Origin of the sequence: Candidatus Thiothrix sulfatifontis (assembly GCA_022828425.1) — a bacterium.
Classification (GTDB): domain Bacteria; phylum Pseudomonadota; class Gammaproteobacteria; order Thiotrichales; family Thiotrichaceae; genus Thiothrix; species Thiothrix sulfatifontis.
This window is the reverse complement of record CP094685.1, coordinates 1,891,569-1,949,239: the sequence shown is the minus strand read 5'-3', so window position 1 is coordinate 1,949,239 and position 57,671 is coordinate 1,891,569. Positions and strand designations below refer to the sequence as shown.

General features: G+C 51.3%; 58 protein-coding genes and 1 tRNA gene (2 of these 59 cut by a window edge). 24 read left to right on the top strand and 35 right to left on the bottom strand.

Features of this window, described 5'->3' with window-relative positions:
• From L3K52_10015 to L3K52_10000, 4 genes are all read left to right on the top strand, one after another.
• Positions 1-700 carry the end of a DEAD/DEAH box helicase family protein gene (locus L3K52_10015; protein UOG90543.1) on the top strand. The gene continues 1,910 nt to the left of window position 1, outside the view, so the window shows 700 of its 2,610 coding nt (coding positions 1,911-2,610); its start codon lies beyond the left edge, outside the window; its stop codon occupies positions 698-700.
• A 327-nt stretch (positions 701-1,027) separates the two neighbouring features.
• Entirely contained in the window at positions 1,028-2,941 is a 1,914-nt protein-coding gene (parE, locus tag L3K52_10010; protein ID UOG90542.1) for a DNA topoisomerase IV subunit B, read from the top strand.
• The gene (locus tag L3K52_10005; GenBank protein ID UOG90541.1) at positions 2,938-3,396 is read left to right on the top strand and encodes an MEKHLA domain-containing protein; all 459 of its coding nucleotides are present in this window, start codon (positions 2,938-2,940) and stop codon (positions 3,394-3,396) included. The genes parE and L3K52_10005 overlap by 4 nt, the downstream gene beginning before the upstream one ends.
• A gap of 72 nt (positions 3,397-3,468) precedes the next feature.
• Complete coding sequence (locus L3K52_10000) at positions 3,469-5,151, top strand: hypothetical protein (protein ID UOG90540.1); 1,683 nt, start codon at positions 3,469-3,471, stop codon at positions 5,149-5,151.
• Here the strand turns inward: L3K52_10000 and tadA are convergent.
• The 11 genes from tadA to recA all read right to left on the bottom strand — a co-directional run bounded on the left by tadA (position 5,128) and on the right by recA (position 16,324).
• Positions 5,128-5,616, bottom strand: coding sequence for a tRNA adenosine(34) deaminase TadA (gene tadA, locus L3K52_09995; GenBank protein ID UOG90539.1), 489 nt, complete (start codon positions 5,614-5,616; stop codon positions 5,128-5,130). The genes L3K52_10000 and tadA overlap by 24 nt on opposite strands.
• The gene (gene tilS, locus L3K52_09990; GenBank protein UOG90538.1) at positions 5,607-6,845 is read right to left on the bottom strand and encodes a tRNA lysidine(34) synthetase TilS; all 1,239 of its coding nucleotides are present in this window, start codon (positions 6,843-6,845) and stop codon (positions 5,607-5,609) included. Before tilS ends, tadA begins: the two co-directional genes overlap by 10 nt.
• Positions 6,835-7,788 (bottom strand): acetyl-CoA carboxylase carboxyltransferase subunit alpha, encoded by a 954-nt coding sequence (locus L3K52_09985; GenBank protein UOG90537.1) that lies wholly within the window; start codon positions 7,786-7,788, stop codon positions 6,835-6,837. The genes tilS and L3K52_09985 overlap by 11 nt, the downstream gene beginning before the upstream one ends.
• Positions 7,789-7,859: 71 nt before the next feature.
• Complete coding sequence (locus L3K52_09980) at positions 7,860-8,630, bottom strand: ferredoxin--NADP reductase (GenBank protein UOG90536.1); 771 nt, start codon at positions 8,628-8,630, stop codon at positions 7,860-7,862.
• Positions 8,593-10,233 carry an NAD(P)/FAD-dependent oxidoreductase gene (locus tag L3K52_09975; GenBank protein UOG90535.1) on the bottom strand — a complete coding sequence of 547 codons (1,641 nt, stop codon included), beginning with the start codon at positions 10,231-10,233 and terminating at the stop codon, positions 8,593-8,595. The genes L3K52_09980 and L3K52_09975 overlap by 38 nt, the downstream gene beginning before the upstream one ends.
• Positions 10,234-10,338: 105 nt before the next feature.
• Positions 10,339-10,429, bottom strand: a tRNA-Ser gene (locus L3K52_09970).
• Positions 10,430-10,481: 52 nt separating this feature from the next.
• Positions 10,482-10,682: a carbon storage regulator CsrA gene (csrA, locus tag L3K52_09965; protein UOG90534.1), complete on the bottom strand. Its 201-nt coding sequence runs from the start codon at positions 10,680-10,682 to the stop codon at positions 10,482-10,484.
• A gap of 265 nt (positions 10,683-10,947) precedes the next feature.
• Complete coding sequence (locus L3K52_09960; GenBank protein ID UOG90533.1) at positions 10,948-12,180, bottom strand: aspartate kinase; 1,233 nt, start codon at positions 12,178-12,180, stop codon at positions 10,948-10,950.
• Positions 12,181-12,222: 42 nt separating this feature from the next.
• On the bottom strand, positions 12,223-14,835 hold the full coding sequence (alaS, locus tag L3K52_09955; protein UOG90532.1) for an alanine--tRNA ligase: 2,613 nt from the start codon (positions 14,833-14,835) through the stop codon (positions 12,223-12,225).
• Complete coding sequence (locus L3K52_09950) at positions 14,832-15,272, bottom strand: recombination regulator RecX (protein UOG90531.1); 441 nt, start codon at positions 15,270-15,272, stop codon at positions 14,832-14,834. The genes alaS and L3K52_09950 overlap by 4 nt, the downstream gene beginning before the upstream one ends.
• Positions 15,272-16,324, bottom strand: coding sequence for a recombinase RecA (recA, locus tag L3K52_09945; protein ID UOG90530.1), 1,053 nt, complete (start codon positions 16,322-16,324; stop codon positions 15,272-15,274). The genes L3K52_09950 and recA overlap by 1 nt, the downstream gene beginning before the upstream one ends.
• Before the next feature lie 224 nt (positions 16,325-16,548).
• On the opposite strand from recA, the gene phaC reads away from it, so the two are divergent.
• Positions 16,549-18,345, top strand: a complete 1,797-nt coding sequence (phaC, locus tag L3K52_09940) for a class I poly(R)-hydroxyalkanoic acid synthase (protein ID UOG90529.1) — start codon at positions 16,549-16,551, stop codon at positions 18,343-18,345.
• Here the strand turns inward: phaC and pncC are convergent.
• From pncC to L3K52_09920, 4 genes are read right to left on the bottom strand one after another with little or no spacing between them, the layout of a single operon-like run.
• The gene (gene pncC / locus L3K52_09935) at positions 18,342-18,818 is read right to left on the bottom strand and encodes a nicotinamide-nucleotide amidase (GenBank protein ID UOG90528.1); all 477 of its coding nucleotides are present in this window, start codon (positions 18,816-18,818) and stop codon (positions 18,342-18,344) included. The genes phaC and pncC overlap by 4 nt on opposite strands.
• Entirely contained in the window at positions 18,818-19,762 is a 945-nt protein-coding gene (locus L3K52_09930; protein UOG90527.1) for a S49 family peptidase, read from the bottom strand. Before L3K52_09930 ends, pncC begins: the two co-directional genes overlap by 1 nt.
• Positions 19,759-20,424, bottom strand: a complete 666-nt coding sequence (locus tag L3K52_09925; GenBank protein UOG90526.1) for an HAD-IA family hydrolase — start codon at positions 20,422-20,424, stop codon at positions 19,759-19,761. The genes L3K52_09930 and L3K52_09925 overlap by 4 nt, the downstream gene beginning before the upstream one ends.
• The gene (locus tag L3K52_09920) at positions 20,421-21,383 is read right to left on the bottom strand and encodes an RluA family pseudouridine synthase (protein UOG90525.1); all 963 of its coding nucleotides are present in this window, start codon (positions 21,381-21,383) and stop codon (positions 20,421-20,423) included. The genes L3K52_09925 and L3K52_09920 overlap by 4 nt, the downstream gene beginning before the upstream one ends.
• A 535-nt stretch (positions 21,384-21,918) precedes the next feature.
• Here L3K52_09920 and L3K52_09915 point away from each other — a divergent pair.
• Positions 21,919-25,068, top strand: a complete 3,150-nt coding sequence (locus L3K52_09915; GenBank protein UOG90524.1) for an Rne/Rng family ribonuclease — start codon at positions 21,919-21,921, stop codon at positions 25,066-25,068.
• A 20-nt stretch (positions 25,069-25,088) separates the two neighbouring features.
• Here the strand turns inward: L3K52_09915 and L3K52_09910 are convergent, their stop codons facing one another.
• Positions 25,089-25,568, bottom strand: coding sequence for a low molecular weight phosphotyrosine protein phosphatase (locus L3K52_09910; protein ID UOG90523.1), 480 nt, complete (start codon positions 25,566-25,568; stop codon positions 25,089-25,091).
• 302 nt (positions 25,569-25,870) lie between these two features.
• Here L3K52_09910 and L3K52_09905 point away from each other — a divergent pair, with 302 nt between their 5' ends.
• The 4 genes from L3K52_09905 to L3K52_09890 all read left to right on the top strand — a co-directional run bounded on the left by L3K52_09905 (position 25,871) and on the right by L3K52_09890 (position 28,352).
• Positions 25,871-26,824 carry a tyrosine-type recombinase/integrase gene (locus L3K52_09905; GenBank protein ID UOG90522.1) on the top strand — a complete coding sequence of 318 codons (954 nt, stop codon included), beginning with the start codon at positions 25,871-25,873 and terminating at the stop codon, positions 26,822-26,824.
• A gap of 269 nt (positions 26,825-27,093) precedes the next feature.
• Positions 27,094-27,651 carry a hypothetical protein gene (locus L3K52_09900; GenBank protein UOG90521.1) on the top strand — a complete coding sequence of 186 codons (558 nt, stop codon included), beginning with the start codon at positions 27,094-27,096 and terminating at the stop codon, positions 27,649-27,651.
• A gap of 30 nt (positions 27,652-27,681) precedes the next feature.
• On the top strand, positions 27,682-28,188 hold the full coding sequence (locus tag L3K52_09895) for a hypothetical protein (GenBank protein UOG90520.1): 507 nt from the start codon (positions 27,682-27,684) through the stop codon (positions 28,186-28,188).
• Complete coding sequence (locus tag L3K52_09890) at positions 28,185-28,352, top strand: hypothetical protein (GenBank protein UOG90519.1); 168 nt, start codon at positions 28,185-28,187, stop codon at positions 28,350-28,352. Before L3K52_09895 ends, L3K52_09890 begins: the two co-directional genes overlap by 4 nt.
• A 249-nt stretch (positions 28,353-28,601) precedes the next feature.
• Here the strand turns inward: L3K52_09890 and L3K52_09885 are convergent, their stop codons facing one another.
• Complete coding sequence (locus tag L3K52_09885; protein ID UOG90518.1) at positions 28,602-28,832, bottom strand: Arc family DNA-binding protein; 231 nt, start codon at positions 28,830-28,832, stop codon at positions 28,602-28,604.
• Positions 28,833-28,959: 127 nt separating this feature from the next.
• Between L3K52_09885 and L3K52_09880 the strand changes: the two genes are divergently transcribed.
• The 9 genes from L3K52_09880 to L3K52_09840 all read left to right on the top strand — a co-directional run bounded on the left by L3K52_09880 (position 28,960) and on the right by L3K52_09840 (position 35,330).
• The gene (locus L3K52_09880) at positions 28,960-29,124 is read left to right on the top strand and encodes an Arc family DNA-binding protein (protein UOG90517.1); all 165 of its coding nucleotides are present in this window, start codon (positions 28,960-28,962) and stop codon (positions 29,122-29,124) included.
• Between the two features lie 106 nt (positions 29,125-29,230).
• The gene (locus L3K52_09875; GenBank protein ID UOG90516.1) at positions 29,231-29,584 is read left to right on the top strand and encodes a hypothetical protein; all 354 of its coding nucleotides are present in this window, start codon (positions 29,231-29,233) and stop codon (positions 29,582-29,584) included.
• The gene (locus L3K52_09870) at positions 29,581-29,976 is read left to right on the top strand and encodes a hypothetical protein (GenBank protein ID UOG90515.1); all 396 of its coding nucleotides are present in this window, start codon (positions 29,581-29,583) and stop codon (positions 29,974-29,976) included. The genes L3K52_09875 and L3K52_09870 overlap by 4 nt, the downstream gene beginning before the upstream one ends.
• Before the next feature lie 2 nt (positions 29,977-29,978).
• Entirely contained in the window at positions 29,979-31,574 is a 1,596-nt protein-coding gene (locus tag L3K52_09865) for a hypothetical protein (GenBank protein ID UOG90514.1), read from the top strand.
• 159 nt (positions 31,575-31,733) lie between these two features.
• Positions 31,734-31,922 (top strand): AlpA family transcriptional regulator, encoded by a 189-nt coding sequence (locus tag L3K52_09860; GenBank protein UOG90513.1) that lies wholly within the window; start codon positions 31,734-31,736, stop codon positions 31,920-31,922.
• Positions 31,919-32,632 carry a hypothetical protein gene (locus L3K52_09855; GenBank protein UOG90512.1) on the top strand — a complete coding sequence of 238 codons (714 nt, stop codon included), beginning with the start codon at positions 31,919-31,921 and terminating at the stop codon, positions 32,630-32,632. The genes L3K52_09860 and L3K52_09855 overlap by 4 nt, the downstream gene beginning before the upstream one ends.
• Positions 32,625-33,857, top strand: a complete 1,233-nt coding sequence (locus tag L3K52_09850) for a helicase RepA family protein (protein ID UOG90511.1) — start codon at positions 32,625-32,627, stop codon at positions 33,855-33,857. The genes L3K52_09855 and L3K52_09850 overlap by 8 nt, the downstream gene beginning before the upstream one ends.
• Positions 33,858-34,074: 217 nt before the next feature.
• The gene (locus tag L3K52_09845; protein UOG90510.1) at positions 34,075-34,263 is read left to right on the top strand and encodes a hypothetical protein; all 189 of its coding nucleotides are present in this window, start codon (positions 34,075-34,077) and stop codon (positions 34,261-34,263) included.
• Complete coding sequence (locus L3K52_09840; GenBank protein ID UOG90509.1) at positions 34,260-35,330, top strand: tyrosine-type recombinase/integrase; 1,071 nt, start codon at positions 34,260-34,262, stop codon at positions 35,328-35,330. Before L3K52_09845 ends, L3K52_09840 begins: the two co-directional genes overlap by 4 nt.
• Before the next feature lie 139 nt (positions 35,331-35,469).
• Here the strand turns inward: L3K52_09840 and L3K52_09835 are convergent, their stop codons facing one another.
• Both L3K52_09835 and L3K52_09830 read right to left on the bottom strand, forming a co-directional pair.
• The gene (locus L3K52_09835) at positions 35,470-36,468 is read right to left on the bottom strand and encodes an ion transporter (protein UOG93991.1); all 999 of its coding nucleotides are present in this window, start codon (positions 36,466-36,468) and stop codon (positions 35,470-35,472) included.
• A 5-nt stretch (positions 36,469-36,473) separates the two neighbouring features.
• A complete protein-coding gene (locus L3K52_09830; protein UOG90508.1) occupies positions 36,474-36,806 on the bottom strand; it encodes a hypothetical protein in 333 nt (110 codons plus the stop codon).
• 145 nt (positions 36,807-36,951) lie between these two features.
• Between L3K52_09830 and L3K52_09825 the strand changes: the two genes are divergently transcribed.
• The gene (locus tag L3K52_09825) at positions 36,952-37,788 is read left to right on the top strand and encodes a hypothetical protein (protein ID UOG90507.1); all 837 of its coding nucleotides are present in this window, start codon (positions 36,952-36,954) and stop codon (positions 37,786-37,788) included.
• Here the strand turns inward: L3K52_09825 and L3K52_09820 are convergent.
• The 7 genes from L3K52_09820 to L3K52_09790 all read right to left on the bottom strand — a co-directional run bounded on the left by L3K52_09820 (position 37,782) and on the right by L3K52_09790 (position 43,224).
• Positions 37,782-38,543 (bottom strand): HAD family hydrolase, encoded by a 762-nt coding sequence (locus L3K52_09820; protein ID UOG90506.1) that lies wholly within the window; start codon positions 38,541-38,543, stop codon positions 37,782-37,784. The genes L3K52_09825 and L3K52_09820 overlap by 7 nt on opposite strands.
• 46 nt (positions 38,544-38,589) lie before the next feature.
• A complete protein-coding gene (locus L3K52_09815) occupies positions 38,590-39,276 on the bottom strand; it encodes a hypothetical protein (protein UOG90505.1) in 687 nt (228 codons plus the stop codon).
• Positions 39,277-39,337: 61 nt separating this feature from the next.
• The gene (scpB, locus tag L3K52_09810; protein ID UOG90504.1) at positions 39,338-39,889 is read right to left on the bottom strand and encodes an SMC-Scp complex subunit ScpB; all 552 of its coding nucleotides are present in this window, start codon (positions 39,887-39,889) and stop codon (positions 39,338-39,340) included.
• Positions 39,889-40,686: a segregation/condensation protein A gene (locus L3K52_09805; protein UOG90503.1), complete on the bottom strand. Its 798-nt coding sequence runs from the start codon at positions 40,684-40,686 to the stop codon at positions 39,889-39,891. Before L3K52_09805 ends, scpB begins: the two co-directional genes overlap by 1 nt.
• Positions 40,686-41,864 (bottom strand): tryptophan--tRNA ligase, encoded by a 1,179-nt coding sequence (locus tag L3K52_09800; protein UOG93990.1) that lies wholly within the window; start codon positions 41,862-41,864, stop codon positions 40,686-40,688. Before L3K52_09800 ends, L3K52_09805 begins: the two co-directional genes overlap by 1 nt.
• 59 nt (positions 41,865-41,923) lie before the next feature.
• On the bottom strand, positions 41,924-42,595 hold the full coding sequence (locus tag L3K52_09795; protein UOG90502.1) for a site-2 protease family protein: 672 nt from the start codon (positions 42,593-42,595) through the stop codon (positions 41,924-41,926).
• Positions 42,596-42,597: 2 nt separating this feature from the next.
• Positions 42,598-43,224 carry a threonylcarbamoyl-AMP synthase gene (locus L3K52_09790; protein UOG90501.1) on the bottom strand — a complete coding sequence of 209 codons (627 nt, stop codon included), beginning with the start codon at positions 43,222-43,224 and terminating at the stop codon, positions 42,598-42,600.
• 51 nt (positions 43,225-43,275) lie between these two features.
• On the opposite strand from L3K52_09790, the gene L3K52_09785 reads away from it, so the two are divergent.
• The 4 genes from L3K52_09785 (at position 43,276) to L3K52_09770 (ending at position 46,245) form a co-directional block, all read left to right on the top strand.
• A complete protein-coding gene (locus L3K52_09785) occupies positions 43,276-43,905 on the top strand; it encodes a septation protein A (protein ID UOG90500.1) in 630 nt (209 codons plus the stop codon).
• A 27-nt stretch (positions 43,906-43,932) separates the two neighbouring features.
• Complete coding sequence (locus L3K52_09780) at positions 43,933-44,232, top strand: YciI family protein (protein UOG90499.1); 300 nt, start codon at positions 43,933-43,935, stop codon at positions 44,230-44,232.
• 29 nt (positions 44,233-44,261) lie between these two features.
• Positions 44,262-45,131: a peptidylprolyl isomerase gene (locus L3K52_09775; GenBank protein ID UOG90498.1), complete on the top strand. Its 870-nt coding sequence runs from the start codon at positions 44,262-44,264 to the stop codon at positions 45,129-45,131.
• Positions 45,132-45,216: 85 nt separating this feature from the next.
• On the top strand, positions 45,217-46,245 hold the full coding sequence (locus L3K52_09770; protein UOG90497.1) for a folate-binding protein: 1,029 nt from the start codon (positions 45,217-45,219) through the stop codon (positions 46,243-46,245).
• Here the strand turns inward: L3K52_09770 and L3K52_09765 are convergent.
• From L3K52_09765 to L3K52_09725, 9 genes are all read right to left on the bottom strand, one after another.
• The gene (locus L3K52_09765; protein UOG90496.1) at positions 46,224-47,378 is read right to left on the bottom strand and encodes a glycosyltransferase; all 1,155 of its coding nucleotides are present in this window, start codon (positions 47,376-47,378) and stop codon (positions 46,224-46,226) included. The genes L3K52_09770 and L3K52_09765 overlap by 22 nt on opposite strands.
• Entirely contained in the window at positions 47,342-48,790 is a 1,449-nt protein-coding gene (locus tag L3K52_09760) for an oligosaccharide flippase family protein (protein UOG90495.1), read from the bottom strand. Before L3K52_09760 ends, L3K52_09765 begins: the two co-directional genes overlap by 37 nt.
• Positions 48,791-48,802: 12 nt before the next feature.
• Complete coding sequence (locus L3K52_09755) at positions 48,803-49,870, bottom strand: glycosyltransferase (protein ID UOG90494.1); 1,068 nt, start codon at positions 49,868-49,870, stop codon at positions 48,803-48,805.
• The gene (locus L3K52_09750) at positions 49,867-51,069 is read right to left on the bottom strand and encodes an O-antigen ligase family protein (GenBank protein UOG90493.1); all 1,203 of its coding nucleotides are present in this window, start codon (positions 51,067-51,069) and stop codon (positions 49,867-49,869) included. The genes L3K52_09755 and L3K52_09750 overlap by 4 nt, the downstream gene beginning before the upstream one ends.
• Positions 51,066-52,850, bottom strand: a complete 1,785-nt coding sequence (locus L3K52_09745) for a DUF4091 domain-containing protein (protein UOG90492.1) — start codon at positions 52,848-52,850, stop codon at positions 51,066-51,068. The genes L3K52_09750 and L3K52_09745 overlap by 4 nt, the downstream gene beginning before the upstream one ends.
• On the bottom strand, positions 52,835-53,902 hold the full coding sequence (locus tag L3K52_09740) for a glycosyltransferase (GenBank protein UOG90491.1): 1,068 nt from the start codon (positions 53,900-53,902) through the stop codon (positions 52,835-52,837). The genes L3K52_09745 and L3K52_09740 overlap by 16 nt, the downstream gene beginning before the upstream one ends.
• On the bottom strand, positions 53,899-55,533 hold the full coding sequence (locus L3K52_09735; GenBank protein UOG90490.1) for a hypothetical protein: 1,635 nt from the start codon (positions 55,531-55,533) through the stop codon (positions 53,899-53,901). The genes L3K52_09740 and L3K52_09735 overlap by 4 nt, the downstream gene beginning before the upstream one ends.
• Positions 55,534-55,622: 89 nt before the next feature.
• On the bottom strand, positions 55,623-57,203 hold the full coding sequence (locus L3K52_09730; GenBank protein UOG90489.1) for an EAL domain-containing protein: 1,581 nt from the start codon (positions 57,201-57,203) through the stop codon (positions 55,623-55,625).
• A gap of 89 nt (positions 57,204-57,292) precedes the next feature.
• Positions 57,293-57,671, bottom strand: partial view of a hypothetical protein gene (locus L3K52_09725; GenBank protein UOG90488.1) — the final stretch only. 1,292 nt of this gene lie beyond the right edge of the window; the window shows 379 of its 1,671 coding nt (coding positions 1,293-1,671); its start codon lies beyond the right edge, outside the window; the stop codon is at positions 57,293-57,295.

The following is a 57,671-nucleotide window of genomic DNA, read 5'->3' as shown; positions in this document are numbered from 1 at the left end:
CACTATCGAACTGGGTTGGACAGATATTGAGTTGGTGACGTGGCTAGACAAGAATCTGCCCTTCGTTTACGCCGACCAGCCGCAAAAAGTGGCGTGGTTGAATCAAGCCATCCAATATTTGCTGCATGAACGCGGCTTCACCTTGGAAGAACTCGCTTACCGAAAATTCCGCCTGCGCGGAGCGTTAGAGCGCAAAATGGCAAGCGGTCTGGTCTTGGCCAAACAAACCGTGTTCACCGACCTGTTCAAGGATGAAACCCGCTTTGAAGTTCGTGACGAATACAGCATCACCCTCAAGCAAGGCAGCTATGCCTACAATACCCGCTACGACGGATTCATCCATTTCAAGCACCATTTTTTCACCCCCGTCGGAGATTTGCAGCCACACGGCGAAGAATTTGAATGCGCCCAACGCATTGACCAACTCGACAATATCGACTGGTGGGTGCGCAATGTACCCAAAAAACCCAACGCCTTTTGGCTACAAACTGCCAAAGACCGTTACTACCCCGACTTTCTGGTACGCCTGAAAAACGGTATAACACTAGCCGTTGAATACAAAGGCAAACACATAGCCGAACATGACAAGGAAAAACGCCAAATCGGTGAACTCTGGGCAAGGCGTAGCAACGGACGTTGCCGCTTCGTCTGGGTAGAAAACAAAAACTGGCAAGCTCTCAGCGCAGCGACTATTGGATAATAGCTATCATGGATAATAGCTATCAGTTGTACACTATATTATTAGGTAAAATCATGCAGATACCTCACTCACAACGCAGTACCAAACGCCAACCCTCAACACGTATTGCAGGAAAAGGGCAAATTGTCGGTAATCTTTTTGCTCCAACGACAGACATTGACGACTGGAACGCATTGTCTCTTGCTCCCTGCCCCCCTTGCGGGGGAAGGGCTGGGGATGGGGGGATAGTTCGGAGTGAGGCAGTCCAAACAAACCACACTTTCGCTGGTACTCTATAAACTCGGCGTTTAATTTCGCGTTAAACCTTAACAGAAACTAAGAAAACCAATGACCAACAACACCTACGACGCCTCTTCCATCGAAGTCCTCACCGGACTCGACCCCGTGCGTAAACGCCCCGGCATGTACACCGACACCACGCGCCCCAACCATCTGGCGCAAGAAGTCATCGACAATAGCGTAGACGAAGCCCTCGCCGGACACGCCAACCAAATCGACGTAACCCTGCACGCCGATGGCTCGGTTTCCGTCACCGACAACGGGCGCGGAATGCCGGTAGACATCCACCCCGAACAAGGCAAACCGGGGATCGAAGTCATCCTCTGCACCCTGCACGCGGGCGGCAAGTTTTCCGACCAAAACTACCAATTCTCCGGCGGCTTGCACGGCGTAGGCGTATCCGTGGTCAATGCCCTGTCGCGCAAACTCGAAGTCACCATCAAGCGCAACAGCCAGCTTTACCGCATGACGTTTGCTGACGGCAACAAAGCCAGCGAACTCGAAGTCATCGGCAAAGCAGGCAAACGCGAAACCGGCACGACCGTGCATTTCTGGCCAGATGGCAAATACTTCGACACCGTAAAATTCGGCGTTAAAGCCCTCAAGCACAATTTACGGGCAAAAGCGGTACTCTGCCCCGGCTTACGCATCCGTTTCACCGACGCTTCGGCTTCGCTCAGCGCAGGCGCACCCGAACCGGAAGTGACCGAATGGTATTACCAAAGCGGTTTGCGCGATTACCTCAACGAAGCCATCAGCGAATTCATCACCCTGCCCGAAGACCCGTTCACAGGCTCACTCACCGCGCCGCGTGAAACGCTCGACTGGGCATTGCTGTGGCTACCCGAAGGTGGCACTGCCATCCAAGAAAGCTACGTCAACCTGATTCCGACCGTGCAAGGCGGCACACACGTCAATGGCTTGCGCACGGGTGTCACCGACGCATTGCGCGAATACTGCGAATTCCGCAACCTATTGCCACGCGGCATGAAACTCACCCCCGATGACGTGTGGGAAAACATCGCCTTCGTGCTGTCGTTCAAGATGCAAGACCCGCAATTCGCCGGGCAAACCAAAGAACGCCTGTCCTCCCGCGAAGCCGCGAGTTTCATCAGCGGTGCAATCAAAGACGCTTTCAGCCTCTACCTCAACAACAACACCGTGATCGGCGAACAACTCGCGCAACTGGCGATCAATAACGCCACCAAACGCCAGAAAGCCAGCAAAAAAGTCATCCGCAAGCGCGTCACCGCAGGCCCCGCCCTCCCCGGCAAACTCGCGGACTGTTCCTCGCAAGACACCACCCGCACCGAGTTGTTTCTGGTGGAAGGGGATTCCGCAGGTGGTTCCGCCAAGCAAGCCCGTGACCGTGAATTCCAAGCCATCATGCCGTTGCGCGGTAAAATCCTGAATACGTGGGAAGTCGATTCCGAACAAGTGCTGGGTTCGCAAGAGGTACACGACATTTCCGTCGCCATCGGCGTTGAACCCGGCAATGTCGATTTGAGCCAATTGCGCTACGGTAAAGTGTGCATTCTCGCCGATGCAGATTCGGACGGGGCGCACATTGCCACGCTGCTTTGTGCCTTATTTGTCAAACACTTCCGCCCCTTAGTGCAAGCGGGTCATGTGTTTGTGGCGATGCCGCCGCTGTACCGCATCGACATTGGTAAGGAAGTTTATTACGCGCTGGATGAAGCCGAAAAACAGACACGTCTCGACATTATCGCTGCCGAGAAGAAACGCGGCACAGTCGCCGTCACCCGCTTCAAAGGTTTGGGTGAAATGAACCCACTGCAATTGCGCGAAACCACCATTGCCCCCGACACCCGCCGTTTGGTGAAACTCAGCCTCGACGACACCGACGCAGCCGATCTGATGATGGATATGTTGCTGGCAAAAAAACGCGCTGGCGATCGCAAGCAGTGGCTCGAAACCAAAGGCAATCTGGCAAGCGTATGATGGATACCGCCCAACTCACCGCGCATTTGCACCTGCTGCATTCCAGCTTCCGCCATTACGTTGGGCGTGACCTTGCCGATCTTAGTTGGCAAGGTGAAAGCACCGCGCACGCGCTCGACGCTGCACCGTTTGTATTGCTCTCGCACAATACCAATACTGACCCACTCTTCACTTACGGCAATCAGAAAGCACTGGAAGTATTTGAAATAGATTGGGAAACGCTCACCCAATTGCCCTCGCGCTACTCTGCTGAAGCGTTAGTACGCGAAGAGCGCGAACACTTGCTGCAAACGGTTGCCCGCCAAGGTTACATCGACAATTACGCGGGGGTACGTATTTCCAGCAGCGGACGGCGTTTTTTGATTCGCCAAGCCATTGTGTGGAACGTGCGGGATGCACAAGGCAATTACGCGGGGCAGGCTGCTTACTTCGACCAGTGGGAATTTCTGCCTTAAACCCGCGTTCAGGTCTATAATCAAAGCTCAATAACATCGGGCAACCCGCCAAGCGGACAAGGAGATATAAGTATGCCGACCACCATTGAACAGCAAATCAATGCTGACCTCGCGGCTTTTGCGCAAGATCCCAAAGCCTTTATGAACCGCCAACCGCCGAAAACCGATGCCGCAGGCAATCCCGTTACCGGCGCGACCCTGTTTTCGCGCACAGCTATTGAGAACCAAGACTACATTGCAGCGCGTGATGAGCAACGCATGGACATCCTGCAACCGTCTGCGGGCGAACCGGGCGGTGTTTCCACCCGTGCAGCGATTGCCTCCAACGACAAACCCGTCAACTTAGTCGATGCACTGACCTACAACAAACTCAGTGAGATGGAAACCGCTGGTCTGAAAAAAGCCACACTCGCCGAATCACCTTGGTCAGACGATTATTGGGGAATTTACAAAGGGATTCTCGGCGCCCGTTATGCTGACCCTAATTTCCCAGAAGATTCGGATTGGAAAAAGAATTACGATTACGTCCGTACTACCCCGGCGGCTACGATTCTTGCCAGCGGCAATGCCAGCAAAATCAATAACCTTTCCCCTGCTGAGAAATACGATGCTTTGGTTGGCGACGCCAACGAAACCCTCACCAAAAAAATGTGGGCAGACGGCAAATATTACTACGACAAAAACGGCTCCGTCGAAGGCTGGATGGGTATCTGTCACGGTTGGGCACCGGCTGCTTACATGTTGGCCCGCCCCACCAAAAGCGTGACGCTCAAAACCCCCAGCAATGTTGCGATCACATTTTACCCTTCTGATATTAAAGGCTTAGCCTCACTGTTGTGGGCAAACGCCGCCAGTGCTACCCGCTTTATCGGCGGGCGTTGTAACGATAAAGCGCCCGCAACCGACCCCGTAACCGGACGCGTGAAATCCGCAAACTGTTTTGACACCAACCCCGGTGCTTGGCATTTAGCCATCGTCAATCAGCTCGGCGCGGGTAAACGCAGCATGGTGCTGGATGTCACCTTCGACTACGAAGTGTGGAATCAACCGCTGTACGCTTATGAATACCGCTATTTCAACCCGCAAGTCATGCAATATACCGACGATTTAGCCACTGCCACCATCAGCAAAGCGGCTTTCACCGACGATAAATTCAAGACTTACCGCAGTGCTCAAAGCCAATCCATCGTCGGGGTGCGGATGGATGTGTCTTACGTGGTCGAAACCAGCCCGAACCACGAAACCACCGATAGCCCTGCCAAAGACTCCATTCAGAAAGTGACCTACTACTACGATCTGGAGCTGGATGCAGCAGGAAATATCATCGGCGGTGAATGGTATACCAACAAACACCCCGATTTCCTGTGGACACCGGGCAAGGGGCTGAAAGCCAAAACAGCTTATGAAGCGCAAGCCACGGGCGCGTGGACAGCGGGAACGCCTGTCCCCTCTACTTGGCGAGCAGCGGCGAAATCAGCCAGCGCCAAAGGCCAGCCACTGGCAGCACTCGTCGAACAAATCATCAAATTCGCCAATGGTGCGCAACTCGCACCGAATGAAGCGCCAACGCCACCGGCAATTCCGACACCAGTGCCACCCGTGACAACACCAGCACCTAGCGTTACCCCTCCACCAACACCTACGCCACCAGCGCCGCCCACTACACCCGTCACACCGCCAGCACCTGCTACCCCGACGCCAGCGCCAGCAGCCGAATCGTGGTTTAGTCGTCTATTCCGGCGCTGGTTTGGCTAAGGCTGCGGCTGCCCGCCGTTCGCGGAAGAATGCCTGCAACAATGCAGCGCATTCTTCCTGCAATACCCCGCCCTGCACTGCCGCGATCTTGTGGTAGTGGCGCGGGTGTTGCAGCAGGTCGAAAGCACTGCCTGCCGCGCCAGTTTTTGGGTCATACGCACCGAATACCACTCGCTCTACCCGTGCGTGTAGCATTGCGCCGACGCACATTAGGCAAGGTTCGAGCGTTACGTAGAGGGTGGTGTTGGGTAAGCGGTAGTTGCCCGCTAATTGACCGGCTAAGCGCAACGCCAGCATTTCGGCGTGAGCGGAAGGGTCGTGGAGCGTGATGGGCTGATTCCAGCCTTCGGCGAGGATTTTGTCATCACGCACAATGACAGCACCGACGGGGACTTCGCCTTGCTGCCATGCGTTGCGGGCGAGGGTCAGGGCGTGACGCATCCATTGTTCGTCATTCAGTGCCATAAACTCAATACTCCCGGAATACACACCAACCGCTCCCCCACATACACCAACGGCAAGCGCTCTCGCTCCCACGGCGGCACACCCCACTCTTGCAACAAATGCTTAAGGCTATGATGCCCACCGCGCTGCGGCAGATACACGCTTTCCCCACCCTGCCGAAACCGCACGATCACCGTTTCAGGATACCCCACCTCCGCCACCAAGGTGCGCCCCAACGATGCAATCACCAACGGCTCTCGCGTCTCCCACACCAACACTTGCTTAGGATCGTGCGCAGACAACGGCGGCATCGCATACACATCATCCCGATACCGGCGAATTTCGCAGCCATCCCAACGCACACATGGCGTAGCATCCGCCCGCGCCTGCAACACATCACACAACACTTGGCGCAGTTTTTTCTCTTCCGGCAAACGAAAACCACGCTGTATCAACCATTCGCGCAACACCGCTTTTTGCATCGCCCCATCCAGCGCCAATAATTGGCTAACGGATAATGTATTCGGCTTAGTACCTTGCAAACTCGGCAATTTCTCACGCAAAAAATCTGCCAACAACTGACGGCTTTCACCTTGTAAACGCGCTGCCCGCGCCAAGGTCTTACTCGCCGCAGGCCAACGCTGTTCCAATAGTGGCATTATCTGATTACGCAAAAAATTGCGATCAAAACGGCTGTCTTGATTACTGGGGTCGTTTATGAAATTCAATTCATGCTGTTTGGCATAGGTCGCCAATTCCGCCCGACTGCACGCTAATAACGGCCGCCCTAACGCCCCTGACGCAAACGGGCGAATTTCCGGCATCGCTGCCAACCCATTTACGCCACTCCCGCGCAGCAAATGCAGCAGCAAGGTTTCCGCCTGATCGTTCTGATGATGCGCCGTCAACACGATTTCACCCGCTTGCAAGCGTTTGCTGAAAGCCGCATACCGCGCCGTCCGCGCTACCGCTTCCACACTTGCACCCGCCGGAATCACCAATTCCAAGGCTTCCACCACCAGCGGCATTTCCAAATCGGTGCACACCTCACGGCAATGCGCCGCCCATGCCGCAGACATCGCCTGCAAACCGTGATCAATGTGCAAAGCGCGAAACGTTAAATGTGGATATTGCCCGCGCAGATTTGCACAAGCATGAAGTAAAACGTGCGAATCCAGCCCGCCACTGAACCCAATCCAATAACTAGCGGCGGGATGCCGTTGAAAAAACGCGACTAAACTATTCCTCAAACTGCCCAAAGCCCATAATGCGCTGGTAACGCTGATCCAACAATTTGTCGATATTCATGGTCTTCAAATTGCGTAGATTAGCATCGAGCGCCTCGCCGATATGTTGCGCCGCTGCTTCCATATCACGGTGCGCTCCACCCAACGGCTCAGGGATAATCTGCTCAATCAACCCCAGAGATTTCAGACGATCTGCCGTAATTCCCATCGCATCCGCCGCATCAGCCGCTTTTTCCGCACTTTTCCACAAGATCGACGCGCAACCTTCCGGCGAAATCACCGAGTAAGTCGCGTATTGCAACATCATCACCCGGTCGCCCACCCCAATAGCTAATGCACCACCAGAGCCACCTTCACCCACCACCGTGCAAATAATCGGGGTGCGCAATTTCGCCATCTCGTACAAATTGCGGGCAATCGCTTCACTTTGACCGCGCTCTTCCGCGCCGATACCGGGGTATGCACCGGGCGTGTCGATAAAGGTAATGATCGGCAGTTGGAATTTTTCCGCCATGTGCATCAAACGCAGAGCCTTGCGATACCCTTCCGGGCGGGGCATACCAAAATTGCGCTTGATATTTTCATTGGTATCGCGCCCTTTCTGATGCCCGATGACCATGACCGACTGACCACGAAACCTTGCCATACCACCAATAATCGCCTTATCATCGGCAAAGGCGCGATCACCGTGCAACTCTTTGAAATCAGTGAACAAATAACGGATCAAGTCCAGCGTATACGGGCGTTTTGGGTGCCGCGCAAGCTGCGAAATCTGACGCGGGGTCAGTTTGGAAAAAATGGAACGGGTCAACGAGGCAGCTTTTTCTTCCAGCTTGCCAATCTCTTCGCTCAGGTTAATTTCAGCGTCACCGACGTAACGCAGCTCTTCGATCTTCGCCTGTAATTCGGCGATCGGTTGTTCAAAGTCCAGAAAATCCGGGTTCATGCCTGTTGTTTATCCGTTGACCCATGTAATCAAGCGGTTAATTTTACAGTGCTTGCGCCCAGATTACGACTTTAAAAATACTGTTCTGTGGTGATATGCCCCGACTTGTGGCGCAAATGGCGCTGCATCCCGCGATTGCCCAGCAAGGCTTTCATATCATTAAGCATATTATGGTTGCCGCACAGCATGACGTGGGTATCGTCTGCGGTAATGGTTGTGCCAGCCGTTTGTTCCAATGTGCCAGATTCTAGGTGAGTGGTAATCCGCCCTTCCAACCCATGGGGGTTAGCTTCGCGAGTCACACAGCTAATAAAACGGAATTGCTCAGGGTATTTTGTAGCAAACGTTTGGATCAAATCGGCATACGCCAACTCATTCACCAGCGGCACACCGTGTACCAACACGATTTTATGGAAACGCTGCCAAGGCTGCGGGGTTTTGAGAATCGACAAATAAGGCCCTAAACCTGTACCCGTGGCAATCATCCACAGATTCGGCACAGCGGGGATTTCATCCAACACAAAAAAACCTTTGGCAGGTTGCGAAATTTCGAGGCTATCACCCGGTTGTAATCGTGCCAAAGCGTTGGAGAGTTTGCCGTTGGGAACGATATTGTAGAAAATTTCCAACGCCTCTTCGTCAGGGGCATTGATCAGCGAATAGGATTTCGCCACCAGTTCTGTGGCGTCGCCCGTGGGGATAGGTAGTCGCAAAGTGACAAATTGACCCGCTGTAAACGGCAACGGTTCGGTGCGAATACGCAAGGTCAACAAACGCTCCGTCCAGCGTTGATTGCTCAGTACTTCAGCGTTGTGCCAAGTGGTGCGAATGATTCCGGTCATGGTGAGCCTCCAGCATTTGAGTCGCTAATGCCTCCGCGACGCGGATACCGTCCACGCCCGCCGAGAGAATGCCTCCAGCATAACCCGCGCCTTCGCCAGCCGGAAAAAGCCCTTTAACGTTTAGGCTTTGCAAATCCTCACCGCGCGTCATCCGCAGTGGCGAAGACGTGCGCGTTTCCACCCCGGTCAATACCGCGTCATGCATCGAAAAGCCTTTGATTTGCCGTTCAAACGCGGGCAAGGCTTCCCGAATCGCTTCAATCGCGTAACCCGGCAAACTGGTTGCCAAATCAGTCAAATGCACACCCGGCTGATACGATGGCTCGACAGAACCCAATTGCGTCGATGCTCTGCCTTTAAGGAAATCGCCCACCAATTGCCCCGGTGCAGAATAATCGTGACCGCCTAATTCGTAAGCACGGGATTCCCATTGGCGTTGAAATTCCATCCCTGCCAGTGGATTACCGGGGTAATCGTTGGGCGTAATACCGACCACAATCCCCGCGTTGGCATTGCGTTCCGCCCGCGAATATTGGCTCATGCCATTAGTAACAACTCGCCCAACTTCAGAGGTTGCCGCGACCACCTGACCGCCCGGACACATGCAAAAACTGTACACCGAGCGCCCATTTTTAGCGTGATGCACCAGCTTATAATCCGCCGCACCCAGCAATTCATTGCCCGCATGTTTACCAAACCGCGCCTGATCAATCAGCGTTTGCGGGTGTTCAATCCGAAAACCGAGCGAAAATGGCTTCTGTTCCATAAACACGCCGCGCTCGTGCAACATCGCAAACGTATCCCGCGCACTGTGTCCCAAGGCCATAATCACTTGATCGGCACGCAGTTGCTCCCCACCCGCCAAAGTCAAACCACGCACCTGACCATCTTCGATCAAAATATCAGTCACTTGTTGCTGAAACCGGATTTCACCACCCAAGGCTTCGATCTGCGCCCGCATGTTTTCCACCATTTTCACCAGACGGAAAGTGCCAATGTGCGGTTTGCTAACATAGAGGATTTCTTCGGGAGCGCCCGCTTTGACGAATTCAGTCAAGACTTTGCGCCCGTAGTGTTTGGGATCTTTGATCTGGCTATAAAGCTTGCCATCGGAAAATGTACCAGCGCCGCCTTCCCCAAATTGCACATTCGATTCAGGGTTGAGCTGATTTTTACGCCATAGCGCCCAAGTATCTTTGGTACGTTCGCGGACTTTTTTGCCACGCTCCAAAATAATCGGACGCAAGCCCATTTGCGCCAGCACCAAGCCTGCCATCAAACCGCAGGGGCCAAAGCCGACAACAACGGGACGAATAGCGGGTGCTTCTTGCACATGCGCCACAAAACGGTAGGTGGTATCAGGGGCAATTTTAACGTGAGGATCATCCGCAAACTTAGCCAGTAGCGCGGCTTCATCAGGCAGCACTGCGTCTATGGTGTAAACCAACACAATCGCGTCACGCTTACGGGCATCGTAACCGCGTTTGAAAACGCTAAAACTTAACAGGTCAGCCGTCGCAATGCCTAAACGTCCGGCAATCGCCACAGACAGGGCATCGGCGGGGTATTCCAGCGGCAGGCGCAATTCGGTGATACGTATCATGGGGCTTGGTCTGTGCGCTAATAACGTTAATACAAAAAAGCCCTTACAGACAATAACCTGCAAGGGCTTTTGATACAATCATGTCAACAACATGACGTATGAATATGGCGGAGAGGGCGGGATTCGAACCCGCGATGGGCTTTTGACCCATACTCCCTTAGCAGGGGAGCGCCTTCGGCCACTCGGCCACCTCTCCGGTACTGGTTGAAGGCGGCAAGAATACCTTCAAATCGGCTTAGCGTAAAGCTTTAATTTGCATTTTCTTCAATCGCGACCGGCTCAAGGTGTTCGTGCCGAATGCGTTCAAAGATTTCTTCGCGATGTACGGCAACATCTTTCGGTGCATTGATTCCCAAGCGAACTTGATTACCTTTTACCCCTAAAACCGTAACGCTGATATTATCCCCAATCATGAGGGTTTCCCCTACCCTCCGTGTTAGAATCAACATATCGCATAATCTCCCTATTGCTGCATTTATGTATCCCAAAAGCCCGGCGATACCCCTAAAGCATCATCACAGTCGTTGGTAGCATCAACCATCCCATATTAGCACTTAACTGAGGCTTAACTATTTGCATGAAAGTTGCGTTTTTACCAATGTATTCTTTATACAACAAGCATTAATTAAACCACCTAACACATTCATGCATAGACAAAAAAACCCGCTGGTTACTCAAGACACCAGCGGGTTTTTTAAGCAATTTATTCGGGAATTAAGCGGCTGTTTGCGCTAAGCCAAACGCTTGATGTAACACCCGCACAGCGAGTTCCAAATATTTCTCATCGACAACGACCGCCACTTTAATTTCCGACGTGGAAATCATGCGGATATTGATGCCCTCATCTGCCAATGTTTTAAACATCTTGCTGGCAACGCCTGCGTGAGAACGCATTCCCGCGCCCACAATGGCGACTTTGGCAATATTTTCATCACCTGTGCATTGCTTTGCGCCCAAGGTTTCGCCGGTTTTACACAGAATATCACGCGCTTTGGCGTAATCGTTTTTATGTACTGTGAAGGTGAAATCGGTCGAGCTATCCGAGCCAATGTTTTGCACAATCATATCGACTTCGATATTGGCATCCGAAATCGGCCCCAGAATCTGGTAAGCAACACCGGGGCGATCCGGCACACCCGTTACCGTCAATTGAGCTTCATCACGATTGAACGCAATCCCACGGACTGAGACTTCTTCCATTACTTCTTCCTCACGAGTGACCAGCGTGCTTTTGCCCTGACCAAATTCGTCAAAGCTGGACAGCACGCGGATAGGCATATCATATTTGTAGGCAAATTCAACCGAACGAATTTGCAGCACCTTGGAACCTTGGCTGGCCATTTCCAGCATTTCTTCCAAGGTCAGGCGCGGAATGTGACGCGCTTTGGGTTCGACACGCGGGTCGGTGGTGTAAACGCCATCCACGTCGGTGTAAATCTGGCATTCGTCGGCTTTTAACGCCACTGCCAATGCCACGCCCGTGGTATCCGAACCGCCGCGCCCTAAGGTGGTAATGCTGCCATCTTCGGTCACACCTTGGAAACCTGCTACCACCACCACTTTACCTTCCGCCAAATCCTTACGGATCGGGTCGGCATCAATGTCGCGGATACGCGCTTTGGTATGCGCATCATCGGTCAAAATGCGGACTTGCGCCCCGGTGTAAGAACGCGCCGGTTGGCCTTTCTTTTCCAACGCCATTGCCAGCAAGCCAATCGTGACTTGTTCGCCGGTGGACAGAATTGCGTCTTTTTCGCGCTCCGAACCTTGTGGGTTAATGGCGTTGATGAGCGCGACCAACTTATTGGTTTCGCCCGACATCGCGGACACCACCACGATGACATCATTGCCCTGTTGTTTCCAGCGGATTACCCGGTCAGCCACAGCCTCGATACGCTCAGGTGTGCCAACCGATGTACCGCCGTATTTCTGTACGATCAGTGCCATTGTTTACTGTTTACCTTCAAAACACTTCTAAATTAAACCCGATTAAACGCGCTCAGCAACCCAGCCTTGTACGCTGGCTAACGCGGTGGGCAATGCTGCCACATCCGTGCCGCCGCCTTGAGCCATGTCCGGGCGACCGCCGCCTTTGCCACCCAGTTGCGTTGCCACAAAGCCCAGCAAATCACCGGCTTTGACTTTAGCGGTTTCGTCTTTGGTGACACCTGCCACCAAACTGACTTTGCCATCGGCTACCGTGGCGAGAATCACCACCGCTTTGCCCAGTTTGTTTTTTAACTGGTCAACGGTGTCGCGCAAGGATTTGGGATCAGCCCCTTCCAAATGTGCTGCGAGGACGCGCATTCCGCCCACTTCCACCGCTTGATCGGCAAGGTTAGAACCGGCTTGGGAAGCCATTTTGCCTTTAAGCTGTTCCAGTTCCTTTTCGAGAGCGCGGCTTTTTTGCAGCATTGCGTCAAGCTTGTCCGTCACTTCCACTGGATTGGATTTGAGCAAACGTGCGACGTTATCCAAACGGCTGGTCACTTCCGCAAGCCACGCCAGCGCATTCGCGCCAGTCACAGCTTCGATACGGCGCACACCTGCGGCAACCCCGCCTTCACTGACGATTTTAAACAAGCCGATGTCGCCAGTACGGTTCACGTGACAACCGCCGCACAATTCCGTGGAGAAACCGATTTTCAAAACACGCACTTCATCGCCGTACTTTTCGCCGAACAATGCCATTGCACCGGCTTGCTTGGCGGCTTCCATGTTCATGACTTGCGCAGAAGTCGCGGCATTGGCACGGATTTCGCGGTTGACGATGGCTTCCACCTCCGCAATTTGCTCGGATGAAACCGGGTCAGGCTGCGAGAAATCAAAGCGCAAACGGTCGGGTGTCACCAATGAGCCTTTTTGCTCAACGTGCGTACCCAACACTTGGCGCAGTGCTGCGTGCATCAAGTGCGTGGCGGAATGGTTGAGAATGATGGCTTGGCGGCGTTCGGCATCCACTTCAGCAGCAACGTTTGCACCGACGGACAAGGTGCCGGATTCCAGCGTGCCAATATGGATAAAGGTTGCACCCTGCTTACGGGTATCGGTAACGCGGAATACCGCATCCCCCGTGTGCAACACGCCAGTATCGCCCACCTGACCACCGGATTCGGCATAGAATGGGGTGTGATCCAGCACGATACGCCCTTCATCACCCGCTTGCAGGCTCGTTACCGCGTCGCTACCACGGAATAACGCGGTAATGGTGGACGTTTCCGCCAATTGCTCATAGCCGTGGAATTCGGTGACTCCACTCACATCCAGCTTGTCGCCGTAATCCGCGCCGAATTTACCAGCAGCACGGGCGCGTTCGCGTTGCGCATTCATCGCCGCTTCAAACCCGGTTTCGTCCAACTTGAGATTGCGTTCGCGGGCAATATCACCCGTCAAATCCACCGGGAAACCGTAAGTGTCATACAACTTGAACACAGTTTCGCCGTCAATGGTATCGCCGGACATGCCCGCAATCGCCTCTTCCAGAATCTTCATGCCCTGTTCGAGGGTTTCGGCAAAGCGGCGTTCTTCTTTTTCCAACGCCTGTTCGACCAAGGGCTGGGCAGCAGCAAGTTCAGGATAAGCTTTGCCCATCTCATCCACTAATGGCTGTACCAGCTTGTGGAAAAACGGTGCTTCCATGCCCAATTTGTAGCCGTGACGGATAGCACGGCGAATAATCCGGCGCAACACATAACCACGCCCTTCATTCGACGGCAAAACCCCATCCACGATCAGGAAGGAGCAAGAACGGATATGGTCAGCAATGACCTTCAATGACGGGCTATTCGGGTCGGCATTTTTCGCCAGTTCCGTGCCTTTTTTGAGCAGCGTTTGGAACAGGTCGATTTCGTAGTTGCTGTGAACGCCTTGCATCACCGCCGCCAGACGCTCCATGCCCATGCCGGTATCAACGGAAGGTTTCGGCAGCGGGCGCATTTCGCCATCTTTGGTGCGCTCATACTGCATAAACACCAAGTTCCAAATCTCGATATAGCGGTCGCCGTCTTCCTCTGGCGTTCCCGGTGGCCCGCCCCAAATATGTTCACCGTGGTCGTAGAAAATTTCGGTGCAAGGTCCACACGGCCCGGTGTCACCCATCTGCCAAAAATTGTCGGAAGCGTAACGTGCCCCCTTATTATCGCCGATGCGGGTAATACGATCGGTTGGCACGCCGATTTGCTGCGCCCAAATGTTATAGGCTTCGTCGTCGTCTGCGTAGACCGTCACCCACAGCTTACCTTTGGGCAATTTCAGCACTTCGGTGAGGAACTCCCACGCATAGTGAATCGCATCGTGTTTGAAATAATCGCCAAAACTGAAGTTGCCGAGCATTTCAAAAAAGGTGTGATGCCGCGCGGTGTAACCAACGTTTTCCAAGTCGTTGTGCTTGCCGCCCGCCCGCACGCAACGCTGCGAAGTCGTCGCACGCTTGTAAGGACGTATATCTTCGCCCAAAAACACGTCCTTGAATTGCACCATGCCTGCGTTGGTGAACAGCAAGGTCGGGTCATTGCCCGGTATCAGCGAGCTGGACGGAAGGATTTCATGGCCTTTGCTGGCGAAAAAATCGAGAAAATGTTGTCTGAGTTCAGCAGTATTCATTGGAAAGCAGCTTTAATCGCATCGGTATAAAAACCGCACCCGGCAAGAAATCGAGATTGCCGGGCGCGTTCCTTGTAATCAGCCGGGATTTCCCCGCCAAATTTCTTGATCCGTTGTTCACAGGCCAGATCGTGCCAGTCGACATCGGCTTCTGCCAATGCCTGAGCAGCCGTAGCATCATCTACGCCATGCTCGCGTAATTCATAGTTAATCCGCTGCGGGCCACGCCCCCGCGAGATTGACGAGCGGACAAAAGCAGCCGCGTAACGGGCATCATCCAGATAACCCAGCGACTGCAATTTATCCAAGAGCGCGTTCAGACTGATAGTATCGCACTCGCAACGCTGACGCACTTTTTGCGCGAGTTCATGGCGGGAATGCTCACGTTGCGCCAACAAGCGCACCGCTACCGTTTCGCATTCCCGCCCATTAGCCATTAAACAACGTCATCAAGACCGGCATCGCTGTCGGCTTCTTCAGTCACTGCGGCAAAACCCGGAGTATTCATGCAAGCCTCACGAACCGCTTTTTCAATTTCCGCCGCCGCTGCCGGATGCTCTTTCAGGTAGTTGCGTGCATTATCCTTGCCTTGACCGATTTTGTCGCCTTTGTAGCTGTACCATGCGCCCGCTTTGCCAATCAGCCCTTGCTTGACACCGAGGTCAACCAATTCGCCTTCGCGGGAAATGCCTTCGCCGTACAAAATCTCAAATTCAGCTTGTTTAAACGGTGGCGCAACTTTGTTTTTGACCACTTTGACGCGGGTTTCAGAGCCGGTGATTTCCTCACCCTTCTTGATCGCCCCAATGCGGCGAATATCGAGACGCACGGAAGCGTAGAATTTCAGCGCATTACCGCCCGTGGTGGTTTCCGGGTTGCCAAACATCACGCCGATTTTCATCCGAATTTGGTTGATGAAAATCACCAAGGTGTTGGAACGCTTGATATTGCCGGTGAGTTTACGCAGGGCTTGTGACATTAACCGTGCTTGCAAGCCGACGTGGGAATCGCCCATATCGCCTTCAATTTCCGCTTTTGGCGTCAACGCTGCAACCGAGTCGACCACCACCATATCCACGGCGTTAGAACGCACCAGCATGTCGGCAATTTCCAACGCCTGCTCACCGTTATCCGGCTGGGATACTAGCAAATCATCGACATTGACGCCGATTTTTTGCGCGTAAATCGGGTCAAGCGCGTGTTCCGCATCAATGAACGCCGCTGTGCCGCCTTGCTTTTGGCATTCGGCAATCACTTGCAGCGTCAGAGTGGTTTTACCAGAAGATTCCGGGCCGTAAATTTCGACGACACGTCCCTTGGGCAGGCCGCCAATACCAAGGGCAATGTCCAGCCCCAATGAGCCGGTAGAAATCACTTCGATGTCGCGGGCAGCACTGGAGTCGCCCATGCGCATCACAGTGCCTTTACCAAACTGACGTTCAATCTGGCCTAAGGCGGCGGCGAGGGCTTTCTTTTTGTTCTCGTCCATGCGGACACTCCTTAATAAAGGTAAATTCTGTGTGGGTGGTAGGAAAGCGGGGATTATTTCATAACGGGTAGCAGCAAGCCAATGCCGAACGATAAAAGCAGGCATTTTCAGGAAATAACGAAATGTTGCGTTGCAACAAAAAAACTGTCGACAATCGCCCCATAAACTAGCTATTGTGATACACCTGTGAATATCACCCGCCCAGACAAGTGGAATCCCTTACTATGCAACAGCCAGTACCAACACCGACGCACACGGTTGACCCCGTGCAATTACAAACCAACATCACCCGCGCCATGCTCCTGTGGCAACGCTTTGTTGCCCGCATGATGAGCGATGCCGCCAGCAAACAGGGCAAAGATGCCGAACCAGGCGATAACAGTTTCAACATTGCTGTCGCAAAATGGGGCATGAATTTATTCTCGCATCCCAGTGCCGTCATGCAAGCGAATATGGCACTGCTGACCAGCCAAACCAAACTGTGGCAACACAGCACCGCGCGTGCACTAGGCTTCGGGAAATTGTCACCGGGCGTGCCTGCGATTACCGACAAGCGTTTCAAACACCCAGCATGGCAAGAAAACCAGCTCACCGAAGTGCTGCTCCAGTCTTACCTGAATATGTCAACCTATTGGCGGACATTGGCGCAAACTGCTGGTGGTTTATCCGAGCAGGATGCGAAAAAAGCCGAGTTCTTCATCAACAGCATGATTGATGCACTCTCGCCGAACAATTACTCGCACACCAACCCGCAAGTCTGGCAAACCATTCTCGACACCAATGGCGAAAACCTCGTCAAAGGCATGGAAAACCTGCTGGATGACTTCCAAGACGGGCAATTGCGCATTCGCATGACCGACATGAAGGCGTTTGAATTAGGCCGCGATATTGCCACTACCCCCGGCAAAGTCGTGTTCAAAAACGAACTGTTGGAACTGCTCCAATACACACCAACTACCGCCAAAGTTCGTCAACGTCCGGTCTTGATCGTACCGCCTTGGATCAATAAGTATTACATCCTCGACCTGCGCGAAAAGAACTCGTTCGTCAAATGGGCGGTGGAACAAGGCAACACTGTCTTTATGATTTCGTGGGTCAACCCTGACAGCCAGCACCGCGACTTAAACTTTGAAGACTACATGCAGGCAGCAATTGCGGCGATGGATGCGGTCGAAGCGGCGACCGGCGAACGTGACTTGAACGTGATTGGTTACTGCTTAGGCGGCACACTGACGGCAGCGACCCTCGCGCACCTGAAAGCCAAAGGTGATGAGCGGGTAAAAAGTGCCACCTTCTTCACCACCTTGCTGGACTTTGCCGAACCCGGTGAAATCGGCGTATTCCTGAGTGAAGAACAAGTCGGTTCACTGGAAAAGCGCATGGACAAAACCGGCTACCTCGACGGCAAGGACATGGGTACGGCTTTCAATATGCTCCGCGCCAATGACCTAGTTTGGTCATTCTTTGTGAACTTGTATTTGCTCGGCAATGACCCGATGCCTTTTGACCTGTTGTACTGGAACTCAGACAGCACGCGGATGCCAGCGGCGATGCACAGCTACTACCTGCGCAATATGTACCTGAACAACTGCCTGAGCCAAGCGAATTGCCTCACCCTTTCCGGTACGCCGATTGATTTGCGCACCATTGATACTCCGGCTTATTTTGTTTCCACCCACGATGACCATATCGCGCCTTGGCGCAGTACGTATGCAGGCGCGAAACTGTTCGCAGGCCCGGTGCGCTTTGTATTAGGGCAATCCGGTCACATTGCAGGCATTGTGAACCCCGCTGCCGCCAACAAATACGGTCACTGGGTCAATGATACGCAAGAAAAGCTAGATGACACGGCGGAAGATTGGCTATTGGATGCCACCAAAGTGGATTTGTCTTGGTGGCATGACTGGAATCGCTGGGTAGCAACCTTCTCCAGCGAAGAAGTCGATGCGCGTATTCCCGGTGCAGGCAAACTGGAAGTACTGGGTGATGCACCCGGCACTTACGTGCGCCAGAAGATCTAATCCGCGAGCATCTGCAATACGCAGTGTAGCGCGTATTGCACCGCCTGATAGCGTACCGCTTCCCGATCACCGTCAAAGTATTGGGTGGCGGTACGTATTTTGCCATCCTGCGCTACCCAGCCGAAACAGACCATGCCCACAGGTTTAGTGATTGTGCCGCCACCCGGTCCCGCGATTCCACTGACAGATACCGCGACTTGCGCACGCGAATGCAGTAACGCACCTGTTGCCATCGCAGCAGTCACAGCTTCACTCACCGCACCGTGCTCTGCCAAGGTTGCTGCTGGCACACCCAGCATTTCCTGTTTCGCTTCATTGCTGTAAGTGACAAAACCACGCTCAAACCACACCGAACTGCCCGTCAGATCGGTACACAGCTTGGCAATCCAACCGCCGGTGCAAGATTCCGCTGTCGTCAGCATCCAACCCTTGGCTTGCAATGCCGCTGCCACTTGCGCCAGCAACGTTTCCATCAACGCAACACGGTGCGCGGGGTAGCATCCAGCGAAATCAGCGCTTGCACCGACGTTTCGACCCGCTCACTCAAACGCTGAATCAAGTCCTTTTCGGTGGTGAAATTCACCATTTCTTCGGCTTTGATCAATTCACGCGCCACGTAAGCATCGCTGCCCAAGCCATCAATCAACCCCAGTTTGACCGCATCTTCACCCGTCCAAAACAGGCCAGAGAAAATATCGGGATTGTTTGGTAAACGTTCACCACGCCCTTCTTTCACCACCTTGATAAACTGCTGGTGAGTTGTGTTCAACATATTATTGACGTGTGCCACCTGCGTTTCATTTTCAGGCAAAAACGGATCAAGCATCCCTTTATTCGCCCCCGCAGTGTACAAACGGCGTTCAACGCCTAACTTTTCCAGCAATTCAACCGCACCGAAGTTATCCATGCGCACGCCAATCGAACCGACAATGCTGGCTTTATCCGCATAAATCTCGTCGGCAGCCACGGCAATGTAATAGCCACCAGAAGCGCACAAATCAGACACGACTGCGTAGACAGGAATTTCCTTGTATTTGGCTTTCAAGCGCTTGATTTCATCATTAATAATACCCGACTGTACCGGGCTACCACCGGGGCTATTGATGCGTAAAATCACGCCCTTGGTTTTTTCATGCTCAAACGCCTCTTTCAGCGCAGGGATCAGCATCTCGCCGCTGGCTTCTGCACCATCCATAATCACGCCGTTAATGTCGACCACCGCCGTAATTTTGTCGGCAGCCGTTAATTTAGTATCCGATGCGCCACTGCCAATCAGCGCAATTAAGCCAACCAGCAAATACGCCACAAAAAACAGCTTGAAAAAAATCCCCCAACGCCGCGCCCTCCGCTGCTCTTTGACAGATTCCATTGCCACATCTTTGAGGGCTTGTAATGCTTGTGTATTTTCTTCGTTCATTCTGTAACCTTTTGTTTTTCTAGCCAATCAGGAATATGCGCTACATCATCCACGTGTCCACGCGGCTGCGCTTGCTGTAACCGTGCCAAATCATGCACGCCATAACTGACCGCCAGTGAATCCATGCCGATAGCCAGTGCCATGTGTAAATCGTATTCGCTGTCACCGATCATCAACGCATCATGCGGCGCTGCGTCATAGTCTGTCAAAATCTCTTCCAGCATTTGTGGATGTGGCTTGGAACGGGTTTCATCGGCACAGCGCGTGATCGGGAACAACTCACGCAGCCCGGTTTCGTCCAATACCTTATCCAAACCCCGGCGCGATTTGCCCGTCGCTACCGCCAAGTCGTAGCCTTGGGCGGCGAGTGTAAGCAAGGTTTCACGTGCCCCGGCGAACAATTCGCTACCGTGTGTGGTACGCACCAAAAATTCCTGACGATACTCATCCGCAATCGCCCGAATCAAGCTTGTGGACGCCTGAGGGTACAAGGCGCGAATCGCTTCATCCAAGCCCAAGCCGATAATATGGCGAATTTCCTGATCAGTGCGCGATTCTGCGCCCACCAACTGAATCGCATTGCGCATACATTGGGTAATGTGCGCCGCTGAATCCATCAACGTGCCATCCCAATCAAAAATCAACAGGGAATAAGGTTTCATTCAGTACGCTCAACTGCACTAATTTTTATATTGATCAAGACTTCTTTTAAATCATCGGGTAACGGCGCTTCGACCACATAACGCCGCCCGGTGGCTCGCAAGGTAAAATCCACGCTGGCAGAATGCAAAAACAGACGCTTCAAGCCCATCTCGCGAAACTTGCGATTCAGCGCGAAATCGCCATAACGGTCATCGCCCAAAATCGGATGCCCCAAATTTTGCAATTGCACCCGGATTTGATGCATTCGCCCGGTCAGAATTTGTGCTTCCAGCAACGATGCCCCGTGCAGATTTTTCAGCGACGAGAAAATGGTTTCCGACACTTTGCCTTCGCCCTCTTCCACCCGCTGCACTTTCTGGCGCGTGCCTTCTTCCTGACTCAAATCCATGGTTACGTGTTGGCGACCGTGTTTCCAACGCCCGGCAACCAAGGCTTTGTAGCGCTTGTCGATCTTGCCGTCACGGAACAACCCGTGCAATTCGGTCAACGCTTGGCGCGATTTCGCCAAAATCACCACGCCGCTGGTGTCACGGTCAATGCGATGCGCCAATTCCACATACGGCAAATTTTCGCGTAACTGGCGAAATGCCTCAATCAAGCCCAATTTGTAGCCGCTACCACCGTGTACCGGCAAACCAGATGGCTTATTGATGAAAATAAGCTGCTCATCTTCGTGTAACACGGCATCTGCCAGCACTGCCAACAACGCTTCGGATGCCAACGCAGGCTTATCCGGCGGGTTCACTTCGGTTTCTAACTTGATCGGCGGAATCCGAATAATTTCACCTAATTCAAGCTTTTTTTCTGGCTTCACCCTTTTTTTATCAACACGCACCTCGCCCTTGCGCACAATCCGGTATAAGGCGCTTTTGGGCAGTTGCTTCAAATGCCGCAGCAGGAAATTGTCGATGCGCTGCCCGACTTCGTTTTCAGTAACTGTGTAATATTCGACGGCCATAGTGAAAAAACATACCAACTAAATTTAAATGCAAATTGAATATAATTAACCGAATTGATATATTCGCAACAGGCAAACGTTAAGGTGCAAACCTGACACAATGGGTTCGATCAAATCAGAACACGATGATATGACCCATGCCTGATTGATTCAATCACAAATTCTAGCGGTCAGAACATTCCCCCAGAATTTGTGCAGGGGTAAACAGGATAAAGCATCCTCACCCCCAATAACTCAACGCCTGTTATGCAGTTTAAAAAGTAAGCAAACAGGTGTGGCATTAACAGCAGAACTTGTTGCTGATGTCTGTTGCAAGAATGCGCCAGCGGTTTACAATTTTCATGCGCCCTTATGAGGCAGTTCCATGACCCGTAACAACCGAACGATTCTTTCTGAAGGTAGGCCCGATTAAGGTTAATCCATAGCTTGGCGAAGAGAACATTTCTAACGCTTTGATATTAAACGAAATAAGCTAATCGACTCCACCTGAAACAAACAGGTAACAGGTGCTGCATAACCAAGGCTTATGTAGTACATGAAACGTATTTTAATTAATGCAACCCAACCCGAAGAAATTCGCGTTGCCATGGTTGATGGGCAACGCCTATACGACCTCGATATTGAACATTCCCTACGCGCTCAGAAAAAGGCCAATATTTACAAAGGGGTAATTACCCGCGTCGAACCCAGCTTAGAAGCAGTCTTTGTTAATTATGGCGCACAACGCCACGGTTTCCTCTCCTTCCGCGAAGTTGCGCCCGAATTTTACAACCCGAATGCTAAGTACACTGGTCGCCCTAACGTCAAAGACGTGATGCGTGAAGGCATGGAAATTCTGGTGCAGGTCGATAAGGAAGAGCGCGGCAACAAGGGCGCAGCTCTGACCACCTACCTCAGCCTTGCCGGGCGTTATTTGGTGCTGATGCCCAATAACCCTAAGGCTGGTGGGGTTTCTCGGCGTATTGAAGGCGATGACCGCCAGCAAATCAAGCAAACCCTGAGCGAGTTAGACATCCCTGACAGCATGGGCGTGATCGTGCGCACCGCCGGTATCGAGCGCGATGCCGAGGAACTGTCATGGGATTTGGACTACCTCAAAACCCTGTGGAATGCCATCCAGCAAGCCTACCAACAGCACAAAGGCCCGACGCTGCTGTATCAGGAAAGCAATGTCATTATCCGTGCCTTACGTGACTATTTCCGCCGCGACATCGGTGAAATTGTTATCGACAATGACAAGGTATTCAACCAAGCGCGTGATTTTATGCAGGCGGTGATGCCGCACAATATCCGCAAGCTCAAGCTTTACACCGATGGCACACCGCTATTCAGCCGCTTTCAGGTGGAAAACCAGATCGAAACGGCGTATCAGCGCACCGTTGCCCTGCCCTCTGGCGGCGCAATCGTCATTGACCATACCGAAGCGCTGATTTCCATCGACATCAACTCGGCGCGTGCCACCAAAGGGCATGACATCGAAGAAACCGCGCTCAATACCAACCTCGAAGCGGCTGACGAAATTGCGCGTCAATTGCGCTTGCGTGACTTGGGCGGTTTGGTAGTGATCGACTTTATCGACATGCTGCCCAGCAAACACCAGCGCGAAGTCGAAAAACGCCTGCGTGATGCCATGAAACTTGACCGTGCGCGGGTACAAGTCGGGCGCATTTCCCGCTTTGGTTTGCTGGAAATGTCACGTCAACGCTTGCGCCCGTCACTTGGCGAATCCAGCCAAATCGTCTGCCCGCGTTGCACGGGTCAAGGTCACATTCGCAGTACCGACTCAATGGCGCTGTCCATCTTGCGCTTGGTCGAAGAAGAAGCCATGAAGGAAATGACCGGCAAAGTCATTGCCCGCCTGCCGGTTTCCGTTGCGACTTTCTTGCTGAACGAAAAGCGTCAAGCGATCACCGACATTCAACAGCGCCGCAATGTCGATTTGACCATTATTCCCAACCCGTACATGGAAACGCCGCATTACGACATCAGCCGTATCCGCAATGACAATCTCGAAGACGAGGAAGTCATTACCAGCAGTTACCAATACATCCCCGCACCACCGGCTGCGGAAGAAACTGTCCGGCAAGAAGCTAACCCACATCAAGCCGCTGCGGAAGCCGCTGTCACCAACGTCATGCCCAGCACGCCTGCGCCGCAACACGCCCGTAGCCAGCCAGCAGAAGTAACAGTGGCAGCAACGCCGATTGTTCCAACCATTGCGCCAATCAAAGGCCCTGGGTTAATGCGGCGTATTTTCGGCAGCCTGTTCGGTAGCAGCCCAAGTGTTGATCAAGCAGCAGAAGCCGCAGAAAGCCAAGCAGAAGCCGCCGCACCCGTTGTCGCTAAGCGCGACGACCAGCCACAGCGCGACCGCCGCAACAACGAACGCGGTAACGACCGCAACGATCAACGCAACCGCAACCGTAATCGCAACGACGGCAAAAGCGACGTCGCCAATGAGGTAGAACGCCCCGTCAATGACGACACGCGTAACCGCAGTAACCAAGAAAATCGCCAAAACCGTCAAAATCGTCCCGAAGAGCGCAGCAATGAACGCGCCAACGAGCAGCGCACTCAAGAACCACGCAGTAACGAGCGTGTCAACGAACGCGCCCCTGAACGCAACAACAACGCTAACGAGCGTAATAACGACCGCCGCAACAATCGCAACCGTAACGAACGCGAGGAAACCACGGGCGACACCAACAACCGTCGCCCGCCACGCGAACCACGCCCACCGCGTGTGCAACCGCAAGACATGCCAGCAATAATCACCGCGCCAGTGGAAGAGCAAGTGCCGGTAGAAATCGTATTGCCAGCACCACGCGAGACCCGTGATGGCAACCGTGACAACGGTCAAGCGCAACAACCGCGCCGGGATCGCTCACGGCGTGAATCGCGTAACCGCAACACGGCGACACCTGAAATCACGGCACACGACCAAGGGATTGACGCACCAATGATGGATGATGCGCCAACGGCGACACCCCAACACACGCATCAACCCGTTAATGACAACGCTCTGTTAGAAGTCCCCGTCGCAGATACGGTCATCCCCGTAGCACCTGCACTGCCCACATTACCGGCAGAAGAAGCAGACATCGACGTTGATAATATTACCGACGCACCTGACACCGAAGAAAGCGATGACGCACGCGAAGAAACCGTCGGCACACAACCGCGTGGCCCACGCGAACGCCGAGGCCGGACACGCCGCCCGCGTGGTAATCAAAACCGTCAGCAGCGCCCGCCGCGCCCTGCGGGATCCGAGGTTGAGCAACACTTCGCATCAGAAGACATGGAACCGTTCATCATCGACCTGAGCGCTGCACAACCGGCGCATCAACCGCGCTATGAACGCCAACCGGCAAAAGCTGAAGTCAAACCGGAACCTGTTCCAGAACCTCTGGTAATAGTGGAAACTGCGCCGCAACCAACGCCGAAACCGGAACCTGAACCAATCGTTGCGGCAACAGAAACAACGCAACCAGAACCCAATGTGGTGGAAAGCGCACCTCAAACGCAGCCGCTCCCAGAACCGGCGGCGGAAAATTCACCGGCTCAACCGGAACCACAACCGACAGAAGCAAGCGTCTCCGCTCCCGAACCCGTGCTTGACCAACCCAAAGCAGCGGCAGCGCCCATGAAAAAACGCCCTTCATGGATGCACACTGAGCCGGAGTAACCCCACTCAGCTCGCGCTGCCTAGCAATGATGGCGGCGGATATGGTCTAACAAACCTGCCGCCGCATCTTCTACCATGTCCAATACGCGCTCAAAACCACTTTCCCCACCGTAATAAGGGTCAGGCACTTCGTCGACCTTCCAACGTTCGGCAAACGTCATGAATAAGCGCACCCGTTCAGGCGGTGACGCCACAACCAAATCCTGTAAATCCTCTAAATTTGCACGATCCATTGCCAGCACATAATCAAATTCCTCAATATCGGCTGCGGTCACTTTACGTGCTCGCTGCCCCGATAAATCCAGCCCACGATGTTTTGCCGCTGCTTGCGACCGCTTATCCGGGGAACTGCCGATGTGGTACGCGTGTGTGCCCGCCGAATCAATCAGAATGCGATCTGCCAAGCCTTGCGCCTGCACCAAACGCTCGAACACGCCTTGCGCCGTGGGTGAACGACAGATATTGCCCATGCAAACGAATAAAACCTTAATTTGTTTCATAAAATCAACCACTTATACTAAAAAAGCCACCTGAAAAACACTGTAAAACTTACATTCACGCACTAACAAAAACAGGTACTTACAAGATTTTTTACAAATGCGTTTCGCCTGAATCTAGGTTAAATCATAGCATCCTGCATCCTCTCACTGTAATCAATCACCCTGTACTAAAACTTCCAATTACCCACTCATTCAGGAATGAACCATAAAGCCACCTATTGACACGCATTGACACAACTTACACCAATATATATTATTACTTCCGATAATGTATATTCTCGGAACTAATAAAGAGGCTTGAAATGACCACATTGACCACCACAAACAGCAACTCACTGGCAACACAAACTATCAGTGATGAAACACGGCACTTTGTCGCAGAATCCACAGCGGCATCCACTCGCAAGGCTTACCGTAGTGACCTGACTATTTTTGTCAGTTGGTGCGATAGTCGGTCTTTGGAAGCCATGCCAGCATCACCCGCTACCATTGCCGACTTTCTGGCACATCAGGCTAATGACGGTGTTTCGCCTTCAACCCTAAATCGGCGCATTGCTGCAATTCGCTATGCACATGAAGCGGCGGGAATGACTTCACCGACTGGCGACAAGCTGGTGAGTGCCACACTGAAAGGCATTAAGCGCAATGTCGGTGCTAAGGTCGAAAAGAAAGCAGCGGCAACCGTGGATAAGATTTATCAGATGATTGCTCAATGCAACACAAAGACGCTACAGGGCAAGCGTGACAAGGCTATTTTGTTGTTAGGGTTTGCTGGCGCTTTCCGTCGCTCGGAACTGGTAGCTTTGCAGGTGTCAGATATTGAGTTTGTGCAAGATGGCGCAAGAGTCACGATTCGCAAGAGTAAGACCGACCAAGAGGGTGAAGGGCATGTTATCGCTATCTACGGCGGCAAGCTGGATGTATGCGGCATCCTGAAAGATTACCTGCAATCGGCTGGCATTAGTGACGGCGTATTATTCAGACCTATCACCAAAAGCGACAAGACCCGCGATCAGGCAATCACCGACAAATCCATTGCTGCTATCGTGAAGCGTTACGCTGAAGCGGCTGGTTTGAATCCTGATGATTTTAGCGGGCATTCATTGCGGGCGGGATTCATCACCAGTGCAGCGGAAGCGGGCGCTAACCTGTTCAAGATTATGGATGTATCGCGCCATAAGTCAGTACAGACAGTGAAAGGCTACGTGCGGAACGCGGAACTATTCAAAGACCATGCCGGAAGTTCGTTTCTGTAATCCCTGCCCTACCCTACACTAAGCAAGAGCCGGAGAAATCCGGCTTTTTTGTGTCCGTCATTCACAGAAAAAACACAAAAGTGCCTCACCGTAGAACTGCCAAAACTGACAAAACCTAATTTTCAGGCAATCTAGCACCAGAAAAACGGGAAAGTGTGTCTGTGTCGAACTGCCAAAACTGACAAAACCCCAACGGGCAAGGAAACCCGCCTAAATCCCGCTTTGATAAACATTCAAAATGGTGGCTTATTTCAAACTGGATTTTAAAAATGACCGCACCATTATCATTCAAGGGCGTTTGCCTGAAACGTCACGAACTCACCAGCAAGCTGGATTCCCTGCACCAATGCCGTAACACGCTGGCGGAATACAATGTTGCTACGAAAGGTGTTGACGGCATTATCGAAGCAAGATCGCAGGAACTCGAAGCTTTGACGCTTGATATTGATGACCGTAAGGCATTGATTGATAAGTTCATCGGGATTCGCACACATCGACAGTTTCACGAACTCCCAAGCTCAATACGTGGTTTGCGTAGCGAGATTACCAACGGTCAAGCGGCTGTTGAACGCAAGCGTCAAGCATTGGTTGATTCTGGCATTCAAGCCGAAGAAGCCGGGCGGATTATTGCTGATTACGACGCTAGCGAATCACTGCAAAAGCTCGAACCTCTGGAAAGCGAACTAGCTGAATGGGTGTCATTTTCTGAAACGGGACTAGCAAGCGACTTGCCACCGAATGCCCAACAACTATTTGAATCTTACGAAGACTTTGGTAGCGGTTGCCAGCGACCGCAGAACTTATACAGCCTGAATTGCGGCGTTTGATAAACAATCATTCCAGAGGATTTTTTCAAAATGGAAAAGCGAGGCGGAAAACGTGACGGTGCAGGACGCAAGAGGGGCGCATTGAATGCCGCTACAATCAACGTTCGTGAATTGGCTAGGCAACATACGGAAAACGCTATTAATGCGCTTGTGGAGCTTCTCAATAACCCTGAATCACCCCAACGGGCGATAGCTGCAAATAGCTTGCTAGATCGTGGCTATGGAAAACCTAAAGTCATGAACGATGCAGACCTTGAACCAATCATTTTACGGTTGAAGAGTGGCGAACTCACCGCAACTGATTGTGCGCTAGAGATTTCAGCGCAAGGCATGGCATTACCTAAGATTGTTGAATTGCTGGCATTGCGAGAGCTTGGCATTGAAACGGCGGAATACCGACCCGTCAATTATGAACGGCTCGAAATGCTGTATCAAATCGGTTCGGAAGAAGTGGCGGTTAAAGAAGCGGCATTAGTCGGCAGAGGCGTGATGCTTGAGCAGCAAATTAACGCGGCGAAAGGAGCGGCGAAATCATGAACACGAAAGAAATTCAAGGGTTTGAAGGATACAAAGTGGCATTCGGGCTACTCGATAAGGCGCTCGGTCACATGGAGCGTGTCCCCGAAGAGGATACCCCGCAAAACAAGCTATTAGCGGCAATAGCGGTGATTCTGTTGCAGATGGCTAAACCAAAACGCTAAGACACCACCACCAAGAGCCGGATAAATTCCGGCTTTTTTGCGTCTAGCGTACCGAATCTTAATCCCGAATTTCTTAACTAGATCATTGGTTTATCGCACATACCCCCCCCTATGGAATATTAGCGTTTTCTTATGCAGTTCCTGGACTAATCACACCTCCTCATTTTGAGTAAACGTGGGCGAATCTTTGGGGCGATTGCCCGCGCAACTCTCAAAGAATCACGCACGTTTGCTAACTGTAAAAATCAGTCAAACTTTATTCAGGCTTTTTTTTATTGCCGTGCCTAGTTCCTCTCTGATGATGCTACGCACTTCATCCGGCGTGGCTGAGGTTGCCTTGTTGCCCATGCAAACCGACAGCAGATAGATAATTTCCGCATTCAAGCTCCTGAAATTTTCATCAGATGATTCTTTGAGTTGTTCGTACAGCTCCATTGGAATTCTCACCTGCATCTTGAAAAAGTCGTCTTGCTTTGCCATCCGGTAACGCCTAATTGAATTTATGCCGCATTCTACAACTAATTTAGTTGACAAACTCAAAAATAACTAATACCGTATTCTCACTAACTAATTTAGTATCTATTTTAACTATATTGGAATTTTGGCAATGACAGAACCAGACAAAAAAACGCAAGCAAGAATGCCCGCACCTGTTCACCAATGGCTGACAGATCGGGCGAAGACCAACGATAGAAGCATGAACGCGGAACTTATCCGCATCCTGAAAGAAGCAATGGCAAGGGAGGCAGAACAGAAAGCACAAACGGCATAAACGAAAACGCCCCAATGAAGGGGCGCTTAAGGGCTGCAAGGTGTTGGAAGCACCAAACAGCCAATTACTGAAAACCCACTTAATGCAATAACTTAGGAGTCCAGCAATGGCAAATCTTAACACAACTGAAACTGAAAACTACAGTCAGTTAGAAACACGCATCATTCAGGCAATTCCCCTGATGAGTCCAGAAAATCAACGCATTCTTGCGGATTTTGCTATGGCGATGGTCGGCACACAGCCTGAAATCTCACCATACGCACGACTCACTACGCAAGAGCGCATCCAAGGGCTTCTTACCATTACCGCTCGCATGAAAAGCCATGCCGCCATTTTGTCGCAATTCTTCACCCGATTTTCAACGAAACAAACCGCGATTGCTGGCATGAATCAGGAAATTGAAAACCTGACAACCTTGTGGGCGCTAGTCCGTGCGGATTTGTTGGAGGTGCAGCAATGAGCAACCCCACTCACCTAACCGTATCCCCTGCCAAGCTGGAAAAAACCAATGGTCACATTGGCACGGCTGGCAACGTCTGGGAACTTATCACCACAGGGGCGACGGTATTCCCCTTGATGTTTGCCCTATTCCGTCACGTCGCTGATTTTGCGGTACGTGCGGAACTGTTCAAGCACGTTACCAATGGAATCGGCTTACTGGCGGTTCTGTTCTATGCCGTGAACTTCTCAAACGTGATGGCAAGCGATAACCACATTTACGCGGTCTATCAATTGTTCCCGGTATTCGCTTCACTGGCGATAACCACAACACTGTGGACAACACCGGCAAACAGCTTGCTACGTGTTTTATACATCGTCGGTTTGTACACAATTTCATGGATGGGGGTTTAATCATGAATCTGAATAACGCTTACCCTCTTTTTCAAGAGATCACCAGTTCAACCGCGCAATTGGAACAGCACAAGGCTGATTTGCACGGCATTAAAACTTCTCAGTCAATATGGAGTATTGCGACGTTTTTCATTTACCTGTCATTCACTAGCGTATTGTTCGCTGGCGTGTCGGTATTCGCTTTGCAAGATTATTTGTTTGCCAATAAAACCAATGTTGTGGGTATGCTATGGGTGATTATCGTCACTCTAAGCGTACCAGCGGCGTTAAGTCTGGCGAAGCACTTCAATTACAAGGCGATAGCGAAAGATGGCTTTAATGACCGTAGGAAAATTCAAACCATTATCTATTTCATTATTGCGCTGGCGATCGTTAGCGGCATTTACTACGAAAGCATTTCAGCAAGTACCAATTTGCAGGTAAAGAGTTTTCATGCAGCGGATAATAGCGCAATGGGGAAATCACTCACCAGTGCAACCATTGTTAATAGTGGCGCGTCTGGAATGGCTGAATCTATTGCTAAGGCTCAAAAGTCTTATAGCGCTTGTTTGGTTAAACTCGAACAAGCTAAAAAGACCAATCCTGAAACAAAGTTTCATTGTAATGGTGACAAAGGCATGGTTGATTCTTTAAAGGAACAGGCTAATGCTGAACGCGCAAGCAATGCTGAAGCAACCTCTAAGGCGCAAGCGGTTAACCATGAATTGATGAAAGCCGAACGAACAGAACAGGCTATCCCGCCTGCTAAATTCGCTAGTCAGATTTTCAATACATCTATTGATGGTGGCGTGATGATTATCACCCTAATAGCGGCATTGCTACTGGAACTGATACACGTCACGACCATTTTCAATGAGTCCAGAACATTGAAAAACATTCGCCATTACACCGATATGCTGAAGGATTTGAACGGTTCATATTTCAAAATGACTGGCAAAACATTTTCACCAGATGATTTTACAGATGACCGTGTTATTGATTTATCGAAGGATGAATTAAACCGCCCTACCCCGAATAATCCAGAAACGTTCAATGATGATGGTTATGAAATTCGCACTAAGGGCAAGCCGTATTCTGATTCTAAAATCGGCTTTGGCAATCCTGCTACTGCAAGTCGCTTCAGGTGGCAAGATTCAGAAATCGAATTGCCAGCGAAACCAGAAAGAACGTTCGGGTTTATCCAATCAGGTCAGGTTGCTAAAGATCGTGAAACCTCATTGCTGGAAGAAAACCGGCGGAAATACGCGCAGGAAATCATCTTGCCTACGAACCCACGCCCTACCCCATCGGACTATGCGCCGGTAGCGCGTAAGGAGAGCGTACACGCATCAGCAGAGAAGCCCTTACACGAACGTGTAGGCGATTCTAAGCCCTTACACGAACGTGTAGATACACGCATCAACGAAGCGGCGTACACGCAAGCTGCTGAGGCGAAAGCAGGGACTTATGTTGACTGCCCACAATGCGGCGCAAACTTCCGCAAGGCGAACAAATGGCACACGTTCTGCAAATCCACTTGTAAGGATGATTGGCACAATGCGAAAGACCCAACGCGATTGGAGGCGTTAAAAGCGAAGTCTAGGAGGCGTAAAGCGTAGCAAAACGGAGGTGGCAGGGTGAAAACCTTGCCATTTCTTAATGGCAAATGAACAAAACGCGAATTAGCAGAAAAACAGCCTCAAATGGAAACCTCCACGAACCCATTTGCAAGAGCCTGCAATCATTTGCTTACTTTATGCAACCTGAGTGTTAAAAACATGCAAAACGATCAATTAATACATGGCTATGCCGGACTGAAAGAAAAGCTCGGATTTAGCAAATGGACTGCTATCCGCTTGATGAAAAGTGGCAAGCTCCCAAAGCCGATAATGGTATCTCTTCGCCGGATTGGATGGCGCGAAAGTGTCATTAATGAGTGGCTGGACAATGGAGGTGCTAACCAATGATGGCAGCAATCGACAGGGAAGAATCCCAAAAAAGCGAAAGCCCCAGCACTCGCAAAAATGAAGGGGCGATATGTTCAACTTCCAGCCGCAATTATAGCAAACCTGATTCAAATAATCAGCTTAGTTTCTCTGATGTTCGTGTCGCTGCTTATGGGCAGTGGGAATACATCCATACCGCCCTTGGTGTAAAAATCATATCAACGGATTACCGTAAGCATACGGCTTGTTGTGGATGCGGTGGCAAAGACCGCTTTAGAGTAATGGCTGATTATGGCAATACTGGCAAGTGGTTTTGCGGGGGCGGTGGCGATCAACAGTCAGGCGATGGATTTAGTTTGCTAGGGCATGTTTTCGGATGGGATAGCAAACAGCAATTAAAAGCCGTGGCTGATGTTTTAGGTTTATCGCAAATGGACAATAAAGAGCGCGATAAAATCAGGGCAATTGCCGAAAAACAATCTGCACAAATGGCATTAGATGCGCAGCGCAAGCATGAGCAAGCGCGTCGTGATTACAATATCAAGACGATTGCAGAGGATTTAATCGACGCAATTAAGCACCGTGAATACCTGCAACGCCAGACGAATAAAGTAGACGGTCGTTATGTGTTTCGCCCCAGTATTGATGAAATCGCACTGGTTAAAGAGCTAATCACCCATTCCATTGAATCCTATGGAGAGTACCTAAAGCCTGAGGTGAATCATGCTTAATGATGACGTTATCTCTGCTGCAATTGAATCAGGATTTTATCAGCCTGCTTATGAGTGCAAAGACCATAAGCATGATATGCCCGATCACTGCTATTACGAAGACCCTGCTTATGAGTCGCTTTCTGATACACCACCAAAATCCAGCAAAAAGGTATTGCTGAAAACGCTATCAAGCGCATTGCAGAATCTTAAGCCGATGGAATGGCTTATTAAAAAAACACTTCCATCAAAAAGTGTCATTTTTTTACATGCACCTCCAAAAGTTGGAAAAACATTTATTGGCATTGATTGGGCTATGTCTATTGCAACTGGCGAAGATTGGCACGGCAAAGAAATCAAGCAACCGGGAACAGTTCTTTATATTTCCGGGGAAGGGAATAACAACATCCTGAAAAGGTTTCAGGGATGGCTCAATAACAATGATGTATCAGCGGATGATGCTAACTTACTACTGTCAGAGCAAGTGCTAAAACTGCCAACAGATCAAAATGCAATAATCGACGCTGTAATAAATGCTATGCAAGAACACGGATACCCTGATGTTAGTTGTATTTTCCTTGATACATATATCCGCACTCTTGATGGTGATGAAAATAGCAGTGTTGATGCAGCAAAATATATTGCGGCGGCTGATGAAATCAAAGATAGGTTCAATTGCGCAGTCGTGGTTATTCATCACACGAACCGCAATGAAACGCGGATGAATGGCTCAAATACGCTACTCAAGAATGCAGATTGCGTTTATCTCTTAGATGGGGATGGTGACGATATGCAGTCCGTTAAAAGCCTCACCTGCACCGAAATGAAGGACGCTGCCAAACCATTGCCTATGGGATTTACATTCAAGCGAGTTGAGCTACCCGGAATTTATGCCGATCCAGACTGCCCGGAAGATGGATGGGAAACAACGCTTGTTCCTGTTGCAACTGATGCGCCACCCAAAGCTAGTAAAGGCTCAAAAGTTGCCAGCGGGAAGAACCCAAAGGCGGCAATGGTAGTGCTGCATAGCTTGATTGATGCGCAACGCCGGAACTTAGAGCTTAGTGGTCATAATCCAGATCAGGCGCAAGTTATGCTCACTCACTGGATTGAATCGTGCAAAAACAATTCTGAAGTAAATTACCGATACCTAACACCTTCAGCATTTGCCGAACGAATCACAGACAAATTGATAGAGCAAAATCTAATCAAATGCCAGAACGGATATGTTGAGGTGGTTAAATAATGAGCTACACACTACCTACACACTTTACTACACACAATTACACACTTTTACACACTGGACTATCAGCACACCTACACACTTTTACACACTCCCCTTTAGGGGTGTGTAAAGTGTGTAAGTGTGTAGTCTCGCTTTGTGTGTGTAGCTGGTTCGTTGAAAACAGCATGAAGATGCTTTTCAGAGAAAAGATGACCTTGCCAGCATGGAGAGCAAAACAATGAAAAAATTATTGACCTTGGAAAAATGGGCAGAGTCTCGCTATTCCGATCAAGTGCCAAGCATTAACACCTTGCGTCTGTGGGCAAGGGAAGGGCGCATTCAGCCGCAACCTGTAAAGCATGGTCGGACATATCGTGTTCTCGAAAATGCAAAATACTACTGCCCATTCACAGGTGAGAGTTCATGAAGCGCAAACCAGCGGGATTACACCATGCAAAAGGCGCGAATGGTAAAACTTACTATTCGTGCATCCATCCCGTTACTGGGAAGCGTCACGGCTTAGGGAGCGACTTTGTAACCGCTTGCAAGGTGTTGCATCGTCTGCAAGCTGCACACCCGAAAGACCGTGAGACCGCGCTATTTGAACGCATAGAGGGCAAGGGTAAAACCTTCAGTGCTTTCGTGGAGAAGTTCAAAGAGGCTTTACAGGAAAGAAATCTAAAGCCTAACACCCTGCGAAGCCGTCACCACATTCTCGATAACGTGCTAATGCCGCGCTTTGGTAGCTGGCAATTGAAAGACGTTGATGCTGAAGCAATCACTGACTTGCTAAGCGAATTCAAGAGCCAAGGTAAAAACCGCATGGCTCAAACTATCCGCTCGGTGCTGATTGATCTTTTCCTTGAAGCCGTTTCTACGGGATGGCTGAAGGCTAACCATAATCCTGCAAGCTTGACCCGTAACCCGACTGCTACCGCCAAACGTTCGCGGTTATCGCTGGAACAGTTCAGTGCGATTTACTCACTCGCTGATGATTGGATGCAGCGGGCGCTAGAACTTGCGATCCTGACAAGTCACGCGGGCGCAACGGAATTGACCGCCATGCAAAAGCCTGTAGATGGATATTTGCAGGTTCAGCGCACAAAGACCGATGTTCGTATCAAAATCCCCGTGACGCTGAAATTAGACGCTCTAGGCTGGACATTGGAAGACACCATTAACAAGTGCTTCACTGATGGCATTGAATCGCCGTATTTGCTCCACCACGTTTCCGACGCTGGCAACATGGGCAAGGGCAAGCCTATGCACCCTTACCGCATCACACGCGAATTCACCCAGATAGTGAGACGTTCGGGTATTGCATGGGAGGAAGGCAAGCAACCGGCGACGCTCTATGAAGTTCGCTCTTTATCCGAACGGCTTTATAGAAAGCAGGGTGTTGACGTTAAGACGCTGCTAGGTCACAAGGACTCCCGTTCGACTGAGAGATATGACGATGTGCGGGGTGATGATTGGCTTACTTTAGAGATTTGAGATAATTATTAGCTTACAAATAGCTTACTAATTAACGGTAAGCTATTGATAGAAAAGGGCTAAATCTGCTTGCCGTATCCTGCCCATGCAGACAAAGAGAACCTTAACTTGTTTCATAAACTCTTCCCAACTCTTACTGTTACCGCTTCGCCAGACTCACATGAATGTGCCCCGGCGGATGTTTAATCAGCAGCGCCTGCCCGCAATGGGGGCAATTGGTGTGCGTCTGCAAGCGCGTTTCCTGCTTAACTTCCTCGAACACCAAACGCGCATCCGCCCGGCTAATGCCAATGGTGACGCGCATTTTTTCCAAATAACGCAGGCCGCCAAAATCCAGCTTGCCATTTTCCATGGCACGTACCAGTTCAAAACGGAAACTTTCACGGCGACGCTTCAACTCATTGATCATGCCGGAGGCAAGGATAGCGGCAGGCAACGCTGCAACTGCAATGCCGGTGATGATAATAGTGCCACTAAACACCTTTCCCACTAACGTTACCGGCACCACATCACCATAACCGACCGTTGCCACCGTCACCGCCGACCACCACAATGCGCGGGGAATACTACCGAATTTATCCGGTTGAACGTGACCTTCCACTAAATAAATACCCGTTGCGGACAACAACACCAACATGCACAAAATGAACAAAGCCGAGATCAAGTTATCCGCCTCTTGTCGCAATACTGCCAACAACAGCGCCAGAGAATGCGAATAGCGGGTCAATTTCAATAAGCGCAACAAACGCAAACTACGCAACACGCGTAAATCCACTAACCCGAAAAACAAACTGAGGTAAAAAGGCAATACCGCCACCAAATCGACCAGTGCCATCGGCGACAACAAATAACGAACGCGCCCACGCATCGGATGCTGAAACGCAACGTGCTCAGATTCCACGCAAACCCAAGCCCGTAATACGTATTCCAGCGTAAAAATGGCCACCGAACACACTTCAAACCACTCAAAAAACGGTGCGTATGCCTGGTAAATAGCGTGCTCAGACTCCACCACCACGGCAACGACATTTGCCACGACCAATACCATTAAAAAATGGTTCAGAAATGTTGCCCATACCCCGCCTTTTTGTGCCTCAAGCGCCAGATACAACCACCGACGCGCCCTCAACAGGTTCACTCGATTCAAAAATGCCGCCGGATTTTCTGGTACAGGTCAGACAATTCCTCGCCCAAATCGTGTAATTCCTCAACCACTTCCAAGCGCACATCTTTCACCTTGTCGCTGATTTTATGCTGAAGTTTATCCACATCTTCCCCCAAATCGTGAATTTCCTCTTTTGCTTTCAGGTTCAATTCCCAGCCGGTATCACGCAAGCGCACCTGCATAGCATCCCACTTGGTTTCCAGATGCGCCCACTCTTCACGCGCCTCCAGACCCAATACGTGCAACCGCACGCGTAACTCCTCGCGCTCACTGGTCAAGGCTTGCATTAATTGCTGTAATTTTTCTTTCATGGCATCAACCTCCTGTGTTACTTACTCTGATAACTATACACTTTCAGCCAAATTAAGCACGGGCATTGCGCAAAGAATGGAACTTTTCACCCGACGCACGGCTCTATGAATTTGATTTTGTTTTACACCGACACAAGGGCTTGTTATGAAAAAAATAGTATTATCACTGGCGGTGATTGCTGGCTTAGGGTTATCGGCGTGTGCTCCGATGAATCAGCAAACGCCACCTACCCCGACGGTCGTTCCCGCTAAAGATTTAAACTGGATTGCCGACAAAGTATACCGCAACGAAACCAGCGGCAACCCAGCCTTGCTAGTAGTTTGGAATGACCGCGAAGAATTCGCCTCTCTCGGTATCGGGCATTTTATCTGGTATCCGGCAGGGCATCGCGGCCCTTATACCGAAACCTTCCCCGGCCTAATCGACTACACCAAAGCGCAAGGCGTACCCGTCCCCCAATGGCTGACCAACCGCAACGTGCGCACCGCGCCCTGGGCAAACAAAGCCGCGTTTGAACGCGCTCGCAATGACCCAGAAATGCAGCAATTGCGCACGTTCCTGCAACAAACCATGAATATTCAGGCAAACTACATGTCTGAACGCCTCACCCGCGCTTTACCCACCATGCTAGAACAGGTTGCCCCGCAAGACCGTGAGCGCGTTTTGCAAAACTACCAAGCGGTCGAAAAAACCCAACGCGGGCTGTATCCACTGCTGGATTACGTCAATTTCAAAGGCGAAGGCACTAGCCCAACCGAACGCTACAACGGTCAAGGCTGGGGCTTGCTGCAAGTACTATTGACCATGCGCCCGGTTCAAGCAGGCCCGCAAGCGTTGGATGAGTTTGCGCGTGCCGCCGAAGAAGTCTTGGTGCGGCGTATCGCCAACTCATCACCCGAACGCGGCGAAGCCAAATGGCTCCCCGGCTGGCGCACCCGCCTGAACACTTACCGTGCCCAATCGCTGTTAGGCGCTTATTGAGCGAACACTTGCTGCAATAGCTCAAGCGTGACGTAGGTATGCGCACCTGCGTCACCTCGCAACACCGTGAACGGCGCATCCGCCTCGCCAAACTGATCAACCACCAAGACTGCCTTGCTGAAATCGTGGTCACGGGTGTAATCATTCACTGTCACCACCGTTTTCAAATTAGCGGCAGTGGACGAGCGAATACCGTTATCCGAATCTTCAAACGCCAAGCATTCTTCCGGCTGTAAGCCCATCTGCTGCATCGCGTACTCATAAATATCCGGCGCGGGTTTTTTCTTCGGCACAATATCGCCTGCCGCAATGCACTCAAACCAAGCAATGGATTCTTCACCCAAAGTGGCTTTCAGCAAGTAAGTCACGTTTTCTGGCGTAGTCGTGGTCGCAATGCCCAACCGCAAACCCGCCGCTCGCGCTTCCCGAATCAAGCGTTCCGCTCCGACGCGCAACGGAATTTCGCCCGCTTGCAACATTTCCAGATAAAAATGCGTTTTGCGCTTATGTATCCGTGCCGCGAACGCGGTGATGCCTTCGGCGGGTGCAAAATCTGGCAAATATTTTTCCACAAAATAGCGGATGCGTTCTTTACCGCCGGTGACGGTCAGCAAGTCGGCGTACAATGCGACGGTCCAATCCCAGACCAAACCGGCTTCGGCAAAGGCTTTATTAAAGGCGGGGCGATGTCCATCACGTTCGGTGTCAGCAAGTGTGCCATCGACGTCGAAGAGCAAGGCGGTGAGCTGTGGCATAATGATTATCCTGATAATGTCGTGCGCCGGATTCTAGCCCATTATGTTATAGCGCTTCAAACTGAATCGAAGTGCGCAATTCCCCTGCAAACAACGCATCAAAACCAACCGAGCCGCGCTGTTGCTGCACGCTAAAACCGGTTTGTACTGCCGGGGTAACAGCCGCCACTTTCAGCAAATCGGCGGGGTATTCGATTTGCATGGAAACCTGCATCGGATAATAACCGTCCAAAAACTTGCGCATATACGGCCCGTTGAGCAATACATAGGTGCCATCGTCTTGAATCCGCAACGCACGGGTATGCGCTTGCAAACAAACCCGCGCATTAGCGCCAACTTTGCTGAGTTGCAGGCTGGAACCTTCCACCCACGCCTTCCCAATATTGCGCTGCTCAGTAATTTTCATATCGCGGATATAGCCATCGCGGAAAGTAATTTGCATCGCCGCAGCCTGATCCAGATTGTCGTGGCATTGTTCGAGTTGCGCCCAGCCAGCCTGCAAAGATTCAGCGGTAATTTTGACTTTGTTTTGATGGTGATGAAGCGCTTCACCTGCCGGTGCAGTTGCTAAAAAATCGAGTTTCCCCTCATTAATCACTACCGGCGGCGGTTCGGAGGTATCCGACTCAAACCATTTTTCCAGTGCTTCGCGTTCGGCATCAACGGCAGGCGATTCTGCCCAAACTGGCGATCCCACTAAAGGCAAACACAGCAAGAATCCATAGAAACGCATAGCCGTTACTCTCCGCCAGTGATTAAAACTCGACTATGGCGAAACCGCCCCTGCCGGTCAATTATCCCAACAACTCCAGTTGTAACTTATCCACGTCAAGCGTTTGCATGTCCGCCAAACTCGGCAATTCATCCAATGATTTGAGGTTGAAATAATCCAGAAAGTGACGGGTAGTCCCCAACATTTCCGGTCTACCGGGGACTTCTTTATGCCCAATAACCCTCACCCAATCGCGTTCCAACAAGGTTTTAATCACATTGGCATTCACCGCCACGCCGCGCACCTCTTCAATTTCGGCACGGGTAATCGGTTGCCGCCAAGCAATCAGCGCGAGTGTTTCTAAAAACGCACGGGAATATTTTTGCGGGCGTTCATCATGATGGCGTTGCACCCAAGGCTGAAATTCGACGCGAGTTTGCAAGCGAAACCCGCTTGCCGTTTCCTTAAGTTCAAAGCTTTGCCCAGCACTCGCTATTTGCAAAGTGTGTAACGCGCTCCGAATCGCGCCCCGCGAAATGCCTTCTTCCGGCAAAAAATAGTGTTCCAATTGTTCCAATGACAATGGCTGGTCGGCGGTCAGCAAAATGGCTTGCAAAATCGTGCTCAACGCCATTACATCACCGCCGTCGCCGCACGGATATAGAGCCGCGCATACGCTTCATCACCTTGCGTGACATCAATCAAGTGCGCTTTGAGCAATTCCAACACCGCCATCAATGTCACCACCACGCCACGTCTGCCCTCTTCCACCCGAAACAACTGCTCAAACGGCACAAATTGTTGCGTCTGCAATGCCGCCAGTATCAACGTCATGCGCTCGCGGATCGACAAATGTTCGCGCCGAATTTCGTGATGCGTGAACATATCCGCACGTTGCAAAACGCCCTGAAATGCCAGCAATAATTCACGCAATGACGCTTCGGGCGGCGGGCGTGGCACTTTCGGAAAATCCGCAACGGTTTGCACCACCCAATGATTACGTTCCAAACGCGGCAACGTATCCAAATCCGCTGCGGCTTGTCTGCACTGTTCGTATTCCTGCAACTGGCGCATTAATTGCGCACGCGGATCATCTTCTTCCTCAACCACCACTTGGCGGGGCAATAATAAACGTGACTTGATTTCTGCCAACATCGCCGCCATCAGCAAATATTCAGCCGCCAGATCAAGCTTGAAGGCTTGCATCAACTCCACATAAGCAACGTATTGCTCAGTAATAGCCGCCACCGGAATATCGCAAATGTCGAAGTGCTGCCGCCGAATCAAATACAATAATAAATCCAGCGGCCCTTCAAACGCATCCAAAAACACTTCCAACGCATCGGGGGGAATGTACAAATCCTCTGGCATGGCGATCACTTGCTCGCCACGCACCACCGCGAAGGGCATTTCCCGCTGAATGGCACTCATTAGAGGTGATGGGTGAAATGCAGTGCTTCCATCACATCTGCCAAGGTTTCACGCGCCACTTGACGCGCCGACTCTGCGCCTTCACGCAAAATGGCACGCACCCGCCCCCGGTCTTGCTCGAATTCGGCCGCACGGCGTTGAATCGGGGCAAGCTCGGTTTGCACGGCCGTAATCACCGGCTGCTTGCATTCGAGACAACCGATTCCGGCACTGCGGCAACCTTCCTGCACCCATTGCTTGGTGGCGTCATCCGAATACACCTCATGGAATTGCCACACCGGACACTTTGCCGGATCGCCGGGGTCAGTACGTCGCCCGCGTGCCGGGTCGGTCGGCATGGTACGGATTTTCTTATCCACACTTTCCGGGGATTCACGCAAGGCAATCGTATTGTTGTACGACTTCGACATTTTTTGCCCATCCAGCCCCGGCATTTTAGACGCTTTGGTCAACGACGCTTGCGGTTCTGGCAGGATGATTTTGCCAGAACCTTCCAAGTAACCGAACAAACGCTCGCGATCACCCAGTGACAAGTTTTGCTGCGATTCCAATAATGCCCGCCCGACATTCAAGGCTTCGCCATCGCCTTGTTCCTGATATTGACGACGCAAATCACGGTACATTTTCGCCTGTTTCTTGCCCATTTTATTAGCGGCTTGTTCGGCTTTTTGCTCAAAATCCGGTTCACGCCCGTACAAATGGTTGAAACGCCGCGCGACTTCGCGCGTTAATTCAATGTGCGCCACCTGATCTTCGCCCACCGGCACACGGTCGGCTTTGTAGATAAGAATGTCAGCCGACTGCAACAGCGGGTAGCCAAGAAAACCGTAGGTAGCGAGATCACGCTCCTTGAGTTTTTCCTGTTGGTCTTTATAGGTAGGCACGCGCTCCAACCAACCCAGCGGGGTAATCATCGACAATAGCAGGTGTAATTCTGCGTGTTCCGGCACGTGTGACTGGGTAAAAATCGTCGCAGAACTGGGGCTAATACCCGCTGCCAACCAATCAATCGCCATGTCTTCGACGTGCTGGGAAATACTGCCCGGCGTTTCATAATGGGTGGTTAGCGCGTGCCAGTCCGCCACAAAAAAGAAGCACTCGTAATTGAGTTGCATCTCAACCCAATTTTTCAAGACACCGTGATAATGCCCCAGATGTAACAAGCCCGTCGGACGCATCCCAGAAACGACACGTTGATTTTGCGAAGGTGTAGTACTCACAACAAACCTTTTTTTGATCAAATAATGGAGATAAGCAGGCTGTGCAGTGTACCAATAATTGGCCCGATAATTCGATCCAGCACGCCCAAAAACAACAAAACAAGCAGAATCGGAAAACCGTAAGGTTCAATTTTATCCAGCACATCGGCGATATTGCGCGGCACCAAACCTGCTAACACGCGCCCCCCGTCCAACGGCGGTATCGGCAATAAATTCAGCACCAGCAGCACCAAATTAAACACCAAGCCAATTTGCGCCATGGTGATAAAACCGTCAGCAATATTATCATCCGGTATCAACGCCATAAATACCGGCATCATCAGCACCCAAAACAGCGCCATGAGTAAATTAGACAGCGGGCCAGCCACTGCCACAATCGCCATATCGCGGCGCGGGTTACGGAGGTTGCGCGTATTTACCGGAATCGGTTTTGCCCAACCAAAGGCGAACGGTTGCCCCATGGTTAGCATCGACACCAGTAACATGCCCAGTGGTAATGCCACTGTACCCACGGGGTCAATGTGTTTGAGAGGATTAATCGTTAAACGCCCCAGCATTTTCGCGGTGCTATCGCCGAGCTTATTGGCAACCCAACCGTGCGCCACTTCGTGCAAGGTAATCGCAAACAACACCGGGATGGCGCCCGCTACGATCAAGCGAATGACATAACCTATATCCATACCTTCCATATTTAATGCTCCACCAGCCAATCAATATTGCCCTTGCCTTCGCGCAAGATCACGGGGCGGGCTTCCATTAAATCCACCACGGTGGTGGGTTCGTGCCCGCAGAAACCGCCGTCAATGATCAAATCGACTTGATGTTCCAACGACAATCGAATTTGGTAAGGGTCGATCATCGGCAAATCATCGCCGGGTAACATCAAGGTGCTGGACATTAACGGCTCATTCAGTTCTTGCAACAAAGTCTGCGTCACAATGTGATCCGGCACGCGCACCCCGATAGTTTTGCGCTTAGGGTTCTGCAAGCGGCGCGGCACTTCGCGGGTCGCTTGTAGAATGAAGGTGTAAGGTCCCGGTGTCAAAGATTTAATCAGGCGGTAATTCATATTATCCACTTGACCGTAGAGCGATATTTCTGACAAATCCCGACAAATTAGGGTGAAATTGTGCTTATTATCCAGCTTGCGGATGCGTTGCACACGCTCCATTGCGGCTTTATCGCCCAAATGACAACCAATGGCATAACTGGAATCGGTTGGAAATACCACCACGCCACCGTCGCGGATAATCGTTACCGCTTGGCGAATTAGGCGCGTCTGAGGGTTTTCTGGATGAATTTGAAAATACTGACTCATTGTACAATTATCGTTTAGAATGGTTAACTTTAATCGATTATACCAATACGTATGAAATTCTTGTTTGACTTTTTCCCGGTTGCACTCTTCTTTCTGGCGTATAAGTTCTTTGCCGAACTGCCGCCTGCGTGGATTGCCGCTGCCAATCAGTTACCGCTGATGACACTTAACCAGACTGAGCCGAAAGATGCCATCTTATTGGCGACGCTGGTGATCATTTTGGCGACTATCGTACAAAACGCCCTGTATTTTGCTTTACACCGCCGCTTTGAGCGGATGCATTTGATCACATTAGCCATCCTGATTGTGTTTGGCACACTTACCTTGTTCCTCAAAGACCCCATTTTTATCAAGTGGAAAGTCAGTATTATCAACTGGGGTTTCGCACTGGCCTTCTTGCTGAGTCAATACATTGGCGCTCGTAAAACCCTGACGGAGCGCATGATGTCGAGCGCGATTCAAGTTCCCGCCGCTGTTTGGATTACGACCAATCGGCTGTGGGTAGGCTTTTTCGTATTCATCGGCGTGCTGAACTTGATTGTGGCTTACGCTTTCAGTGAAGAAATTTGGGTGGATTTCAAACTGTTCGGCGTTTTAGGGCTGACCTTCGCGTTTATTATTGCGCAAGTGTTCTACCTGCAAAAACACGCGCTTGAAACACCCGAAAATACCACCAAATAGTTACCAAACGTTAAGGACACGACACTTATGTTATATGTCATTATTGGCGACGATATTGAACACAGTCTGGCGCAACGGCTTGCCGCCCGCCCAGCGCATCTGGAACGGCTTCATGCGTTACGGGATGCAGGCCATCTGCTACTCGCAGGCCCCAACCCCGCGATTGACAGTAACGATCCGGGTGAAGCGGGCTTCAGTGGCAGCGTAATTATTGCTGAATTCGACTCACTCGACGCGGCACAACGCTGGGCAGACGCTGACCCTTATGTGGCAGCAGGCGTTTACCAGCGTGTCACCGTCAAACCGTTCAAAAAAGTTTTACCGTAAATCAACGACGATAGAGGACGATACTTACCATGCGTTTTAACAAAACTACAATGATCGCAACCGGGCTGGTTGGCTTAACACTGATGGCAACAAGCTTGTATGCGGATGACAAAAAAGTGGTCGCAACCGTTAACGGCACTGACATTACCCAAGAAACCTTGGACACTGTCGTCAAGATGGTGGCTGGTGGAATGCCGGGCGCACAAGTTGATACCAAATCCATCCTCGATGACCTGATTATCACTGAATTGGCACGCCAAGAGGCGAACAAAGCGGGGTTGGCGGATCGTCAAGAAATCAAAGACAAAATCAAAGATGCCACCGATCGCCTGATCCTAAATACTTGGACACAAGAAAAAGCGGCTTCTTTCAAACCCAGCGAAGATGAGCTGAAAAAAGGCTACGAAGAGCGCACCAGCGGCGACAAAGTGGAGTACAAAGCCCGCCACATCCTGATGAAAACCAAGGAAGAAGCCGAAGGCATCATCAAAGAACTGGAAAACAAAGTCGATTTTGCTGATTTGGCTAAGAAATCTTCCGACGGCCCCTCTTCCACCCAAGGCGGCGATTTAGGCTGGTTCAAAGCCAGCACCATGGTCAAAGCGTTTGCTGAAGCAGTTGCCAAAATGGAACCCGGCACCATTACCAAAGAACCCGTGCAAACCGAATTCGGCTGGCACGTCATCAAGCTGGAAGAACGTCGTGACGTCAAACCACCCGAAATGGAAACCCTGAAACCGCAAATCGAACGTGAATACCAGCAGAAAAAAATGCTGGCTTACATGGACGAGTTAAAAGCCAAAGCAGACATCAAAGTCACGCTACCAGCAGAAGCGGCCAAACCAGCCGCCGATGCAGCGCCTGCCGCGACAGAAGCTAAACCCGAAGAAAAGAAATAAGGGGAAACCCCCTCTTGCTCCCTTCCCTGATAAGGAGAGGGCTGGGGAGGGGTTTCTTTAACCACCACCAACTAAAGGAGCCGTCATGAAAGCAGACTGGAAAAACTTTCTTATTGATCACGGGGCAGAATTCGCAGGCGATTCACTCATCTCCTTTGGTAATCCCGAACGCGAACGCCGCATCCCGCCACAAGGCGCGATTCTTTGTGACCTCGCGCATTTCGGTCTAATCAGTGTCAGCGGTGAAGATGCCACCGCATTTTTACAAGGGCAGTTGACCAACGACATTAACCAAGTCAGCGACACCCAATCCCAACTGAGTGCGTATTGCACCCCCAAAGGGCGGGCATTAGCGACGTTTTTTATTACCAAGCGCCAAGGCATTTACTACCTTAGCGTAGCGCGTGATTTGCTCGAACCCATCCTCAAGCGCCTGCGTATGTACGTGATGCGCTCCAAAGTGGCGCTCGAAGATGCCAGTGCCAGCTTGGTACATTTTGGATTCGCTGCCCCTGACGGTGATAAGCGTTTGCAAGAAATCCTTGGCAAAGCACCCGCTCAAGCTTATGAAACCTTGCAAATCAATAGCCTGACGATTATGCGTCAACCGGCGCCAATTCCGCGCTTCAAGATTTTAGGCGAATTGGATGAAGCCCGAAAACTGTGGGAACGCCTCAACGTTAACGCCGCTTGCGTCGGGCGCAGCAGTTGGGAATATTTCAACGTTATGTCCGGCGTGCCAATGGTAACGCAAGTCAGCAGCGAAGCATGGGTTCCGCAAATGTTGAATATGCACCTGATCAACGGTGTCAGCTTCACCAAAGGTTGTTTCCCCGGTCAGGAAATTGTCGCCCGTCTCAAATATCTGGGCAAAAGCAAACGCCAGATGTACCGGATTGGCATTCCACATTGCGTTAATGTCCCCGCCATCGGCGCTAACCTTGCCAGCGATGCGGACGCAGAGGCAGGCACGATTCTCAATGCCACCCTTAATCCTGATGGTTACGTCGAAGCTTTGGCGGTGATGAAAATTGCGGAAGCCAACAAACCATTGCACTTGGGTGAATACAAGGTCAACGTTTTAGAATTGCCTTACGCGCTGGAAACCGAGTAAGTGTTAGGCATTGTGCCTAGCAGTTGCCGGTATGACTGGATAACAGCATCCAAACTGTAACGCGCGGCGACCCGTTGTCGCGCTTGTTGCCCTAAGCATTCGCGCTGTTCAGGCACTTGATGCAACACGCTTGACCAAGCGTTTGCTAAGGCTACGGCATCAGCCACGGGTACAATCTTTCCGGTATCTGCCACAAATTCGGCAATATCGCCCACATCGGTTGCCACACAAGGCACACCCAGTGCCATCGCTTCTGCCAAAAATAGTGGGAATGCCTCGCGCTGTGAAGACAAGGTGGCAATATCCAACGCAGCAATCAAACGTTGCGCATCAGTCCGCACCCCCAGCAAATGCACCTTCGCACGATCAGGCAATGCCGTCAGCAACGGTTGCAGCGCTGGATTGTGGGCATCCATCCCCTCACCCGCTAATAAAAAATGCACATCCTCACCACTGTCTTGATAAAGGCGGATCGCATTTAACAAGTTCGGAATATCTTTTTCCGGCACGTAACGGGTCAGGCTACCAATCAACTGCGCATTTGCCGGAATGCCTAATTCCTGACGCACACTCACGCAATGCTCAGCCTGTTCACGGTTACTGCCCAACGGAATGCCATTGGCAATCACTTGCGCGTGCTGCATGGCATAACCCAATTCCGCATGACGCTGCATACTCCTGCGTGACACGTACACAATGTGATGTGGAAAACGTGACAGCCAGCGCCCTGCTTTGAGTACCAACGCATGTTGCGCTCGCTCCAAGGTCGCTTTTTCCGGGGTATGGTGCATTCCCCACAGCAATACCGGGCGGCAACCCGCGAACCACCATGCCAGCGTCGCGAATAGATTACCGTGGTGCATCCAGCCATGAATCACTTGCGGCTTGATTTTCCGCACCAAACCAAACAAACGCGGTAACAACCAAGGTAACTTCGCCAGCCGGTTTATCCCCAAGACATGCACCGGAATCCCCGCTGCGGCAAACTGTTGCTGCACACCCTCGACTTCCACCAACGCAATCACCACCGGCGCATAATCGCGGCTGAAGTCGGAACTCGCCAAATTCAACAAGGCTTTTTGCGCCCCGCCGACACTCAGCGAGGTGATGATGTAGAGCATCGTGTTGCCCATGTGAACCTCGCTTTGATTAATTGCCGCACCTGACCAATATCCAACAACCACACCAAAATCGCGTAGCTTGCCATCCCCAACAGGATTTTTAACACCACCACATACGCATTATGCACGGCTAAAACAGGTATCTGCTCCATCAGCGCGTACATCCCCACCGCTGCCAGCAAAATTTTTCCGATGTCCAACACGGGAATATTTAACGCGAAATATTGCCTGCCAAGGTAATAGCCATACACCACGCAAATCAGGTAAGCCGCCAGCGACGCCAACACCGCCCCCAACAAACCGTATTCAGGAATCAGTATCAAGTTCAGCAACACATTCACCACGGCTGCCGCACCCACCACTTTGACCGCACCGGCGGTGTATTCCGCCAATTGAAACGCCAGCGACACGTAGAACAAGTAGGTGCAATTCGCCAAAATCGCCAAGCCAATCCACGGCAATAAACGCAGCGAAGAGGGTACAAACTCAACACCCACCAACAATGGAATAAACGCCTCAGCAATCCCCAACAAACCCAAAATCGCTGGAATCGACACCCCCATCAACAACACAAAATACTGTTGAAGCCGTGCCTCTGCCTGCTCACGCCCCGCTTGTTCCAAGGTACGAATCACCAGCGGATACGCCGCTAAATTCAGCGAACTGGTCAACATCATTAAAATCTGAAACGGCAAATTATACGCCACCGCGTATTCCCCCGCCTGCGCATACCCCAACAACCAACCCACCATCACCCGATCAGACGCATGGATAATTTCCAACAATACAAACGACAAACTTAACGGCAAACCGTAGACCAACAACGCTTTAAGCACCCCACGATCCAATTCACGCCAAGCAGGTCGAAAATGCCGCCACAACGCCCCCGACAATACCAATACCAGCAAGACTCCCAGCACCACGCCGCCAATCGCACCCAGCCACGCATACCCCAGCCACACCAACAGCAATCCGCTGCCCATCGTTAATACAGTACGCCCAACTTCTGCCCACAAATAGTGATTCACTTTCAAGGTAATGGAATTAATGCGCTGATACGCCTCATAAAATGCTGAACTCAAAAATACCAGAAAAAAGCCTGCCGCCACCGCAACCTGCCCAGTCAACCACGCAAACAATGCCGCCAGCACGCCCACCAGTAACGCAATCACCAACACCGATACACTGATTAAATGTTCAACCGCCCCAGCATTCAATTCCTGCTTATCCCAAAAACGCATAATGCCGACGTACAGCCAGCCAAACGCAAACAAACTGACACTCGATGCCACCACCAAAATGGTGGTAAAGATCCCGTACTCCTCAGCCGACATCCAGCGCGTATACGCCGCCAACACCACGAAACTCGCCAACGCCGGAGCCAATTTTGCCAACAAATAAATCAAGCTGTGTTTAACGTACACGGTGTAACGCTCTCATGCGGCTAACCACGCATCCGCCACCGCCACAATATCATTCGCCCGCACGGATTCCTGCGCCTGTTGCCGCAACCGTTCGCGCTTATTATCATCAAAAAACAGCTCATCAATCCCCGCTGCCAGTGCCGCCACATTGCCTTTTTCCACCAACAAACCGTTCTCGCCGTGACGAATAATTTCACGCGGCCCCGTCGGGCAGTCGGTCGACACAATCGGACAGCCCAAGGACAACGCTTCAATCAATACCAGCGGATAGCCTTCATAATCGCTACTCATCACCTGAAATTCCGCTTTCGCCATGTATTTGTAAGGGTTCGCATCAAACCCCACCAAAATCACCCGCGCTTCCATGCCCAACATTTTAATTTTCTGCTCCAGCAATGCTTGTTGCGAACCACGCCCCACAATCAACAATTTACAGGCTTGTTGTGCCTTGCTGCGGGCGAACGCTTCAATCAGTAAATCAAACCGCTTTTGCTTTTCCAAACGCCCGACCCCAAGGATAAAACGCCCTTCAAATCCGAGGGTTTCCTGCGATTTTTCACGAATCAGCCGCGTATTCACCGGGTTATAAATGCAATTCACATTGCGTAAATGCGCCTGTTTTTCCAGTAAATTCTGCATTTGCCGTGACACCGCGATCACCCGTTTCGCACGCGGATACAACCAGCGAAACGCCAGCCATTCGCTGCGAGTCATAGTGCCAGGGTCAAGGTGGATGGAAAGCACGGCATCCGAGCAAGCCAGTGCACACGGCACATTCGCCGCTTCCAAAAACGAAAAGATATGATCAAACTTTTCACGTTGAAATAACTGACGGAATTGCCAAGCGCGTTGCAACAACAAACTAATCTGGGTAAACAGCCCACCTTGGCGTTCGGGAATATCCAAATTAATCATCCGTACCGGCAACTCGTAGCGCGTAATCTCAGGCGGCAACCGCGCAAACTTAATCACCGTGACCTCGTAATTACGCTGCCGAAACTCCTCCGCCAGATCCACCGCGACCTTTTCCGCACCACCCGGCGCAGCCAGTTCAGCAATGACAATAGCGATCTTTTTCATGTTGCCGGTGATACCTTATTGGAATATTTCGCATTAGCTGCGTTATTTTTAATATAAAAATTCAGTGCAGTCAGGGTATAAGTGAACCAAATATACATCCGGTCTTGCAGCGTCAGGGACATTTGCCCAATCACCACCACCAATAGCATCAACAGTAACAGCCAACGTTCATCGCCCGGCAAGCGCCACGCCAAACTCAGCGCAATGCCGATCACTGTCAGGTACAACACCACACCGACAATGCCCTGCTCAGCCGTAATCGCCACGAAACTGTTATGCGCCGTATAGTCGACATTGTACGGGTTGATAATGCGCCGGAAAGAGCCTAAACCATGACCGTAAAGCGGGCTTTCTTCCCATTCCTCATACGCATTCGCCCATATTACGCTGCGCTCATTCAAAGTACCGCTGGAAATTTCTTTGCCGGTAGAAAAAATGCGCTCAATGGTTTTTTGCGGAATCACATTCGCCACTGCAATCAACGCCACCACCATCACCAGCCCACTAGCGGCTTTCCCCAACACACCCGCCCGCAAAATCGTCGGCAAAAATCCGGCGAATCCCAACACCATAATCACCGCCCCCGTGCGCGACCCCGTGATCAAAATCGTAAACGCCGCCGCAGGCAAATACAGCCCCCCCAACAAACGCCACCACCACGCTTTGATCTGTGTCAGCAAATAAATCGCCAACGGTATCACCATCGCTAATTTAACCGAAACTTCATTCGCATCGAACTGCTTGATTTCATGGCGTACCGTATTCGCGGTGATTTGGTAATCTTTGACCATCAAATACACCAACCAAAACGATCCCAATACCAAAGCGATATACAGCTTGTTTACATCCTGCACAGTTGTGACCAATTGAAATAGCAATAAACTGATCATCAAAATATACAGATTGCTTTTTAACGCTTGATCACTGCTCACCGCTTGCGTGGTTTCATAAGGAACGGGCATTTCCGACCAGGTATACGACAACATCACCCACGCCACATACAACAACACTGCCGTGTGAAATACCCGCAGCGCATGAAGGCCATTGCCCATCATCAACAACAGCGCCGTCAAACCAAACGCCATTAACCCCGCGATTTTCACCAGCGACATACCCGCCACTTCCACCGCACCATCGGTAGGCAAAGCGAATACCAACACCATCATGAAAAATACCGCCGCGTTATGTACATGATTCATAAGCTTGCCAAACGCTCGCCCAACGCCTGCCTGACTTGCATTAATAACGCAGGCTGGTTATCCCAATCGCCGAAATGACGCGCAATACGCCCCAATTGCTGATTCACAAATTCGGTTTCACCGGCCTGCAACAGCAAGTCGATGTACATATAATCTTCCACCGACGCACGAATCCATTTCAGCCGCAACGACGCGAACGGCGCGTCAACCCCCGTTTGCGCCTGTTTCGCGGGGTACACCAACAAACCATCCCCATTGAAAACGATCCCTGGCGGATTATCGCTGATGAAACTCGCCGCATCCTGCCAAATATCGGTATTTTCCGCCCATGCCAACGTATCCCAATAGCCCAAACCCGTCACCCCGTAACGGTGAAACAACCAGGTTGGAATCCGGTAATTAATCGCCGGAAAATCCAATTGCCACACGGGAGGATAATTGCCTTTTAACACATCCGCACGCGGATTCACTTGCTGATACGCTTTGAAATCCAGCACCAAAGCCGTGTATGCCCACACTTCTTCACCTGCATCCAGCCGCTGTGCCGTGACATTTTTGCCCAAATGATCCACATCGCGCCACAAATCGTAGAACTTCGGAATCCACACATCCACTGCCCCGGTTAACGAACCCAAAGCAAGGTCTTCATTTAACGGCGGCTCACTGACCTGATAGCGAATTTTTTCACCTGTTGGCAAGCGCATCTCATCGAAAAACTCACCCCAGCGCCGCGCATACGCATACGCTTCACGGGTATCCGGCTCATCCACAAACGAAGGGTCGGTATAACACCGCTCTGCGCCCGCGTGTGCCGCACACCAACCGGCATATTCCCGCATAAAACGCTGCGCCTTATCGCGGTCTTTACCCAAGGGATCGGCAAACGGGTAACTGTCCGCAAACACATAGGTATACGCCGTAGCGTGCTTGTCCTGCATGTAATGACGCATGTTTTCTGTCACTGTCCCCAACCCCGCAAATTCACGCTGAAAATCGGGTTTACCATCCGCATCGACTTCGGGGGAGGCATCCCACAAACTTTCCGGCGATAAATAATGATCCAGCATGAAATCGTTGTAAGCGCGAATCAAACGGTTATCCGCTGCCGCTTCACCCGTGCGCTCAAACCCATAAATCTCCGCCACCCGGTAGCCATTCGTGCCAAACACCGTGCGCAACGGCGAACGCGCAGGCAAGGTAAAATTCCACACCGTCAATTGCACCGGCAATTCGACTGATGCCACCCCATCCGCACTCACTGTCACGTTTGCGTTGTACACCCCCGGCTTGGTATCAGCAGGCACATGCACATCCACCCACACCGGCAAATTTTCACCCGCACTCAGATTCTGTGGGAATGCCCGATACGCGCTCGTCACGTCAGGAGAAGGATTTGCTGCTGGCAATAAAATATCCGGCCATGACTGCGGTGCATACGGCGAATGCGAGGATGGCGTACTGACTTTCACATAACGCTCCCGAAAAAACTCCACCTTATCAATTACATCACCCGTTGCATTGCGTAATGGCAACAGGTTCACCCGCACATTCTTCGCTCCCGTTTGCCCCGCCGTAATGACAAACTGGAAACCTTCGTACTCATTACGGGCAGCGAGAATCGCCACGCTATCCGACCCCACCACTGGCTCGAACGGCGCAAAACGTTCCAACACGCCAATCGCTTTCACCTGCAAATCCGGCACTGACGGCTCAGGGGAACAAGCACTCAATCCCAATGCCAGCCACACGTAGCCGTACCAAGATTTCAGAGTGCCAGCCATTGCTCTGCTACCTTTTCAATATCCAGATACTCCACTGAAGGAGCGGCATGTTGTTGAAAATGTTGATGTAAATCTGCATCGAGACAAACCCGATCCAAGGCGATTGCCAGTGCTTGCGGATCATTTGTCGGCACTAACAAACCATTTTCACCATCACGGATAATCTCACGCGGCCCGGTTTCACAATTGGTAGAAATCACCGGACGCCCCAGCCCCAACGCTTCAATCAAAATCACCGGAAAACCTTCGTGCAAACTCGACAGCACCAAACACCGCGCCTGCGCAATATACGGATAAGGGTTGCGCATAAATCCCGGCATCAACACCTGCGCTTCCAACCCTAAGCGCTTAATGTGTTGTTCCAAGCTCGCCCGCTCTGAACCCTCGCCTAAAATCAATAGCTTGAACGTTTGCGAAGCCTGTGAATGTGCGTAAGCTTCTAACAAACTGGGGAAGTTTTTTTCAGGACTCAAGCGCCCTGCCGCCACAATATAAGCGCCATTCACGCTAACAGCCGGACGTTCCGTCGCCAATTCACGGATGCGATACAAATTCACCGGGTTATACAAACAATCAATATTTTGCAAACCCAAGTGTTGCTGGAAAATACGCATTCCTTCTCTGGAAACCGCAATCACTTTTTTCGCACGCGGATACAACCACCGCGCAAACAACCAATCAAACCGGGTGAAATTGCGTTCAGGGTTACAATGATTCGCCGCAATGGTTTGGCGACTCGCCAATATAGAAGGAAAATTAGCGTGTTCCATTACGCTGATGATCGTATCAAAACGCCTCACTTTGAAAATACGCCGGAGCTGACTGGCACGATCTAAAAAGTTAAATAATTTAGGCAAAAAGCCCACTTTAGAAGGACATTGAATGTCAATTAATTCACCGGCATACGGGTAATACCGACGACCACCATCGAACAAAATCAACGTCACATCATGCTGCTTAGCAAACTGGAACGACAAGTCGGACACCACTTTTTCTGCGCCCCCCATGCCCAACGAGTAAACCACTAAAGCGATTTTTCTGCGTGCCGTCATGAACTGATCACCAGCGGTTGGCTAAAAAAACGGTTTAACTTCACCACCCAACGATCCACGATCCCCAAACGACGATGCACATGCACCGCATCCGCCACCGATACCGGCGAACTCACGCCCAAGGTATGCATTCCGTTCATATCGTGTTGCCCATCGGGAAGATAAGCACTGACCAATTGTTCGCGGTAGGTATTCACATCCAGTTGCTGAATCCGATTAATATTCAAACCACGCCCGTAAGTTCCCGCGCAATTTTGTGACGGTCGATACCACTGCCCTGCTGCGTTAAAAATACGCCCCGCCGGACGCGCTCGTGCCGCACTCGCCACCACCGGATTTTGCGGATGCGCTTGCCATTGCGTGCTCAAAGGGTCATCAGCATGAAACAAATACAAGGCTTCACTGGGCGAACAGCGTTGATCGTGGCGCATACTCGCAAACAGCCACCAACGCCCATCGTATTCCATTAAGGTCGCATCGTAAGCTTCCACGCCTGTCATCAGGTTCTTCTCAAACACCCAACGGTGCGGAAAGGCTTCGCAACGGTAAACCTCCACCGTGTGATTGCCCGCCGTTTCAGGAATCATGTAATAGTTACCCTGATGCTGAAACACAAACGGATACGACAGGTGGTAAGGCTTTTCCAAAATAGTCACGGGTTCAGTATGCGAACCGTCGGCATTCAAGCGCACACAAGCCAAATGCCCAATGCCCCGTGCGTAAATCAATTCCTCGAAAAACACGTATTGCTCACCGCCATACTCCACCACAAACGGGTCAGCCCAAAAGCGATCACGCGGCGGCAGCCATTTACGAAATTGTTCCAATGCACCCGCCTCTGTCACCTGACCAGTGGCTTTGCTGAGCAAAATCCATTGTTCTGCGCGAAACAGGGAAATGAACAATTTATTGAGGAAATTGCAGAGGTAACGCCACAACACTTGCAGCGTTGTTACCGCCCCAAGGCTGACTGACTTCGCGGGTGGGGCCAAGGCTAATGGCTGCATACGCGCTGTAACGTTCTCGAAGAACGTTTTTTCCCCAAGAGTCAGCAGTTCTTGCAGGCGCTGGGGCAGAAAATCCACCATTTTCCACAAGGTGCGCTCAACCCCACGGTTAATGGATGCACCATCGCTGCTAGTCGTGGCAGCAAAAATATACGCTGGAGCCGTGTTACCAGCCGTCCAACGCTCAATCCCTGACAGAATTTCTGCTTGCTGATTCACGTATTCACGTATGCCGGTGTAACGGTCGGAACGCTCAAATGCCTGACCGAAAAAGTGCCGCCATACACCGTATTTAGCCGCACCAATCAATTCAGGCAACGGTGCTTGCGCACTCAAATCAATCACCACATCCAGCGCTTGCTGTGCAAGTAAAGTGTGGTAACGCTTGCCACCCGCATCACACACGTTCACATCCCCCAACAAATTCAAAAAACTGGTGGGTTGTTGTGCCGCTACCGGGCATTTGAACAACTTACCGTCAATATAATGCAGCGTATTCAATAAAGCGGCATTAATACGCTGCAACAGCGTCAAGGCAACGGGCTGGCGAAACACAACCATGACCAAACGCACACCACCGGATGCGAGTAAACGCTCCAACATTTGGTACTGCCAAGCAGCCATGTATTCGCCCTCTACGACCAGGGCAGCCCGGAAAGCGTTCACAGACATTACGACGCTCGCTTACTATTTTAGTCATTGTTACGGATGAGTTATGTCATTGCGCCACCTTGTACATAAGCGGCAGCGGTGGAATAAGCCACTCTAAGAAATTGCTTATCCTGAACACACGGAATGATCACCTTGCAGCGGCTATCGGCTAATTGATAAATCAAGCGTTGCAACCGCTCAGTATTAGTACTGCGAATACTCTCATTCACCAAACCAACATCCACACGTACCAAAACGGGTTTCACCACTTGGGTAAATTTCAGCGCTTGGGGTGAATCTGGCAGGCCATCAATCGCCAACCGTACACCAAGTGCTTTCAACAACTTAATGACTTTGCCCAGTTGCGCGAGGTGTGCCATGCAATCCTGATAGGGGAATGCCAATACAATGCGTTTTGCCGCATCCGGCGCAGCATTCAACAACTCGACGACCCGTTTTAGCTCGGTTTCATTATTCAGAATTGCACCGCCTACGGACACAAAAACCAGATAACTGGGCTTTTCATGCCCCTGAGATGACAAACGCAACACCACTTGCCCAAGATTCCAGTAATCCAGCCGGGAACGCCCGCCACCATTGCCTAATTGTTTGACTAGCGCGGCATAGTTCAATTGCTGTGCTTTTTGCTGAAATTCGGGTTCTGCCAAATAAATGCTGGGCAAGTTTTCCTTCATACGTTGAAGTTTGTGGAACACCATTTTCATTCCCGCCACGGTTGGCGGCACCAGCGGCGCAACGGCTCTCGGTGATGCTACGGAGACTTCGGCGGGCGCAACGCGGGGCGCAGGCGCATGTTGCAAGCGCTGCTCAGTCGCCTCCCAAGGGTTATCTTGTTTACGCAACGACACACCTTTCAGCATATTGCGTTCCAGTGGGCGCACGTGTAACTGCGTGCAACGCTTGCCTTTCAGCACCGCAGGAATGAAGCGGATTTCTGCCCGCATCCGCTCACCATCCAAGGTGCGCAAGGTAATCAGTAAGCGGTTGGAAGGCTTGCTACCGACATCCGCCGCCTTACTCATGGCCTCAAAGGTTTTGCGCTCCGGGGTATCCACCAAATGCGCTACTGGCATGGAACGCACTTCCGCCATGCTTTCAAACCCAAATAAAGTCACATAAGCGTTATTCGCATACAAATGCATTCCCTGAGAAATATACGCAATCGCTTCCCACGAATAATCCACCAACCAATGACAACGTAACTCCGCCACCCCCAGCAAATGTTTGCAGTCACGAAAATCTTGTTTAATCGCGGAATAACGCAGCAAAAAATCAATGTATTGGGAGAAATATTCCAAATCATTCAGCGGCAGAATGCAAGATTCAACCCCCATCAACCAGGTCGTCAAACCTTGCCATTCATCCCGTGCCACCCACACCAGCAGCGTATCGGGCGAATAACGCTGCAAAGTTTCCAGCAAATCCGTCGCCGGTTTGGTTTTTTCATGCGGGCAAAATAACAAGTGCGGCTGAAGCTCCTGCAACACGGGGATCAGTTGCTGCACCGATGTCACCTGTTTCAGCTCCAGCAGCACATCAGAGTGGCGCAACGCCGCATCTAACGATGCCGTTACTTCCACATCCTGATCAATGACAACACAATGTATCTTCTGCTTTCTCATACCACAGAAGATACGCATCACCTCCGGCCAAACCTACATAAAGACCGATTATCGAGTATGACTAGGGGATGAACTGCATAGCGGACGGTTTAAAGCGACTGCCACAATGACGTAAAGTCGTCCTCATCTTCTTCCAAGGTCTTATCCGCCAACGTGGTAAAGCGAAAATAAGCAAACGCCCCCAAACACTCATCCAGCAACACCAAACGCACCCGCTCTTCACGCTCGGCAAATTCCAGCCGAATTTCATCGCTGGCTTGGAAGATATACGCGGGCAAAATCAACGCAGGGTCAGGCCGCACGCCCTCAATACTGGGCAACATCAAGCCTTCCACCGGCATTTTTTGCGTCACCTGACGGTTCAGCACTTGCAACACCGATACTTCCATGATTTTGGTCGACAACAATTCAACGCCACAGCACAAACCTTTGGTAGCGACAAATTCCATCCACTTAATCACCCCAATC

Excerpts from the sequence above, each read along its gene's own strand:
- L3K52_09900 (UOG90521.1), top strand. The coding sequence starts at position 27,094 with ATGACCGCACCATTATCATTCAAGGGCGTTTGCCTGAAACGTCACGAA.
- L3K52_09740 (UOG90491.1), bottom strand. The coding sequence starts at position 53,902 with ATGACGGCACGCAGAAAAATCGCTTTAGTGGTTTACTCGTTGGGCATG.
- alaS (UOG90532.1), bottom strand. The coding sequence starts at position 14,835 with ATGAATACTGCTGAACTCAGACAACATTTTCTCGATTTTTTCGCCAGC.
- L3K52_09875 (UOG90516.1), top strand. The coding sequence starts at position 29,231 with ATGGCAAATCTTAACACAACTGAAACTGAAAACTACAGTCAGTTAGAA.
- L3K52_09790 (UOG90501.1), bottom strand. The coding sequence starts at position 43,224 with ATGAGTCAGTATTTTCAAATTCATCCAGAAAACCCTCAGACGCGCCTA.
- L3K52_09980 (UOG90536.1), bottom strand. The coding sequence starts at position 8,630 with ATGACCGGAATCATTCGCACCACTTGGCACAACGCTGAAGTACTGAGC.
- tadA (UOG90539.1), bottom strand. The coding sequence starts at position 5,616 with ATGGCACTGAATGACGAACAATGGATGCGTCACGCCCTGACCCTCGCC.
- csrA (UOG90534.1), bottom strand. The coding sequence starts at position 10,682 with ATGTTGATTCTAACACGGAGGGTAGGGGAAACCCTCATGATTGGGGAT.
- L3K52_09855 (UOG90512.1), top strand. The coding sequence starts at position 31,919 with ATGATGGCAGCAATCGACAGGGAAGAATCCCAAAAAAGCGAAAGCCCC.
- recA (UOG90530.1), bottom strand. The coding sequence starts at position 16,324 with ATGGACGAGAACAAAAAGAAAGCCCTCGCCGCCGCCTTAGGCCAGATT.
- L3K52_09730 (UOG90489.1), bottom strand. The coding sequence starts at position 57,203 with ATGAGAAAGCAGAAGATACATTGTGTTGTCATTGATCAGGATGTGGAA.
- L3K52_09950 (UOG90531.1), bottom strand. The coding sequence starts at position 15,272 with ATGGCTAATGGGCGGGAATGCGAAACGGTAGCGGTGCGCTTGTTGGCG.
- L3K52_09915 (UOG90524.1), top strand. The coding sequence starts at position 21,919 with ATGAAACGTATTTTAATTAATGCAACCCAACCCGAAGAAATTCGCGTT.
- L3K52_09840 (UOG90509.1), top strand. The coding sequence starts at position 34,260 with ATGAAGCGCAAACCAGCGGGATTACACCATGCAAAAGGCGCGAATGGT.
- L3K52_09895 (UOG90520.1), top strand. The coding sequence starts at position 27,682 with ATGGAAAAGCGAGGCGGAAAACGTGACGGTGCAGGACGCAAGAGGGGC.
- L3K52_09745 (UOG90492.1), bottom strand. The coding sequence starts at position 52,850 with ATGGCTGGCACTCTGAAATCTTGGTACGGCTACGTGTGGCTGGCATTG.
- L3K52_09735 (UOG90490.1), bottom strand. The coding sequence starts at position 55,533 with ATGGCTGCTTGGCAGTACCAAATGTTGGAGCGTTTACTCGCATCCGGT.
- L3K52_09750 (UOG90493.1), bottom strand. The coding sequence starts at position 51,069 with ATGAATCATGTACATAACGCGGCGGTATTTTTCATGATGGTGTTGGTA.
- parE (UOG90542.1), top strand. The coding sequence starts at position 1,028 with ATGACCAACAACACCTACGACGCCTCTTCCATCGAAGTCCTCACCGGA.
- L3K52_09820 (UOG90506.1), bottom strand. The coding sequence starts at position 38,543 with ATGCCACAGCTCACCGCCTTGCTCTTCGACGTCGATGGCACACTTGCT.
- L3K52_09775 (UOG90498.1), top strand. The coding sequence starts at position 44,262 with ATGCGTTTTAACAAAACTACAATGATCGCAACCGGGCTGGTTGGCTTA.
- L3K52_09885 (UOG90518.1), bottom strand. The coding sequence starts at position 28,832 with ATGGCAAAGCAAGACGACTTTTTCAAGATGCAGGTGAGAATTCCAATG.
- L3K52_09785 (UOG90500.1), top strand. The coding sequence starts at position 43,276 with ATGAAATTCTTGTTTGACTTTTTCCCGGTTGCACTCTTCTTTCTGGCG.
- L3K52_09765 (UOG90496.1), bottom strand. The coding sequence starts at position 47,378 with ATGGGCAACACGATGCTCTACATCATCACCTCGCTGAGTGTCGGCGGG.
- phaC (UOG90529.1), top strand. The coding sequence starts at position 16,549 with ATGCAACAGCCAGTACCAACACCGACGCACACGGTTGACCCCGTGCAA.
- L3K52_09805 (UOG90503.1), bottom strand. The coding sequence starts at position 40,686 with ATGAGTGCCATTCAGCGGGAAATGCCCTTCGCGGTGGTGCGTGGCGAG.
- L3K52_09795 (UOG90502.1), bottom strand. The coding sequence starts at position 42,595 with ATGGAAGGTATGGATATAGGTTATGTCATTCGCTTGATCGTAGCGGGC.
- L3K52_09910 (UOG90523.1), bottom strand. The coding sequence starts at position 25,568 with ATGAAACAAATTAAGGTTTTATTCGTTTGCATGGGCAATATCTGTCGT.
- L3K52_09905 (UOG90522.1), top strand. The coding sequence starts at position 25,871 with ATGACCACATTGACCACCACAAACAGCAACTCACTGGCAACACAAACT.
- L3K52_09830 (UOG90508.1), bottom strand. The coding sequence starts at position 36,806 with ATGAAAGAAAAATTACAGCAATTAATGCAAGCCTTGACCAGTGAGCGC.
- L3K52_09890 (UOG90519.1), top strand. The coding sequence starts at position 28,185 with ATGAACACGAAAGAAATTCAAGGGTTTGAAGGATACAAAGTGGCATTC.
- L3K52_09960 (UOG90533.1), bottom strand. The coding sequence starts at position 12,180 with ATGGCACTGATCGTACAGAAATACGGCGGTACATCGGTTGGCACACCT.
- L3K52_09800 (UOG93990.1), bottom strand. The coding sequence starts at position 41,864 with ATGCGTCCGACGGGCTTGTTACATCTGGGGCATTATCACGGTGTCTTG.
- scpB (UOG90504.1), bottom strand. The coding sequence starts at position 39,889 with ATGGCGTTGAGCACGATTTTGCAAGCCATTTTGCTGACCGCCGACCAG.
- L3K52_09985 (UOG90537.1), bottom strand. The coding sequence starts at position 7,788 with ATGAACCCGGATTTTCTGGACTTTGAACAACCGATCGCCGAATTACAG.
- L3K52_10000 (UOG90540.1), top strand. The coding sequence starts at position 3,469 with ATGCCGACCACCATTGAACAGCAAATCAATGCTGACCTCGCGGCTTTT.
- pncC (UOG90528.1), bottom strand. The coding sequence starts at position 18,818 with ATGGAAACGTTGCTGGCGCAAGTGGCAGCGGCATTGCAAGCCAAGGGT.
- L3K52_09845 (UOG90510.1), top strand. The coding sequence starts at position 34,075 with ATGAAAAAATTATTGACCTTGGAAAAATGGGCAGAGTCTCGCTATTCC.
- L3K52_09815 (UOG90505.1), bottom strand. The coding sequence starts at position 39,276 with ATGCGTTTCTATGGATTCTTGCTGTGTTTGCCTTTAGTGGGATCGCCA.
- L3K52_09825 (UOG90507.1), top strand. The coding sequence starts at position 36,952 with ATGAAAAAAATAGTATTATCACTGGCGGTGATTGCTGGCTTAGGGTTA.
- L3K52_09920 (UOG90525.1), bottom strand. The coding sequence starts at position 21,383 with ATGGCCGTCGAATATTACACAGTTACTGAAAACGAAGTCGGGCAGCGC.
- L3K52_09975 (UOG90535.1), bottom strand. The coding sequence starts at position 10,233 with ATGATACGTATCACCGAATTGCGCCTGCCGCTGGAATACCCCGCCGAT.
- L3K52_09780 (UOG90499.1), top strand. The coding sequence starts at position 43,933 with ATGTTATATGTCATTATTGGCGACGATATTGAACACAGTCTGGCGCAA.
- L3K52_09850 (UOG90511.1), top strand. The coding sequence starts at position 32,625 with ATGCTTAATGATGACGTTATCTCTGCTGCAATTGAATCAGGATTTTAT.
- L3K52_09930 (UOG90527.1), bottom strand. The coding sequence starts at position 19,762 with ATGAACGAAGAAAATACACAAGCATTACAAGCCCTCAAAGATGTGGCA.
- L3K52_09865 (UOG90514.1), top strand. The coding sequence starts at position 29,979 with ATGAATCTGAATAACGCTTACCCTCTTTTTCAAGAGATCACCAGTTCA.
- L3K52_09770 (UOG90497.1), top strand. The coding sequence starts at position 45,217 with ATGAAAGCAGACTGGAAAAACTTTCTTATTGATCACGGGGCAGAATTC.
- L3K52_09860 (UOG90513.1), top strand. The coding sequence starts at position 31,734 with ATGCAAAACGATCAATTAATACATGGCTATGCCGGACTGAAAGAAAAG.
- L3K52_10005 (UOG90541.1), top strand. The coding sequence starts at position 2,938 with ATGATGGATACCGCCCAACTCACCGCGCATTTGCACCTGCTGCATTCC.
- L3K52_09870 (UOG90515.1), top strand. The coding sequence starts at position 29,581 with ATGAGCAACCCCACTCACCTAACCGTATCCCCTGCCAAGCTGGAAAAA.
- L3K52_09755 (UOG90494.1), bottom strand. The coding sequence starts at position 49,870 with ATGAAAAAGATCGCTATTGTCATTGCTGAACTGGCTGCGCCGGGTGGT.
- L3K52_09925 (UOG90526.1), bottom strand. The coding sequence starts at position 20,424 with ATGAAACCTTATTCCCTGTTGATTTTTGATTGGGATGGCACGTTGATG.
- L3K52_09880 (UOG90517.1), top strand. The coding sequence starts at position 28,960 with ATGACAGAACCAGACAAAAAAACGCAAGCAAGAATGCCCGCACCTGTT.